Origin of the sequence: Allobosea sp. 2KB_26, from assembly GCF_052115715.1 — a bacterium.
Taxonomy (GTDB): domain Bacteria; phylum Pseudomonadota; class Alphaproteobacteria; order Rhizobiales; family Beijerinckiaceae; genus Allobosea.
The window spans coordinates 400,343-457,030 of record NZ_JBFRHE010000002.1 but is presented as its reverse complement, the minus strand read 5'-3'; the positions used below and the strand labels follow the sequence as shown (position 1 = coordinate 457,030).

General features: G+C 64.6%; 50 protein-coding genes and 2 tRNA genes (1 of these 52 running past the window's edge). 23 read left to right on the top strand and 29 right to left on the bottom strand.

Translation table 11 applies throughout. The features are described 5' to 3' along the window. The 6 genes from AB4099_RS10280 to AB4099_RS10255 all read left to right on the top strand — a co-directional run. Positions 1–32 carry the 3' portion of a hydroxyacid dehydrogenase gene (locus AB4099_RS10280; RefSeq protein WP_441477975.1) on the top strand. 973 nt of this gene lie to the left of the window's left edge, so the window shows 32 of its 1,005 coding nt (coding positions 974–1,005); the start codon falls outside the window, past its left edge; the stop codon is at positions 30–32. A 49-nt stretch (positions 33–81) separates the two neighbouring features. After that, positions 82–1,050 carry a Bug family tripartite tricarboxylate transporter substrate binding protein gene (locus AB4099_RS10275; protein ID WP_113516607.1) on the top strand — a complete coding sequence of 323 codons (969 nt, stop codon included), beginning with the start codon at positions 82–84 and terminating at the stop codon, positions 1,048–1,050. Between the two features lie 364 nt (positions 1,051–1,414). Then, the gene (locus AB4099_RS10270) at positions 1,415–1,870 is read left to right on the top strand and encodes a tripartite tricarboxylate transporter TctB family protein (RefSeq protein WP_162768256.1); all 456 of its coding nucleotides are present in this window, start codon (positions 1,415–1,417) and stop codon (positions 1,868–1,870) included. Positions 1,871–1,873: 3 nt separating this feature from the next. After that, the gene (locus tag AB4099_RS10265; protein WP_441477974.1) at positions 1,874–3,388 is read left to right on the top strand and encodes a tripartite tricarboxylate transporter permease; all 1,515 of its coding nucleotides are present in this window, start codon (positions 1,874–1,876) and stop codon (positions 3,386–3,388) included. A 211-nt stretch (positions 3,389–3,599) separates the two neighbouring features. After that, the gene (locus tag AB4099_RS10260; protein ID WP_441477973.1) at positions 3,600–4,274 is read left to right on the top strand and encodes an RraA family protein; all 675 of its coding nucleotides are present in this window, start codon (positions 3,600–3,602) and stop codon (positions 4,272–4,274) included. A 427-nt stretch (positions 4,275–4,701) separates the two neighbouring features. Beyond that, on the top strand, positions 4,702–5,907 hold the full coding sequence (locus AB4099_RS10255) for an NAD-dependent formate dehydrogenase (RefSeq protein WP_441477972.1): 1,206 nt from the start codon (positions 4,702–4,704) through the stop codon (positions 5,905–5,907). 112 nt (positions 5,908–6,019) lie between these two features. Here the strand turns inward: AB4099_RS10255 and AB4099_RS10250 are convergent. Beyond that, positions 6,020–6,094, bottom strand: a tRNA-Glu gene (locus AB4099_RS10250). Positions 6,095–6,225: 131 nt separating this feature from the next. Further along, the gene (gene recJ, locus AB4099_RS10245) at positions 6,226–8,028 is read right to left on the bottom strand and encodes a single-stranded-DNA-specific exonuclease RecJ (RefSeq protein ID WP_113516602.1); all 1,803 of its coding nucleotides are present in this window, start codon (positions 8,026–8,028) and stop codon (positions 6,226–6,228) included. Positions 8,029–8,144: 116 nt separating this feature from the next. Here recJ and AB4099_RS10240 point away from each other — a divergent pair, with 116 nt between their 5' ends. From AB4099_RS10240 to AB4099_RS10230, 3 genes are all read left to right on the top strand, one after another. Next, positions 8,145–9,800 carry an FAD-binding dehydrogenase gene (locus AB4099_RS10240; RefSeq protein WP_441477971.1) on the top strand — a complete coding sequence of 552 codons (1,656 nt, stop codon included), beginning with the start codon at positions 8,145–8,147 and terminating at the stop codon, positions 9,798–9,800. Positions 9,801–10,025: 225 nt separating this feature from the next. Continuing rightward, positions 10,026–11,711 (top strand): aspartate-alanine antiporter, encoded by a 1,686-nt coding sequence (aspT, locus tag AB4099_RS10235; protein ID WP_441477970.1) that lies wholly within the window; start codon positions 10,026–10,028, stop codon positions 11,709–11,711. An 18-nt stretch (positions 11,712–11,729) separates the two neighbouring features. Next, positions 11,730–13,379: a bifunctional aspartate transaminase/aspartate 4-decarboxylase gene (locus AB4099_RS10230; protein ID WP_441477969.1), complete on the top strand. Its 1,650-nt coding sequence runs from the start codon at positions 11,730–11,732 to the stop codon at positions 13,377–13,379. Positions 13,380–13,561: 182 nt separating this feature from the next. Here AB4099_RS10230 and AB4099_RS10225 read toward each other — a convergent pair whose 3' ends face one another. Continuing rightward, a complete protein-coding gene (locus AB4099_RS10225; protein WP_441477968.1) occupies positions 13,562–14,113 on the bottom strand; it encodes a hypothetical protein in 552 nt (183 codons plus the stop codon). 169 nt (positions 14,114–14,282) lie between these two features. After that, complete coding sequence (gene ilvD / locus AB4099_RS10220) at positions 14,283–15,956, bottom strand: dihydroxy-acid dehydratase (RefSeq protein ID WP_441477967.1); 1,674 nt, start codon at positions 15,954–15,956, stop codon at positions 14,283–14,285. A 120-nt stretch (positions 15,957–16,076) separates the two neighbouring features. On the opposite strand from ilvD, the gene AB4099_RS10215 reads away from it, so the two are divergent. Further along, entirely contained in the window at positions 16,077–16,970 is an 894-nt protein-coding gene (locus AB4099_RS10215; RefSeq protein ID WP_441477966.1) for a LysR family transcriptional regulator, read from the top strand. 174 nt (positions 16,971–17,144) lie between these two features. On the opposite strand, the gene glpX is transcribed toward AB4099_RS10215, so the two are convergent. The 6 genes from glpX to AB4099_RS10185 all read right to left on the bottom strand — a co-directional run bounded on the left by glpX (position 17,145) and on the right by AB4099_RS10185 (position 23,041). After that, the gene (gene glpX / locus AB4099_RS10210) at positions 17,145–18,140 is read right to left on the bottom strand and encodes a class II fructose-bisphosphatase (protein WP_069881040.1); all 996 of its coding nucleotides are present in this window, start codon (positions 18,138–18,140) and stop codon (positions 17,145–17,147) included. A 62-nt stretch (positions 18,141–18,202) separates the two neighbouring features. Next, entirely contained in the window at positions 18,203–19,549 is a 1,347-nt protein-coding gene (locus AB4099_RS10205) for a homoserine dehydrogenase (protein WP_113516596.1), read from the bottom strand. Positions 19,550–19,718: 169 nt separating this feature from the next. Next, complete coding sequence (locus AB4099_RS10200) at positions 19,719–20,150, bottom strand: hypothetical protein (RefSeq protein WP_441477965.1); 432 nt, start codon at positions 20,148–20,150, stop codon at positions 19,719–19,721. A gap of 77 nt (positions 20,151–20,227) precedes the next feature. Next, complete coding sequence (locus tag AB4099_RS10195; RefSeq protein WP_113516642.1) at positions 20,228–21,448, bottom strand: LL-diaminopimelate aminotransferase; 1,221 nt, start codon at positions 21,446–21,448, stop codon at positions 20,228–20,230. 220 nt (positions 21,449–21,668) lie between these two features. Further along, positions 21,669–22,505: a class D beta-lactamase gene (gene blaOXA, locus AB4099_RS10190; protein ID WP_441477964.1), complete on the bottom strand. Its 837-nt coding sequence runs from the start codon at positions 22,503–22,505 to the stop codon at positions 21,669–21,671. Positions 22,506–22,690: 185 nt separating this feature from the next. Further along, a complete protein-coding gene (locus AB4099_RS10185) occupies positions 22,691–23,041 on the bottom strand; it encodes a hypothetical protein (protein WP_441477963.1) in 351 nt (116 codons plus the stop codon). A 116-nt stretch (positions 23,042–23,157) separates the two neighbouring features. On the opposite strand from AB4099_RS10185, the gene phaC reads away from it, so the two are divergent. Further along, complete coding sequence (gene phaC / locus AB4099_RS10180; protein ID WP_113516592.1) at positions 23,158–24,981, top strand: class I poly(R)-hydroxyalkanoic acid synthase; 1,824 nt, start codon at positions 23,158–23,160, stop codon at positions 24,979–24,981. Positions 24,982–25,063: 82 nt separating this feature from the next. Here phaC and AB4099_RS10175 read toward each other — a convergent pair whose 3' ends face one another. Further along, on the bottom strand, positions 25,064–26,425 hold the full coding sequence (locus tag AB4099_RS10175; RefSeq protein WP_113516591.1) for an OmpP1/FadL family transporter: 1,362 nt from the start codon (positions 26,423–26,425) through the stop codon (positions 25,064–25,066). A gap of 433 nt (positions 26,426–26,858) precedes the next feature. Between AB4099_RS10175 and AB4099_RS10170 the strand changes: the two genes are divergently transcribed. Further along, positions 26,859–27,707: a fumarylacetoacetate hydrolase family protein gene (locus tag AB4099_RS10170; protein WP_043232088.1), complete on the top strand. Its 849-nt coding sequence runs from the start codon at positions 26,859–26,861 to the stop codon at positions 27,705–27,707. A gap of 369 nt (positions 27,708–28,076) precedes the next feature. Here the strand turns inward: AB4099_RS10170 and argC are convergent, their stop codons facing one another. The 7 genes from argC to AB4099_RS10135 form a co-directional block, all read right to left on the bottom strand. Next, positions 28,077–29,009 carry an N-acetyl-gamma-glutamyl-phosphate reductase gene (argC, locus tag AB4099_RS10165; RefSeq protein WP_441477962.1) on the bottom strand — a complete coding sequence of 311 codons (933 nt, stop codon included), beginning with the start codon at positions 29,007–29,009 and terminating at the stop codon, positions 28,077–28,079. Between the two features lie 346 nt (positions 29,010–29,355). Beyond that, positions 29,356–30,315 (bottom strand): agmatinase, encoded by a 960-nt coding sequence (gene speB, locus AB4099_RS10160; RefSeq protein WP_113516589.1) that lies wholly within the window; start codon positions 30,313–30,315, stop codon positions 29,356–29,358. Between the two features lie 21 nt (positions 30,316–30,336). Then, the gene (locus tag AB4099_RS10155; protein WP_162768255.1) at positions 30,337–30,657 is read right to left on the bottom strand and encodes a hypothetical protein; all 321 of its coding nucleotides are present in this window, start codon (positions 30,655–30,657) and stop codon (positions 30,337–30,339) included. Between the two features lie 71 nt (positions 30,658–30,728). Then, entirely contained in the window at positions 30,729–31,487 is a 759-nt protein-coding gene (locus AB4099_RS10150) for an SDR family oxidoreductase (RefSeq protein ID WP_441477961.1), read from the bottom strand. 96 nt (positions 31,488–31,583) lie between these two features. Beyond that, positions 31,584–32,063 carry a 30S ribosomal protein S9 gene (gene rpsI, locus AB4099_RS10145; RefSeq protein ID WP_043232079.1) on the bottom strand — a complete coding sequence of 160 codons (480 nt, stop codon included), beginning with the start codon at positions 32,061–32,063 and terminating at the stop codon, positions 31,584–31,586. 2 nt (positions 32,064–32,065) lie between these two features. Then, positions 32,066–32,527, bottom strand: a complete 462-nt coding sequence (gene rplM / locus AB4099_RS10140) for a 50S ribosomal protein L13 (RefSeq protein WP_113516586.1) — start codon at positions 32,525–32,527, stop codon at positions 32,066–32,068. Positions 32,528–32,811: 284 nt separating this feature from the next. Continuing rightward, a complete protein-coding gene (locus AB4099_RS10135) occupies positions 32,812–33,228 on the bottom strand; it encodes a PaaI family thioesterase (RefSeq protein ID WP_113516641.1) in 417 nt (138 codons plus the stop codon). A gap of 103 nt (positions 33,229–33,331) precedes the next feature. Here AB4099_RS10135 and AB4099_RS10130 point away from each other — a divergent pair, with 103 nt between their 5' ends. Next, on the top strand, positions 33,332–34,147 hold the full coding sequence (locus AB4099_RS10130; RefSeq protein WP_441477960.1) for an enoyl-CoA hydratase: 816 nt from the start codon (positions 33,332–33,334) through the stop codon (positions 34,145–34,147). Between the two features lie 103 nt (positions 34,148–34,250). On the opposite strand, the gene AB4099_RS10125 is transcribed toward AB4099_RS10130, so the two are convergent. Then, a complete protein-coding gene (locus AB4099_RS10125) occupies positions 34,251–34,682 on the bottom strand; it encodes a hypothetical protein (protein ID WP_113516584.1) in 432 nt (143 codons plus the stop codon). A 149-nt stretch (positions 34,683–34,831) separates the two neighbouring features. On the opposite strand from AB4099_RS10125, the gene AB4099_RS10120 reads away from it, so the two are divergent. The 3 genes from AB4099_RS10120 (at position 34,832) to AB4099_RS10110 (ending at position 37,962) form a co-directional block, all read left to right on the top strand. Then, entirely contained in the window at positions 34,832–35,362 is a 531-nt protein-coding gene (locus AB4099_RS10120; RefSeq protein WP_441477959.1) for a CoA-binding protein, read from the top strand. A 25-nt stretch (positions 35,363–35,387) separates the two neighbouring features. Beyond that, positions 35,388–36,617, top strand: coding sequence for an FAD-dependent oxidoreductase (locus tag AB4099_RS10115; protein WP_441477958.1), 1,230 nt, complete (start codon positions 35,388–35,390; stop codon positions 36,615–36,617). 67 nt (positions 36,618–36,684) lie between these two features. Then, positions 36,685–37,962: an O-acetylhomoserine aminocarboxypropyltransferase gene (locus AB4099_RS10110; protein ID WP_441477957.1), complete on the top strand. Its 1,278-nt coding sequence runs from the start codon at positions 36,685–36,687 to the stop codon at positions 37,960–37,962. Between the two features lie 137 nt (positions 37,963–38,099). Here AB4099_RS10110 and AB4099_RS10105 read toward each other — a convergent pair whose 3' ends face one another. Beyond that, on the bottom strand, positions 38,100–39,179 hold the full coding sequence (locus tag AB4099_RS10105; RefSeq protein ID WP_441477956.1) for a COX15/CtaA family protein: 1,080 nt from the start codon (positions 39,177–39,179) through the stop codon (positions 38,100–38,102). Positions 39,180–39,303: 124 nt separating this feature from the next. Between AB4099_RS10105 and AB4099_RS10100 the strand changes: the two genes are divergently transcribed. Continuing rightward, positions 39,304–39,516: a DUF2842 domain-containing protein gene (locus tag AB4099_RS10100; protein ID WP_113516580.1), complete on the top strand. Its 213-nt coding sequence runs from the start codon at positions 39,304–39,306 to the stop codon at positions 39,514–39,516. Positions 39,517–39,612: 96 nt separating this feature from the next. Here AB4099_RS10100 and AB4099_RS10095 read toward each other — a convergent pair whose 3' ends face one another. After that, positions 39,613–40,665 (bottom strand): polysaccharide deacetylase family protein, encoded by a 1,053-nt coding sequence (locus tag AB4099_RS10095; protein WP_441477955.1) that lies wholly within the window; start codon positions 40,663–40,665, stop codon positions 39,613–39,615. A gap of 106 nt (positions 40,666–40,771) precedes the next feature. Between AB4099_RS10095 and AB4099_RS10090 the strand changes: the two genes are divergently transcribed. Then, the gene (locus tag AB4099_RS10090) at positions 40,772–42,049 is read left to right on the top strand and encodes a GNAT family N-acetyltransferase (protein WP_441477954.1); all 1,278 of its coding nucleotides are present in this window, start codon (positions 40,772–40,774) and stop codon (positions 42,047–42,049) included. A gap of 110 nt (positions 42,050–42,159) precedes the next feature. On the opposite strand, the gene AB4099_RS10085 is transcribed toward AB4099_RS10090, so the two are convergent. Further along, positions 42,160–44,334: a GumC family protein gene (locus AB4099_RS10085; RefSeq protein WP_441477953.1), complete on the bottom strand. Its 2,175-nt coding sequence runs from the start codon at positions 44,332–44,334 to the stop codon at positions 42,160–42,162. Positions 44,335–44,526: 192 nt separating this feature from the next. Here AB4099_RS10085 and AB4099_RS10080 point away from each other — a divergent pair, with 192 nt between their 5' ends. Further along, a complete protein-coding gene (locus tag AB4099_RS10080) occupies positions 44,527–45,087 on the top strand; it encodes a polysaccharide biosynthesis/export family protein (RefSeq protein ID WP_069881062.1) in 561 nt (186 codons plus the stop codon). Positions 45,088–45,107: 20 nt separating this feature from the next. Further along, positions 45,108–46,274 carry a glycosyltransferase family 4 protein gene (locus AB4099_RS10075; protein ID WP_441477952.1) on the top strand — a complete coding sequence of 389 codons (1,167 nt, stop codon included), beginning with the start codon at positions 45,108–45,110 and terminating at the stop codon, positions 46,272–46,274. 18 nt (positions 46,275–46,292) lie between these two features. On the opposite strand, the gene mdtI is transcribed toward AB4099_RS10075, so the two are convergent. Together mdtI and AB4099_RS10065 are read right to left on the bottom strand one after the other, a co-directional pair. Next, on the bottom strand, positions 46,293–46,625 hold the full coding sequence (gene mdtI / locus AB4099_RS10070; RefSeq protein ID WP_113516576.1) for a multidrug/spermidine efflux SMR transporter subunit MdtI: 333 nt from the start codon (positions 46,623–46,625) through the stop codon (positions 46,293–46,295). Positions 46,626–46,627: 2 nt separating this feature from the next. After that, on the bottom strand, positions 46,628–46,984 hold the full coding sequence (locus AB4099_RS10065) for a DMT family transporter (RefSeq protein ID WP_441477951.1): 357 nt from the start codon (positions 46,982–46,984) through the stop codon (positions 46,628–46,630). Positions 46,985–47,514: 530 nt separating this feature from the next. Here AB4099_RS10065 and AB4099_RS10060 point away from each other — a divergent pair. Both AB4099_RS10060 and AB4099_RS10055 read left to right on the top strand, forming a co-directional pair. Continuing rightward, complete coding sequence (locus tag AB4099_RS10060) at positions 47,515–49,062, top strand: undecaprenyl-phosphate glucose phosphotransferase (RefSeq protein ID WP_441477950.1); 1,548 nt, start codon at positions 47,515–47,517, stop codon at positions 49,060–49,062. After that, positions 49,059–50,303 (top strand): O-antigen ligase family protein, encoded by a 1,245-nt coding sequence (locus AB4099_RS10055; RefSeq protein WP_441477949.1) that lies wholly within the window; start codon positions 49,059–49,061, stop codon positions 50,301–50,303. The genes AB4099_RS10060 and AB4099_RS10055 overlap by 4 nt, the downstream gene beginning before the upstream one ends. A 19-nt stretch (positions 50,304–50,322) precedes the next feature. Here AB4099_RS10055 and AB4099_RS10050 read toward each other — a convergent pair whose 3' ends face one another. Further along, a complete protein-coding gene (locus AB4099_RS10050) occupies positions 50,323–51,138 on the bottom strand; it encodes a class I SAM-dependent methyltransferase (RefSeq protein WP_441477948.1) in 816 nt (271 codons plus the stop codon). Positions 51,139–51,442: 304 nt separating this feature from the next. Between AB4099_RS10050 and AB4099_RS10045 the strand changes: the two genes are divergently transcribed. After that, a tRNA-Pro gene (locus AB4099_RS10045) sits at positions 51,443–51,520 on the top strand. A gap of 405 nt (positions 51,521–51,925) precedes the next feature. Here AB4099_RS10045 and AB4099_RS10040 read toward each other — a convergent pair. From AB4099_RS10040 to AB4099_RS10025, 4 genes are read right to left on the bottom strand one after another with little or no spacing between them, the layout of a single operon-like run. Then, positions 51,926–53,017, bottom strand: coding sequence for a hypothetical protein (locus tag AB4099_RS10040; RefSeq protein ID WP_162768253.1), 1,092 nt, complete (start codon positions 53,015–53,017; stop codon positions 51,926–51,928). After that, positions 53,004–54,782 carry a fatty acyl-AMP ligase gene (locus AB4099_RS10035; protein WP_441477947.1) on the bottom strand — a complete coding sequence of 593 codons (1,779 nt, stop codon included), beginning with the start codon at positions 54,780–54,782 and terminating at the stop codon, positions 53,004–53,006. The genes AB4099_RS10040 and AB4099_RS10035 overlap by 14 nt, the downstream gene beginning before the upstream one ends. Next, entirely contained in the window at positions 54,779–55,030 is a 252-nt protein-coding gene (locus AB4099_RS10030; protein WP_113516569.1) for an acyl carrier protein, read from the bottom strand. The genes AB4099_RS10035 and AB4099_RS10030 overlap by 4 nt, the downstream gene beginning before the upstream one ends. A 26-nt stretch (positions 55,031–55,056) precedes the next feature. Beyond that, positions 55,057–56,577: an MBOAT family O-acyltransferase gene (locus AB4099_RS10025; RefSeq protein ID WP_441477946.1), complete on the bottom strand. Its 1,521-nt coding sequence runs from the start codon at positions 56,575–56,577 to the stop codon at positions 55,057–55,059. Positions 56,578–56,688 lie beyond the last annotated feature (111 nt).

Sequence of the window (56,688 nt, the reverse complement as noted above, 5' to 3'; positions counted from 1 at the left end):
TGGCACGGCTGACGGAGCTCGCTGCGGAATGAACCTGGCGCACAAAGCCGGGCAAACAGAAACAACCGGGAGGAGACGAACATGAGGATTGCCTACAAAGCCGTCGCGGGGCTCGCATTATCGGCGCTGGCATCGGTGGCGCATGCGCAGCACTATCCGGACAAGGCCATCCGGATGATCGTGCCATTTCCGCCCGGCGGCGGGACCGATGTCGTGGCCAGGGTCGTGGCGGCCAAGCTCAGCGAAACGACCGGCTGGACGGTGGTGCCCGAGAACAAGCCCGGCAGCGGTGGCAGCGTTGGCCTCGGCCTGGCCGGGAAGGCCAAGCCCGACGGTTATACGATCGTGCTGGCGCAGAACGCCAACATGGTCATCAACCCCATCCTCGGAAAGGCGAACTACGACCCGATCGCGGATTTCACCCCGATCGCGCTCACCGCGTCGGCGCCGCAGGTGATGGTCGTCGCCAAGGATTCGCCGATCAAGTCGGTCAAGGATCTGCTGAGCACGGCAAAGGACAAGCCCAACGCGATCAAGTTCGCGACGCCCGGCGTCGGAACCAGCTCACATCTTGCCGGCGAATTGCTGCAGCAGCGGACTGCGGTGAAGTTCCTTCACGTGCCCTACAAGGGCACAGGGCAAGCGGTTCCCGATCTCCTCGGCGGCCGCGTCGACGTTTATGTCGCCTCCGTGCCCTCCGCTATGGCCCATATCAAGGAAGGCACGATGCGCCCGCTCGCGATCTTCGCGAAGGCCCGCAGCGCCGACCTGCCGGAGGTTCCGACCTTCGAGGAGCTTGGCGTCAAGGATTCAGAAGCCGTGACATGGTGGGGCGTGGCCGCTCCGGCCGGTACGCCCGACGCGATCGTCACGCGCCTGAACACCGAGATCAACAAGATCCTGCAGATGCCGGATACCAAGGAGAAGCTCAGGATGGCTGGCGCCGAGGCGATCGGCGGCACCGCCCAGGAGTTCGCCGCCCTGATCAAATCGGACGTGCCGAAATGGACCGCGGTCATCAAGACTGCCGACGTCAAGGCTGACGACTAGGGCCGGGCTGGCCGCTGGCGAGGCGCCCGGAGGCCATTGCCTTGCGCTCGGACTTTCCGGTCCGGCCTGCACTCTCGGGGCGCCTAACCGCAAGGTGCCACACGGCGGCATCGATCCGCGGCCGGTCCGGCGCTCCGTGCCGGCGGTCGAACAGCCCCAGTGACGCAGCCATTGCGAGGCCCTGAAGGTCGGGCCTGAACTGCCGTGACACTCTGCAGCCAGACCAAGATCCTCGGATTGGCTCGCCCGGCGAATATAGGGCCGGGACCATCCGGGAGTGAGGCCTTGGCTGCCGGGTTTGCGCCAGGGCCTGGCCCCGAAAGCCCGCTCGCTGCGACCCCGATGCCGGAGCATGGAGATCCTGATGAAATCGGATGTGATGAGAAACAAGGATGTCCTGTCCGGGCTCCTGTTCATGGGCCTGGGCTCGATCGCGCTCTATATCTCGCTCGATTACCGCTTCGGCAGCACGGTGCGGATGGGGCCGGGCTATTTCCCAAAAATCCTGAGCGGCCTGCTGATCGCGTTCGGCGTCGCCATCCTGATCAAGGGGGTGAGGCAGGGCGGAAACCTCGCCGGTCCATGGTCCTGGGCTCCGCTCTTCCTACTGACCCTTGCCATGGTGCTGTTCGGCTTCACGATCGAGCGCCTTGGGTTCGTGCCCGCGCTGGCGCTGATGTTCCTGGTCGCGGCCTATGCCGGCAACGAGTTCAGGCTCCGGGAAGTCTTCGTGCTGACCGCGGTGATGAGCACCTTCGCTGTGATCGTCTTCATCTGGGGCCTGAAGCTGCCCTACCCGCTCTTCGCCTGGAATTTCTGAGCCATGGAGATCCTCGAACATTTCGCGCTCGGGTTCGGCGTCGCCATGACGGTCCAGAACCTGGCCTATTGCCTTCTGGGAGTCGCGCTCGGAACGCTCATCGGCGTGCTGCCGGGCGTCGGGCCTCTGGTCACGATCTCGATGCTGCTGCCGATCACCTTCGGGCTCCCCCCGGTCTCGGCGCTGATCATGCTGTCGGGCATCTATTATGGCGCCCAGTATGGCGGCTCCACCACCGCCATCCTCGTCAACCTGCCGGGTGAAACCTCGTCGGCCGTGACATGTCTCGACGGCTACCAGATGGCGCGGAACGGCCGCGCCGGGGCAGCTCTCGCCACGGCTGCGATTTCGTCCTTCGTTGCCGGCTGCATCGGCACGCTGCTGATCGTCCTGCTCGGTACGCCGCTCGCGGGATGGGCGCTGCAGTTCGGCGCGCCTGAGTATTTTTCGCTGATGGTGATGGGGCTCGTTTCGGCATCGGTGCTGTCGCATGGCGACATGCTCAAGGCGCTTGCCATGGTCGTCGTGGGCTTGCTCCTCGGCCTTATCGGCACCGACGTGAACTCGGGCATGGAACGATACACGTTCGGCCTGCCCGAACTTGCGGACGGCATCGGCTTCACGGTTCTGGCGGTCGGAATATTCGCGTTGTCGGAAGTCATGATGAATCTGGAGCAAAAGGAAGAGCGCGGCATCTTCAAGGCGAATATCGCCGGACTTATGCCAAGCCTGTCCGATCTGAAGGCGATCACCCTGCCGACCCTGCGCGGGACCGCGATCGGTTCGTTCTTCGGCATCCTGCCGGGTACCGGCCCATCGATCTCGTCCTTCTCGGCCTATATGCTGGAGAAGAAGCTGGCCCGGGACCCCTCGCGCTTCGGGAAGGGCGCGATCGAGGGCGTCGCAGCTCCCGAGGCCGCCAACAATGCCGCCGCCCAGACGGCCTTCATTCCGACGCTCACGCTGGGAATTCCCGGAAGCGCGACGATGGCGCTGATCCTCGGCGCGCTCGTGATGAACGGCGTCCAGCCGGGACCGACGGTCATGACCCGCAACCCGGAGCTGTTCTGGGGCGTCATCGCCAGCATGTTCATTGGAAACGTCATGCTGGTGGCGCTCAACCTGCCGCTGGTTGGAATCTGGGTGCGGCTGCTGAGCGTGCCCTATCGCTGGCTTTTCCCGTCGATCATCATGTTCTGCGCGGTCGGCAATTACAGCATCAACGGGAGCGCGATCGACGTCTATCTCTGTGCCGGGATCGGTGTGCTCGGCTACATCCTGGCCAAGCTCGACTGCCCGCCTGCGCCGCTGGTGCTCGGCTTCGTGCTCGGCCCCCTGATGGAAGAGAGCATCCGTCGCGCTCTGCTCCTGTCGCAAGGCGATTTCACGGTCTTCCTCACCAGCCCGATCAGCCTCGGCTTCCTCATCGTGACGATACTGCTTCTCGGCAGCATGGTCCTGCCCGCGATCCGCCGGGGCAAGGAGCGCGTCGACCGCGAAGAGGCCAGCGCGACATAGAGCGTGCTGCGAAAAGCGGCAACGGTTTTTCGCGCCAAGCATGCTCTAAACTATTGGGTTCGATCACGTTTTCTGGTTTTGACGATTTCGTCCAAACGCAGCGTGATCTAGCCGCCCCCCTCCGTCATTGCCCCGAACGGGGCAATCCCTCGGCGCCACCACGGATGCATCTCGACCCCGGCTGGCTGGCGCAGACAGCAAAGGATAGCTCATGCTCGGATTTCGGATTCTCAAGCGTCGCCGTCAGGTCGATAGCAGCCTCGCCGCGCGTTTTCGCGGCTTGCCGGTGGCCAATGTCAGCGATTCGATGTCGCGGATGACGGCGGGCGGCGCCGCGCTTCGGCCGCTTCATCGCGGCGGCGCCATGGCGGGGCCGGCCATCACCGTCAAGACTCGTCCCGGCGACAACCTGATGATCCACAAGGCGCTCGACATCGCCAACCCCGGTGACGTCGTCGTCGTGGATGCCGGTGGCGATCTCACGAACTCGCTGATCGGCGAACTCATGATCGCCCATGCGCAGACGCGTGGCATCGCCGGCATCGTGCTGCACGGAGCCGTGCGGGATGCCGCCTGGATCCGCGATAACGACCTGCCGATCTTCGCGGCGGGCATCAGCCATCGCGGCCCCTACAAGGACGGGCCCGGCGAGATCAACGTTCCGATCTCGATCGAGGGCATGGTGATCGAACCCGGCGATCTCGTCATTGGCGATGACGACGGCATTCTCTGTGTGCCCTTCGACCACGCCGACGCGATCTATGAAGCCGCGCGCAAGAAGCACGAGGCGGAGGAAAGGAAGATGCTGGCGATCAGAGAGGGCAAGGACGATCGGAGCTGGATCGATGCAACTCTTGCCCGCCTGGGGTGTGCCATCGAAGCCTGACAGCGACAAGGGCAAGCCGCACTCGCGTCCTCATCCCCCCGGTCGGCACATCCGCCCTGGGGGATGCCAAAGTTCGTGCCAGTGGGCTTCCCTGGCTTTTGAGCCTTGGAGGATGCCCATCTTACCGAAGAGGAAGCGCAAACCTGAAGAGATCGTCGCGAAGCGACGATCTCTTCAGCACTGTCTCTCATTCTGGCCATTTCTTCAGTCCTCCGTCGGCTCAAAGGCCATACCTCAGGAGGACCGCTTTTCAGGGGGCAGGCCACTATCCGCCGGTCTTGAAACCATGTCCGGCTTCTCCATCTTATTTCGACTAGGCCGCAACTTTCCGATCGAGGAAGCGCCAGGAGCAGTTGATCGTCGTCTTGGCGGGCAGCATTGACAATCAAGCGTCTTCCTCTTCGTGCCGAACGAAGGAAGATACAAAATGGCAAAGGTCGTTTGCGTCCTCTATGACGATCCAGCCGACGGTTACCCGACAGGATATGCGCGGGACGGTCTGCCGGAACTCGACCGCTATCCCGGCGGCCAGACACTTCCCACGCCGAAGGCGATCGACTTTGAACCGGGGGTTCTGCTCGGCAGCGTGTCGGGCGAACTCGGCCTGAGGAAATTTCTCGAAAGCGCCGGGCACAGCCTGGTTGTGACCTCGGACAAAGACGGTCCCGGCAGCGTCTTCGAACGCGAGCTCCCCGACGCCGAAATCGTGATCTCGCAGCCTTTCTGGCCGGCCTATCTGACCGAAGAGCGCATAGCCAAGGCAAGCAAGCTGAAGCTTGCGATCACGGCCGGCATTGGATCAGACCATGTCGATCTTCAAGCCGCGATGGATCGTGGTGTAACGGTTGCCGAGGTGACCTACTGCAACTCGATCAGCGTGTCTGAGCATGTGGTCATGATGATCCTGGCGCTCGTGCGAAACTACATCCCCTCCTATCAGTGGGTGCTCAGTGGGGGCTGGAACATCGCCGATTGCGTCGCGCGCTCTTATGATGTCGAGGGGATGCAGATCGGAACCGTCGGTGCCGGCCGGATCGGCAGCGCCGTGCTGCGCCGGTTGAAGCCATTCGACGTCAAACTGCACTACACCGACCGCCACCGTCTTCCGCTGGCGGTCGAGCAGGAACTTGGCGTTACCTTCCACGCGGACGCGGCATCCATGGTTGGCATTTGCGATGTGGTCACGATCAATGCACCTCTGCATCCTGAGACAGAGAATCTCTTCGACGAGGCGATGATCGCCAGGATGAAACGCGGCGCCTATCTGGTGAACACGGCGCGCGGCAAGATCTGCAATCGTGACGCTGTGGCCCGCGCTCTGGAGGGCGGGCAGCTCGGAGGCTATGCTGGGGATGTCTGGTTCCCGCAGCCGGCCCCCAGGGACCATCCTTGGCGATCAATGTCGCATCACGGCATGACGCCGCATATCTCGGGATCTTCGCTCTCCGCGCAGGCCCGCTACGCCGCAGGCACGCGCGAAATCCTGGAATGCTGGTTCGAAGGCCGGCCGATCCGGGAGGAATATCTGATCGTCGATGGCGGCAAGCTCGCCGGCGCTGGCGCGCATTCTTATAGCGCCGGCGACGCCACCCACGGTTCGGAAGAGGCGGAGCGCTTCAAGGCCAGGACGTGATCCAATCGGGATCTGTTCCGCAAGCGGCAAACCTGAGACGGACCGCCGCTGGCTTCCGAGGTTCTGCTTGTGGCTGCGTTCCGGCATCCGAGGGATGTTCGCAGTAGAACTTTGGCGCGGCCTACGGGAGTCGAACCCGTCTCCCCAGCGTGAAAGGCTGGTGTCCTAACCGATAGACGAAGGCCGCAGGGCTTCGGTTGCAATTCGTTGCAACCCATCGGAAGCGGGGCGAGCTATAGTGCGACATTCCCGGATGGGCAAGCCTGAGTTTGGCAAATTCTCGCTGCCCGATCGCAGTCATGCACAGGCCAATTGCGGTCATGCCACCCGGGCAAGATCGATCACCCGCACTTCCACGGTTTCCTTGCCGCCCCAGCGGTTGAGGGTGAGGCTGGCGGCCAGATGCACGCTCTCGCCGCGGGCCGCGAGCAGGGCACGGCCAAGCGGCTCCTGCGCTATGCGGAAGGCGATACCGCCGATCGTGGCCCCATCGCCGCTGCGGAGCTTGATTCTGACATGGCCGCCGGTGCCGATCTCGACGGCGTCGACCAGGCGGTGCGAGGGAAAGACGAACACGGGTTCGGGACATCCGGCGCCATAGGGACCGGCCTTCTCGATCTCGGCCAGCAAACGCGGATTGGCGCCGCCTGCGCTCATCGCGGCGTCGACCAGCAGCGATTCCGATTCGCGCGCCTGGGCCACCTCCGGAGCGAGACGTTCGGCGAGAAAGGCGTGGAAGGCCACGTCCTGCCCCGGGGCGAGCGTGACGCCGGCGGCCATGGCGTGGCCACCGCCCTTAAGAGCAAGGCCCGCGTCGACCGCCTGTCTGACGGCCCGGCCGAGATCGACTCCGGCGACCGAACGCCCCGAGCCGGTGGCGCCGCCCTCCCCGTTCTGCGCCAGCGCAAAGGCCGGGCGACGAAAACGCTCCTTGAGGCGCGCCGCGACGAGACCGACGATGCCGGGATGCCACTCGGCCGAACGCGCCAGCAGGACCGGCAGATCCTCAGCCTTCGTCAAGGCGAACTCGGCCTGCGCCACCGCCTCCTCGACGGCGAGCTTCTCGATCTCCTGCCGCTCCTGATTCAGGCGGTTGAGTTCGGCCGCGATGCTGCGCGCTTCGATTTCGTCGGCGGTCATCAGCAGCCGCGCGCCAAGGCCGGCATCGCCGATGCGCCCGCCCGCATTGATGCGCGGCCCGAGCAGGAAGCCGAGATGCCAGGGTTGGACAGGGCCATCGAGCCCGGCGACGTCGAGCAGCGCCGCGAGGCCCGCCCGCGTCCGGCCGCGCAACATCGCGATGCCCTGCCGGACGAAGGCGCGGTTCAGCCCCTTGAGCGGCACGACATCGGCCACGGTCGCAAGCGCGACGAGATCAAGTGAGGCGAGCAGATCGGGCTCGGCGCCACGCTGCGCCCAGAATCCCTGACGGCGTAGCTCGCGGGAGGTCGCGACCAGCGTCAGGAAGACGACGCCTGCGGCGCAGAGGTGGCCAAGCCCCGAGAGATCGTCCTGCCGGTTCGGGTTCACCAGCGCCTCGACCTGCGGAAGCTGTTCGGGCGCCTGGTGATGGTCGAGCACGACGACATCCAGGCCGAGCCGGCGCGCCTCTGCCAGCGGTTCATGGCTGGTCGTGCCGCAATCGACCGTGACGAGCAGCGTCGCCCCGTCGGCGGCCAGCATGCGAATGGCTTCGCTGTTGGGGCCGTATCCCTCGATCAGCCGGTCAGGAATGTGAATCCGCGGCCGGGCGCCGGCATCGCGCAGGAAACCCGCCAACAGGGCGGAGGAACAGGCGCCGTCGACGTCATAGTCGCCGAAGATCGCGACGGCCTCTCGTGTTGCAACCGCCCTTGCCAGGCGCGCAGCGGCCGCATCCATGCCGACCAGGGTCGAGGGATCGGGAAGGAGATCGCGCAGTTTCGGCTCAAGATAGCGCATGGCATCGGCAGCTTCGACACCGCGTCCGGCAAGCACACGTGCCACGATATCGGGGAGCCCTTCGATCTGCGTGAGGGCCTCGGCACGGCCGAGCCCGGCGGCATCGAGCCGGTCACGCCAGATGCGGCCGAGCGCCGAGCTGGTGACACCGAGAAAAGGGCGCTGGGCAATCAGATTCATGCCCAAGGGGTTCGCGCAGCCCGGGCCATTCGTCAACCTGGTCCGGGCCGCCTTGTCGCCGCAGACGGCATGGCCATAGTGGTTGCGGGCGAAATGGCCCGGCGAAGGGGCTGATCATGCCGCTCGATGCAGATGCCATCGTCATAGGGGCGGGCCTCGCCGGCCTCGTCGCCACGGCAGAGCTGGCCGATGCCGGCCGCAAGGTCATCCTGCTCGACCAGGAGCCGGAACAGTCGCTCGGCGGACAGGCCTTCTGGTCCTTTGGCGGGCTGTTCCTGGTCGATTCGCCGGAGCAGCGCCGGCTGCGGATCCGCGACACGCGCGAGCTTGCATTGCAGGATTGGTTCGGCTCGGCCGGGTTCGACCGCGAGGAGGATGAGTGGCCGCGCCGTTGGGCAAAGGCCTATGTCGATTTCGCCGCCGGCGAGAAACGCAGCTGGCTGCACGGCCAGGGCATACGCTGGTTTCCCATCGTCGGCTGGGCCGAGCGCGGCGGCTATCTCGCAACCGGGCATGGCAATTCGGTACCGCGCTTCCACGTCACCTGGGGCACCGGCCCCGGCCTGCTCGAACCCTTCCTGAGACGCGTGCGCGAGGCCGCCGCAAACGGGCTGGTTTCGCTGCGCTTCCGGCATCGCGTCACCGGACTGACGAAAAGTGCAGGCGCGATCGAGGGCGTCGAAGGCGAAATCCTCGAGGCGAGCGGGGTCAGACGCGGAGAGGCGAGTTCCCGCAGCGTCGTGGGCCAATTCGCGCTGAAGGCCCAGGCCGTGATCGTCTGTTCAGGCGGCATCGGCGGCAATCATGACTTGGTGCGGCGACACTGGCCCTCGCGACTGGGCGCGCCGCCGAAGCGCCTGCTGTCGGGGGTACCCGAGCATGTCGATGGCAAGATGCTTGGGATCACGGAAGCGGCCGGCGCGCGCCTGATCAATGGCGACCGGATGTGGCACTATGTCGAAGGCATCCAGAACTGGAGTCCGATCTGGCCGAAGCACGGCATCCGCATCCTGCCCGGCCCCTCCCCGTTCTGGTTCGACGCGCGCGGCAACCGCTTGCCCGTGCCGCTCTTTCCCGGCTTCGACACGCTCGGAACGCTCGAACACATCATCAAGACTGGCTTCGATTACTCCTGGTTCGTGCTCGACCGGAGCATCATTGCCAAGGAGTTCGCGCTCTCGGGCTCGGAACAGAATCCTGACCTCACCGGCAAGAGCTGGCGCAAGGTGATCGAACGCGCCACGGCCGGCATTCCAGGCCCGGTTCAGGCGTTCATGGACAAGGGCGAGGACTTCATCGTCGAAGCCGAGCTTTCACGCCTCGTCGCCCGCATGAATGCGTTGACCGGCGATAACCTGATCGACGAAACCAAACTGCGCGCGGAGATCGAAGCGCGCGATCGCGAGGCCGACAGCGCCTTCGGCAAAGATCTGCAATTGACCGCGCTGCGCGGCGCACGCGCCTATATCGGAGACCGATTGATCCGAACGGCGAGGCCACACCGCATCCTCGATCCGGGGCATGGCCCATTGATCGCGGTGCGCCTCAACATCCTGACGCGCAAATCGCTGGGTGGGCTGCTGACCGACCTGTCCTCGTGCGTGCTGGGAGACGATGGAGCGCCCTTGGCAGGCCTCTATGCGGCTGGCGAGGCGGCCGGGTTCGGCGGTGGCGGGCTGCATGGCTACCGCGCGCTCGAAGGGACCTTCCTTGGCGGCTGCCTGTTCTCAGGCAGAACTGCCGGACGGGAAGCTGCGCGCGGGGTTCGCTGAGCATCGCCGGCGACCTCGCCCTGAGCGACGGAAGACGGAGGCATCCCGGCGTAGTTTGGAGAAAGGAGAGAAGAACAGCGACATTCATCGCATTTTAGACATGCCGTTCCGCAAACATATGTCAGATGCGGCGCACTCATGCTGTTCTGGCACTTTTAGCTTGCAACCGCAGCCGAAGCTGCGAAGTTCCTCAGCGGAAGACTTTGTCGATACCAAGGAGGCTCCGTGTCCTGGGTTCACTCTGTCCTGAACCAATCCCCCGAGATCGCGCTCTTCTTGTCGCTCGCGATCGGATACTGGGTCGGCAAGTTCCAGTTCGGGAAATTCCAGCTCGGCGGCGTCGCCGGTTCGCTGCTTGTGGCCGTGGTGATCAGCCAGGTCGGTGTCTCCATCGACAACGGCATCAAATCGGTCCTCTTCGCTCTGTTCATCTACGCGGTCGGTTTCGAGAGCGGGCCGCAATTCTTCCGCTCGCTCGGCCGCCAATCGATCCGCGAGATCGTCATGGCGGCGGTCCTCGCCCTCAGCGGCCTGGCGACCGTCGTCGTGCTGGCGCGGGTGATGGGGCTGGACAAGGGCCTCGCCGCCGGTATCGCGGCCGGTGGCCTGACCCAATCCGCCATCATCGGCACCGCGAGCGCCGCCATCGGCAAGCTCGGCCTCGCAGCGGAGGAGGTGCAGCGGCTGCAAGGCAATGTCGCGGTCGGCTACGCCGTCACCTACATCTTCGGCTCGTTCGGCGCGATCATCGTCTGCGTCAACGTCCTGCCCTGGCTGATGGGACGCACCATCCGCGACGATGCGATCAAGGCCGAGACCGAACTTCTGGCCGGCGCCAAGATCTATGGAGCCGGCGAACATGCCGCCGCTCCCGATCTCGTCGGGCGCATCTTCCGCATCGAGGCCGGAGCCGGCAAGACCGTCGAAGACCTGGAAGCGAGCGCACCCTCCCCCGTCAGCATCGAGCGGGTCAAGCGTGGCGGCGCCCTGATTGCGGTGCAGCCTTCATTGCCGCTGACTGCGGGCGACATCGTCCTCGTCATCGGCCGACAGGTCGGCGTCGTCGGGCTGGCTCCGAAGCTGGGCCCTGAGCTGCAATCCTCGGAAGGCATGGATGTCATCGTCGTCACGCGCGACGTCGCGATCACCAATCCCGATTTCGTGCGCAAGACAGTCGCCGAAATCAATGCAGCGACCGCGGGGCAGCTTCGCCACGGCATCTATGTCATCGAGGTCAAGCGGGCCGGTAAGCCGATCGTGCTGAAGCCGGATTCGATGATCGAGCCCGGCGACGTCGTCACCCTCTACGGCACGTCGGACGATGTGCAACGGATGGCACGGATCGTCGGCAGCATCATCCTGCCCAGCGACAAGACGGATTTCGTCTTCCACGGCTTCGGCCTCGTCGTCGGCCTGCTGATCGGTCTTCTGGTCGTTCGCATCGGCTCGATCCCGCTGACGCTTGGCAGCGGTGGTGGCGCCCTGCTCTCCGGCCTCGCCTTCGGCTGGTATCGCAGCCGCAACCTGACGGTCGGCAACATGCCGACGCCGGCCTCGACCCTGCTGCGGGATCTCGGCCTCGCCGGGTTCGTGGCGGTCGTCGGTCTGCAATCCGGCCTGCAGGCGGTCAGCACGATCGTGCAAAGTGGCGTCTCGATCTTCATCGCAGGCGTCATCGTGACGATCCTGCCGCTGATCATCACCATGCTGGTTGGCCGTTATATCCTTCGCTACGACAACACGGCTATTTTTGCCGGTGCCCTTTCCGGCTCGCGCAGCGCCAATCCCGCCTTTGGCGAGGTGCTCGACAAGGCCGGCAACTCCATTCCGACCACGCCCTTCGCCATCACCTACGCGCTGGCGAACGTTTTCCTCACCTTGCTAGGTCCTCTCGTCGTCGCCTTTGCCTGAACCAGCCGGAGACGCCCCATGACCACCGACTATTCGCAATATGCCAAGTTGAGCCCCTTCGAGCTGAAGGACGAGCTGATCAAGCTCGCCTCCAGCCGGGAAAACCGGCTGATGCTGAATGCCGGGCGCGGCAATCCGAATTTCCTGGCGACGCTGCCGCGACGGGCCTTCTTCCGCCTCGGCCTGTTCGCCGTTGCAGAAGCCGAGCTCAGCTATTCCTACATGCAGAACGGTGTCGGCGGTCTGCCCAAGATCGCGGGTATCGAGGGACGCTTCGAGCGCTTCACGGCCGAGCATCGGGACCAGCCGGGCGTCCTCTTCCTCGGGCGTGCACTCAGCTATGTCCGCGACCAGCTCGGTCTTTCCGCCTCCGATTTCCTGCACGAAATGGTCGAAGGTATCCTGGGCAGCAATTACCCTGTGCCACCGCGGATGCTGAAGGTCAGCGAGGACATCGTCCGGCAATACATCGTCAAGGAGATGATCGGCGGCTTCCTGGCTGCGGCAAACATCGATCTCTTCGCCGTCGAAGGCGGAACCGCCGCGATGACCTATATCTTCAACACGCTGAAGCAGAACGGCCTGCTCAAGCGCGGCGACAAGGTCGCCATCGGCCTGCCTGTGTTCACGCCCTATATCGAGATCCCGGAGCTCGACGAATACGGGCTGGAAGAAGTCGCGATCAACGCCGACCCGAAGCAGGATTGGCAATACCCGGACAAGGAGCTCGAGAAGCTTAAGGACCCGGCGATCAAGGTGTTCTTCTGCGTCAATCCGAGCAACCCGCCTTCCGTCAAGATGGACGACCGCAGTCTGGATACGGTCGCGCGCATCGTGCGGGATCACCGGCCCGACCTCACCATCCTCACCGACGATGTCTACGGGACCTTCGCCGACAATTTTCGTTCGCTCTTCGCGATCTGCCCGCAGAACACCATGCTGGTCTATTCGTTCTCGAAGTATTTTGGGGCGACCGGCTGGCGGCTCGGCGTGATAGCGACGCATAAGCAGAACATCTTCGACGACCAGCTCGCAGCCTTGTCCGAGTCCACCAAGGTCGCGCTCGACAAGCGCTACGGCTCGCTGCTTCCCGATGTGCGCTCGCTCAAGTTCATCGACCGGCTCGTCGCCGACAGCCGCACCGTTGCACTCAACCACACGGCTGGCTTGTCGACGCCGCAGCAGGTCCAGATGGTGCTGTTCTCGCTCTTCGCGCTGATGGACGAGGGCGACAACTACAAGACCGAACTCAAGACACTGATCCGGCGGCGCGAGGCGGCGCTCTATCGCGAACTCGGACTGCCGCCGGAAACCGGACCGAATGCCGTCGACTACTACACCCTGCTCGATCTCGAGGACATCGCGCGCAAGCTCCACGGCCCCGAATTCGCGGCCTGGGTCAAGGAGCGCGCCAGCGCCGGCGACCTTCTGTTCCGCATCGCCGACGAGACGGGCATCGTGCTTCTGCCCGGTCGCGGTTTCGGCACGCAGCAACCGGCTGGGCGCGCCTCGCTCGCCAATCTGAACGAGTTCGAATACGCCCGGATCGGCCACGCCTTGCTGGGGATGGCCGATGAATTCTATGCGGAGTTCAAGAAGCAGGGCGGGAAACCGGCCAAGGCCAAGGATTCGGCCGCGAAGAAGCCGGGCAAGAAGAAGAAATCCTGATCCGGAGCGGACGGTGAGCTATCGGCCGCATCATCCCGAACCGCAACGTTCGGCTTTGGATGATGCCGCCACATGGCTCCGGACAAATCCGGCAGGTGACTTCCAGTTTCAGAAGCACAGATCGAAGACGGGCCGCAAAGCTGGCCCAGCGCCTGCGGCGGCCCGCTCTGCCGCAGCTGCACTCAAGGACCGATCACGGTTCCCCGGGCCCGGCCACCGGAGACCCGGCAGGAGCAGCCGGTGCCGACCAATCCCGGGTCGATCAGCGCGCAGGTCCTGACCGGCGTCGCGCAATAACCCCCGACATCGCTCGAGACCGGCGTGGAATAGGCAGGGTAGCTGTACGAGTAAGCATAGGGAGACTCGTAGGGATAGGAATAATCGTACCCGTAATAGGGGTAGGCGGCCGAGGCCGCGATCGCCGTGCCGGCAACGAGACCGGCCGCCCCCCAGCCATAGCCGTAACCGGGGTAGCCCCAGCCGCGACGCCAGCCCCAGTTCCCTGCCCGCATATAGGGTCGGTTCCAGCCGCCTCTCCAGCCGACGCCGCGATATCCGAAGCCGCCCGGTCGGAACCCGACTGCCCGCCCGTGCCAGCCGCCGGCGCGCATGCCGCCATGCCAGCCGCCAGCGTGAAAGCCCCCTCCGCGGTAGCGTCCCTGGGCCGAGGCATCGTCGACAGCAACCGTAACGAGGGGAAGAACTGAAGCCGCAAGAAGTAGGATGTGGCGCATGGCACGCTCCCGCGACGGAACACACCACAATCATAGCGCGAAAGAGGTGCCCGGGGATCCCGCAGGCGGCACACGTTTCAGCGATTGCGCTTGTCGCACCGAGCAGGCCGAATGAAAAATGGCCGGGACGAGCCCGGCCGTTATCAAAGGCGTTAAATCCTCTTCGGAATTACCCCGTCACTGCGCCTTCGCTGGCGGAGCGTGCGAGCGCCGAGTACTTTGCCAGCACACCGCGCTTGTAGCGGGGCTCCGGCTGCGTCCAGGCAGACCGCCTGCGTTCGATCTCGGCCGCGTCGACATCGAGCTGCAGCAGCAGCTTGTGAGCGTCGATCGTGATCTGGTCGCCTTCGTGCACGAGTGCGATCGTGCCGCCCTCGAACGCCTCCGGCGTGACATGGCCGACGACCATGCCCCAGGTGCCGCCGGAGAAGCGGCCATCCGTGATCAGGCCGACGCTGTCGCCGAGGCCGCGGCCGATGATCGCCGAGGTCGGAGCCAGCATTTCAGGCATGCCCGGCCCGCCCTTCGGCCCGAGATAGCGCAGGACCAGGACATCGCCGGGGCGGATCTTGTCGGACAGGATCGCCTCCATTGCCGATTGTTCGTCCTCGAACACCCGAGCCGGACCGCTGATGACGGGGCTCTTCAGACCCGAGATCTTTGCAACCGCTCCTCCCTCCGCGAGGTTGCCCCTGAGGATGGCAAGGTGGCCTTCCTTGTAGAGTGCCCCGCTGACCGGGCGGATCACCTCCTGTGAGGCTCCCGGCACATCCGGGACATGCTCCAGCTCTTCCGCCATGGTGCGGCCGGTGATGGTCAGGCAATCGCCATGCAGAAGGCCGGCATTGAGCAGGACCTTCAGGACCTGCGGGACACCGCCGGCCTGATGCAGATCGACAGCCATGTATTTGCCGGAGGGCTTGAGGTCGCAGATCACCGGAACCTTGCGGCGAATGCGCTCGAAATCGTCCAGCGTCCATTCCACCTCGGCGGCGTGGGCGATGGCAAGATAATGCAGCACAGCATTGGTCGAACCGCCGGTCGCCATGATCAGCGCAACCGCATTCTCGATCGACTTGCGGGTGACGATATCGCGCGGCTTGATGCCCTTCTTCACCGCCTCGACCAGAACACGGGCCGATTCAGCGGTGCTGTCGACCTTCTCCTGATCGGGATTGGCCATGTTCGAGGAATAGAGCAGCGACATGCCGAGCGCTTCGAACGAAGAGCTCATGGTGTTTGCGGTATACATTCCGCCGCAGGAGCCGGTCGTCGGGCAGGCGTTGCGCTCGATCCCGTCAAAGTCCTCCTGGCTCATCTTGCCGGCCATGAAGGCGCCAACCGCTTCGAAGGCCGAGACGATCGACAGATCCTCACCCTTCCATTTTCCCGGCTTGATGGTGCCGCCATAGACATAGATCGCCGGCGCATTGGCACGCAGAATGCCGATCATGCCGCCCGGCATGTTCTTGTCGCAGCCGCCGAGGACGAGCACGCCGTCCATCCACTGGCCCTGCACCGAGGTCTCGACGCAATCGGCAATGACCTCGCGAGAGACCAGGGAGTATTTCATGCCCTCGGTGCCCATCGACATTCCGTCCGAGATCGTCGGCGTGCCGAAGACCTGCGGATTGCCGCCCGCGGCCTTGATCGCTGCGATTGCGGCGTCCGCCAGCGGCTGCAGACCGGCATTGCAGGGGGTGATCGTCGAATGCCCGTTGGCGATGCCGATCATCGGCTTATCGAAATCCGCCTTCTCGTAACCCAGCGCGTAATACATCGCGCGGTTCGGCGAGCGGGCGATGCCCTGGGTGATATTCTTGGAACGTTCATTGAAGGGCATGGGCATGTGCTCCCGGTCGGCGGCAGTCAGACGTGGTGAGGACGTTTTAGAGCTACTCCAATCTAATGAGAAATATACTTTTCCCTCGCCATTAGGTCGCAAAACATATTAGAAGATCCGATGGACCTCCGTCAGCTCCGCCATTTCCTCTCCGTCGCAGAAGAGCTGCATTTCGGCCGGGCTGCCGAGCGCCTGGGTATGACGCAACCGCCCCTGAGCCAGTCGATCCAGGCCCTGGAGAGTGAATTGGGCGTGCACCTCTTCGTGCGCACGAAGCGTAGTGTAGCCTTGACGCCTGTCGGCCAGGAATGGCTTGCACACGCCCGCGCCGTTCTCGACAAGGCCGCCGGGTTGCCCGAAACCGCCCGCCGCCTCGCGCGCGGCGAACTCGGCAGCCTGCGCCTCGCCTTCGTCAGCACGGCCGATTACAGCGTGCTGCCGGGGATGGTCAGCCGGTTCCGGCAGAGTTTTCCGCATGTCGCTGTCTCGCTGCGCGAGGCGACCAGCGACATTCAGATCGCGGCGGTGCTGAACGACGAGATCGATGCGGGGATGATCATCGCCCCGGACCGCAAGGCCCTGCAGGCCACGCTCAATTATCGCCCGCTCCTGCGCGAGCCCTTGGTCGCCGCTGTTCCGGAGGCCTGGATCGCGGCCCGCCGCCCGGGCTTCACGGCCGAGACCTTGCGTGCCGAAGCGATCATGGCCGCGCCGCTCATCCTGTTTCCGCGCCATATCGCGCCTGCATTCCACGACATCGTGTCGGGCTACTTCGCCGAGCATGGCGCGCCCTTTACCGTCCATCAGGAGGCGATCCAGATGCAGACGATCATCGGGCTCGTCGCCGCCGGCATGGGCATCGCGCTGGTGCCGCAATCGATGACCAACCTGCGCCGGCGCGGGGCGCATTACCTGCCTCTGCAGGATTCCGCTCCGGAGATCGAAACCGGCTTGGTCTGGCGCGCGGCCAACAGTTCGCCGACGCTGCAGCGCTTCCTCGATATCGCGTCCTGAGGCATCGGCCCGAAAAGTGGATTGCGGTTTTCGGGAAAGCCGATGCAGCCACGGTTCCTGCAAGGACGAGCCTGCTCCCGCCGCACCGCTAGACTACCCCCGAACAGCAACGGCCGGGACATGCCCGGCCGTCGTTCGAAATCCTGTCCTGGCGGGGCGCTCGGCCTCGCCGTCTCAATCGAGCTTGAACTTGCCGAATTCGCGGTGCTCGCCATAGATGCGGCGGACGGTGCCGGTGATCGAGCGGTAGACGATGGTCTCGGTCTCGATCACGTCCTTGCCGAACTTCACGCCTGACAGCATGCCGCCGTCGGTGACACCGGTGGCAGAGACGATGACGTCGCCCGAGGCCATTTCGGACATGTCGTACTTCTTGTTGGGATCGAGGACGCCCATGCCATGGGCGCGCTTGCGCTTCTCCTCGGTATCGAGGATCAGGCGGCCCTGCATCTGGCCGCCGACGCAACGCAGCGCGGCCGCAGCCAGCACGCCTTCGGGTGCGCCGCCAATGCCCATATAGATGTCGATACCGGTCTTGGCAGGCTCGGTGCAGAAGATCACGCCGGCGACGTCGCCATCGGTGATCAGGCGGATCGAGGCACCGGTCTTGCGGATCTCCTCGATCAGCTTGGCGTGGCGCGGACGGTCCATGACCAGGGCGCTGATCTCGTGCGGCTTTACGCCCTTGGCCTTGGCGAGCGCATGGATGTTGTCGGTCGGAGATGCGTCGAGATCGATGACGCCCTGCGCATAGCCGGGGCCGATCGCGATCTTGTCCATGTAGACGTCGGGCGCATAGAGCAGCTTGCCGGCTTCAGCCATGGCCATGACGGCGATGGCGCCGGGCATGTCCTTGGCGCAAAGCGTCGTGCCTTCGAGCGGGTCGACGGCGATGTGGACCTTGGGCCCGTGGCGGTTGCCGACCTTCTCGCCGATGAAGAGCATCGGGGCTTCGTCGCGCTCGCCCTCGCCGATGACGATCTCGCCATCGATGGGCAGGCGGTTGAGTTCGCGGCGCATGGCATCGACCGCTGCCTGGTCGGCCGCCTTCTCATTGCCATGGCCGCGCAGGCGCGCCGCGGAGACCGCTGCGCGCTCGGTGACGCGGACCAGTTCCATCGAGAGATAGCGCTCGATGATATGGGATGAGGCGATGGTGAGTTCGGACATGAGGCTCCCTCGAACTATTCAGCAGTCGGCAATCGGCAGGTCGGAGACGCGGGCGCCGAAGCCTATTCCCGTTCAATCCTTATCACCTGCGGCGGTTCAGCAATGTGACCGTCGGCGGTGACCTTTTCGAGCGCGTCGCGGATCGCCGACTCGCTGGTGGCGTAGGTGATGAGCACGACCGGCACCGGCGCCCCGGAACGACCGGTCGGGTCCCGGGTGGCGGCGGCCTCAGAGCGATGCTGGACGATGCTCTCGAGCGAGATATCGGCCTGCGCCATGCGGGTGGCGATGGCGGCAGCGGCACCCGGCCGATCCGCAACCGCGAGACGGATGTAATAGCCGCCTTCATGGCGCTGCATCGGCGCGCGCGCCGGCTGCTCGAGCCGGGAGACGGGCAGGCCGAAGGGCAAGCCCGAGGTGCCGCTCGCGACATCGGTAATATCGGCGACGACGGCAGACGCGGTGGGATCGCCACCGGCGCCGGGGCCGACCAGGGTCAGTTCGCGGACTGCGTCGGCATCGATCGTCACCGCATTGGTGACGCCCATGACCTGCGCGATGGCGGAGGATTTCGGCACCATCGTCGGGTGCACGCGCTGCTCGATGCCGGTGCGGGTGCGCTCGGCGACACCGAGCAGCTTGATGCGGTAGCCGAGTTCGTCGGCCATCTTGAGATCGAGCGGCGCGATCGAGGAAATACCTTCGACATGAATCGCTTCGGCGTCGATCTTCACCCCGAATGCGAGGCTGGTCAGAATGGCAAGCTTATGGGCTGTGTCGTAGCCTTCGACATCGAAGGTCGGGTCGGCCTCGGCATAGCCGAGACGCTGGGCATCCTTGAGGCAGGCCTCGAAGGTCAGCCCCTCCAGCTCCATGCGCGAAAGGATGTAATTGCAGGTGCCGTTGAGGATGCCATAGAGCCGCGAGACATTGTTCCCGGAGAGCGCCTCGCGCAGCGTCTTGACCACCGGAATACCGCCGGCGGAGGAGGCTTCGAACGCAAGCGCCACACCCTTCTCTTCAGCGAGTGCGGCCAGCGCGATGCCGTGATGCGCGAGCAGCGCCTTGTTGGCCGTCACGACCGATTTGCCGGAGGACAGAGCGGCCTCGACCGCAGCCTTGGCGACCCCGTCCGAACCGCCGACGAGCTCGACGAAGCAATCGATCTGCGAAGAGCGCGCCAATTCGACCGGATCGTCGAACCAGGTGTAGCCGGTGAGATCGATGCCGCGATCACGGGTTCGGTCGCGGGCCGAAACGGCCGTCACACGCACGGCGCGGCCGCAGCGGGCCGCAATGGCGTTTTCCTGGCGGTTGAGGATGCGCAGCACCGAAGCGCCGACCGTGCCAAGGCCGGCGACACCAACGCGCAACGGAGCGGGACCGGGTGAGGAAGCGAGCGTCGTCATGTCGCCGGGGTCGCACGCGACAACGGGCGAGTCAACGGAGCGGATGCGCAGTTCGGCCTCGAACGAGACGCGGTACGCGCACGGGCACCTGACGCAAACCACATTTGCCTCAGAGCCTCCCGCATCGCAGCAGGCGCCTCGCTCGTCCGGCCGGGCGTCGATATCAAGTCTAGTCGAACCGGCAGACGACCTCGGCCGCGAGCCGTTTCAGCTTGCCGTCGGCAAAGGTCAGATGCAGGCGCAGCAGTTGATTGCCGAAGGCCGTTGTCTTGATGGTGTGCAGCGCTTCCAGCGTCGGCCCGGTCCAGGTCGTCGCGTTCTCGATCACGGGCCGCCAGAACCAGGCCGCAGGCGGCACGATGCTGATCGTGCCCAGCAGCCGTTCGGCCTCGGCCTGCTCCAGCCCCAGGGGGAAATAGCGCGCGGCAATCTCCGTCGCATCCCGGCCGCATTCATTGGAGCGAGTCGCGGTGAGGATATCGGCCACCAGCGGCGAGTTCGTCTGCGTATTGCGTCCGCGCGAATAATCATAGGTGACGACGAGGCAGGCCAGCGCGAACAGGCCAAAACCGATGCCGATCAAACGGCCTTTGCTGAACATGCCGAGCCCCTGCCCTCAACTGCAAGACCGATGGCGGCGCGTCTGCGCCGGCCATCGCGCACTCGTCTTAGCTCAGCTTACCCGGCTTTGGATATCTGGATGACGTTGTGAAGCGTTTGATCCGCGCCCTTGAGGAAGCGGCCGACATTCCGGGCCGCCTGCCGGATGCGCTGCTCGTTCTCGACGATGGCGATGCGAACGAAATCGTCGCCATGTTCGCCAAAGCCAATGCCGGGCGCGACGGCGACCTCCGCCTTCTCGATCAGCAGTTTCGAGAACTCGAGCGAGCCGAGATGGCGGAACTTCTCCGGAATCGGCACCCAGGCGAACATCGAGGCCTGCGGCGCGGGAAAGTCCCAGCCGGCCTTGCCGAAGCTCTCGACAAGCGCGTCGCGGCGCTTGCGATAGATCTCGCGCATCTCGCGGATGCAGTCGTCGGGGCCATTCAGGGCGGCGGCCGCGGCGACCTGGATCGGCGTATAGGCGCCGTAGTCGAGATAGGATTTGACCCGCGCCAGCGCCGCGAGCAAGCGCTCGTTGCCGACGGCAAAGCCGATGCGCCAGCCGGCCATCGAGAATGTCTTCGACATCGAGGTGAACTCGACCGTGACGTCCATGGCGCCCGGCACCTGGAGCATCGAGGGTGGTGGGTCGTTCTCGTCGAAATAGACCTCGGCATAGGCGAGATCGGACAGCAGAATCAGCTCGTGCTTCTTCGCGAAGGCGACGAGGTCGCGGTAGAAATCGAGCGACGCGGTATAGGCGGTCGGGTTCGCCGGATAGCAGGTGACGAGCGCGATCGGTTTGGGCACCGAGTGGATCATCGCCCGCTCCAAGGCGGGGAAGAAGGCCGGCGTCGGCTCGGCGGGAACCGAACGGATGACCCCGCCCGCCATCAGGAAGCCGAAGGCGTGAATCGGATAGCTCGGATTCGGCACGAGCACGACGTCGCCCGGGCCGGTGATCGCCTGCGCCATATTGGCGAAGCCTTCCTTCGAGCCCAGCGTCGCGACCACTTGGGTGTCGGGATTCAGCTTCACGCCGAAACGGCGCGCGTAATAATGCGCCTGGGCGCGGCGCAGGCCGGCAATGCCCTTGGAGGCGGAATAACGGTCCGTACGCGGCTTGCCGGCTGTTTCGACCAGCTTCTCGATGACATGTTTCGGCGCCGGCAGATCGGGATTGCCCATGCCGAGGTCGATGATATCGACGCCCTTGGCCCGTTCGGCTGCCTTGATCTTGTTGACCTGTTCGAAAACATAGGGCGGCAGGCGCTTGATGCGATGAAAATCGGTCATTTCGAACATGTCCCTGGACGAGCCGCGAGAACCGCCCCGTCACAATTGTGCGTTGACTGCCCTTAGCATCGCATCTTCGGTCAGGACAGGCCGCATGACGCAATTTTCAACGAAAGACGCCGCCGTGGCAGAGGCGCCTCAGGCCTTCCCCTTCGGCATGCCGTCGGGGCGCTCCGGTTCGCGTCCGATATCGGCATGGCGGCCGCAGCCTTCGTGCCTGTCATTCTGCCTTCAGCAGCCTGGGCAGTTCCTTGAGAAAGGCGTCCCGGAGCTTTCGCCCGGGTATGCCATCCACGCGCTCTGCGCCGATCAGCAAGCGCGCGAAGACGACGCGCCTGTCCTTGTTGTCGGCCCAGCCGACGAACCAGCCGACAGGCCGCTTCCGATCGATTTCACCGGCAGCGTTCCGAAGCCAGGTGCTGCCGGTCTTGCCTTTCACGGTCCAGTCTCCGGCGCTGAAGCTGGGAAGGATCGCCCTGGTCATCTCATGGGCCTTGCCCGAGACCGGCAGCGAGCCGGACAGGAGGCGCCTCAGGAAGCCCGTCTGCTCCTCCGGCGAGATCGTCAGCGACGACGAGATCCAGGAATGGGTCAGTCCATTGTTCTGCCCGCTATCACCCGAGACATCGCCATTGCCATAGCCGAGCTTCGAGACATGGGCCGCGAAGCTCTTGGGCCCGAGCCGGGCGGTCATCTCGCGCGAGTACCAGATGATCGAATCCGCCTGCCAGATCGTCGGGTCGACCGGCTTGCGATCCCGCGCCACCGCGTTGAAGCGCGATTGATAATCCCAAAGGGGCTGGTGCTGGTCTTCGAGAATGCCCGCATCGTAGCCGATTGCAGCAAGCGGCACCTTGAAGGTCGATGCAGGGCTGAAGCGCTTGTCGCAGGTTCCTTCGCGGTGGAGGGTCTTTCCCGATGCCGCCTCGAGAATGAGCGTGCAATCGAGATGCGGCTTCACCGGGACTGGTTGAGCCTGCGCAGAGCGGGGCAGCAGCGCTCCCGCAATCAGCATGGTTATGGCGAAGGAGAATGAACGGTGGTCTGCTTGCGCCATGGGGCGGGGGTCTCCGGAGCGGCAACGCCCCTGCCCTAGCGAGCCGGCTCGTCTCGGATATGGCGCCATTCCGGCAGGCTCGAATTAACCTGACCGATTGGTGAAGGCGGCCCTGACCACCGGATCGGACCCGCCAGACGAGTCGGCTGCCGCCCAAGAGAGTAGGCGGCTAATCGAAACGCGGATCAGTTGGTCGGAACCGTGGCCGGCGCCGGCGGCGCGGTCGCCCCCAGGGACTTGGCCTGCTCGCCGGCAGCCTCGTTCGAGATGCGCTTGGCTTCAAGGTCGGTCTCGAGCGTCTTGAAATCCGCTACAGGCTTGCGCGGAGCGGCGCGCGTCGCGGACGTGCCGACCGAGATGTAATCCTGCGTAGTCGAGCGGCTCTCCTTGACGAAGGGCTTCGATTCCTGCGGCGTCGTCGCAAGTCCCGCAGCCTCGGCGACACCCTTCGCCCCATCCCCGGCACAGCCGGCGAGAAACGGGGCGCAGAGCAGCAGCAGCGGCAGGAACCTTGTCGTAGGATTGTTGAGTGACATGAGCGGGTCCGGCGCGTTGCAGAATTATCTTTTTACACCATATCGTTTACGTCCTTAATGGGACCAAAATAGGAAGCAAGGGCTTCCGCAAAAGACGTGGCAAGGGGAGACGATTCATGTGCCCGCCAGCCGACGACAAGCCGAAGGGTCCTGCCGGCTCGGATGAAGCGCCTGTGCCGGATTTCGACCTGCTCGCCCAGAACATGGGGCGCTTCATGGAGGAAGCCGGGAAGGTCACCGCCGCCTATCTGAAGCCGATCGAGCGCGGCGAAGCGAAGACCGGCGCCGCCGACGAGGTCAGCGAAATGGTCAAGACCATTGGCCGGGTGGCAGAACGCTGGGTGACGGATCCGCGCAAGATCATCGAGGCACAAGCCTCGCTGACCAGCGACTTCATGAGTTTGTGGGCTTCCACCCTGAAGCGGGCCAGCGGCGAGGAAGCAGCGCCGGTTGCCGAGCCGGACAAGCGCGATGCGCGCTTTGCCGATCCGGACTGGTCGGCCCACCCGATGTTCGATTTCGTCAAGCAGGCCTACCTGATCGGTTCGCGCTGGGCCGAGTCGATGGTGGATCGCGCCGAGGACCTGGACCCGCATACGCGCGAGAAGGCTCGCTTCTACGTCAAGCAGATCGCCAGCGCGCTCTCGCCCTCGAACTTCGTCGCAACGAATCCCGAACTCCTGCGCGAGACGCTCAAGCAGAACGGCGAGAATCTCGTGCGCGGGATGAAGATGCTGGCTGAGGATGTCGAGGCTGGAGGCGGCGAACTCAAGATTCGCCAGTCGGATGGGCGCGCCTTCGAGGTCGGCGTCAATATCGCCACGACGCCCGGAAAGGTCGTCTATCGCAACGAGATCATGGAGTTGATCCAGTACGCGCCGTCGACCGAGCAGGTCTTCAAGCGCCCGCTGCTGATTGTGCCGCCCTGGATCAACAAGTTCTACATTCTCGATCTCAACGCCGAGAAAAGCTTCATCCGCTGGTGCGTGGCGCAGGGACTGACGGTCTTCTGCATCTCCTGGGTTAACCCCGATGAGCGCCACGCCGCCAAGGATTTCGAGAGCTACATGCGCGAGGGCATCTTCGAGGCCCTCGATGCGGTGGAGCAGGCGACCGGCGAAAAGCGCGTGACGGCGATCGGCTATTGCGTCGGCGGCACGCTGCTCGGCGTCACCCTCGCCTATATGGCAGCGACCAGGGACAGGCGCATCGAGAGCGCGACCTTCTTTACGACGCAGGTTGATTTCTCCAAGGCCGGCGAACTCTCGGTCTTTGTCGATGAAGATCAGATCCGTGCCGTCGAGGAGCAGATGGCGCAGCGCGGCTATCTCGACGGCGCACGCATGGCCGGAGCCTTCAACATGCTGCGGCCGAACGACCTGATCTGGTCCTATGCCGTCAACAATTACCTGAAGGGCAAGCTCCCGACTGCCTTCGACCTGCTCTACTGGAACTCCGATTCGACCCGGATGCCGGCCGCCAACCACTCCTTCTACCTGCGTGGCTGCTATCTGGAGAACCGCCTTTCCAAAGGCGAAATGACGATCGGCGGGAAGACGCTCGATCTGAAGGCGGTGAAGATCCCGATCTATAATCTCGCCGCCAAGGAGGACCACATCGCTCCGGCCCAGTCCGTTTTCATCGGCTCGCAATGCTTTGGCGGGCCGGTCGACTATGTCATGGCGGGCTCGGGCCATATTGCGGGTGTGATCAACCCGCCTGGCAAGGTGAAGTACCAGTACTGGACCGGCGGCAAACCCGAGGGCGTCTTCGCCGACTGGGCCAAGGGCGCGGTCGAGCACCCCGGTTCCTGGTGGCCGCACTGGCTCGGCTGGGTGACCTCGCAGGCACCGAAGACACTTCCGGCCCGCGAACCCGGCAGCGGCGCGCTGGCGCCGCTCGAGGACGCACCTGGCAGCTACGTCAAGATCAGGGTCTGATCCCCCTTCAAAGCCTCATAGCCTTCCGGCCAACAAAAAAGCCGGCCCAAAGGCCGGCTTTTCGTGGACGCGGGTGCGTTGGTCAGTTCTTCCGCACCACCGGGCGCATCGGGATCGACTCCTGCGGATTGTCCCAGCGATAGGTGATGCCGGCGGAAACGACATGAACATGCGGCTTGGCCTCTGCCGTGTAGAGCACGGCGCCCTGCTGCGGATGCGCACCCGAATAATTCACGCTCGCATTCTGGACGTGGAGGTAGGTATAGCCCAGATCGAACTTGATCTTGTCCGAGACCTGATAGCTGAAGCCCGTCGATAACCAGAGGCGGTCATTATCCGAGATGAAGACCGTACGATTCTCGTCGTTCACCGCCGAAAGCTCGTAGCCGACACCGGCGCGCAGGGTCAGATCGCGGTTGTACTTGTACTCAAGACCCGCCGAGAAGAACCAGCTGTCGTCATACTGGAAGTTCAGGCTGGTGAAAGGCACGCCAAAATTGCTGGCAACGACCGGAATGCGGCGGAAGCGGCTCCAGTTCGTCCATTCGACGCCAAGATGAGCCTGCCACTGGTCATTGATGACCTGCGAGAGGCCGAACACGACCGAATCGGGCAGGTTGAGGTTGGCCTTGATCGGGTTCGAACCCGCAGCGAGGATCGGCGGAACCGCTACAGGGGTCTTGAAGGTTCCCTCCAGCGAATGATGGATCATCGAGCGGTAGGCCAGGCCGATATTGGTTCCCTGCCACGGCGTCAGCGTCACGCCGAACTTGTAGCCGAAATCGATCGAGTCGCCTTCGAGGATGGTGTTGGCCGCGGTAGCCGTGATGCCGGCGGCCTGCTTCAGGTTGGTCTTGAAATACTGGACCTGGAGCGCAGCGCCAACGGCGAGCCAGTCATTCACCTGGTAACCGATCGTCGGCGAAACGTTGATCGTCGCGACGCGCGCCGAGCGGCCGTAGATCTGAGACGCATTGAACTGGTTGTCGGGTTTCGACCGCAGTCCGAACGGCGCCCCGGTGTGCATGCCGATCCAGAGGCGATCCGTGAGCTGCCAGGCCGAGTATGAAGCCGGAACGAAACCGCCATCACCACCGATCTCGCCTGTGCCCAGGTTGCTTCCTCCAGCGGCGCCGATCGGGACGACCGCACCGTTAGGCAACCGTACCCGTGTTGGCGAGGTCGGATCGTAGCTGGCGCTCGGAGCGATGTAGGTGAAATTCCAATTGCTGTTGCGGCCCGGAAACATCGTGATCGTGGCCGGGTTGAAGGTCATGGCCCCCATGCCGATGCCGCCAGAGGCAGCGCCGGCAAATGCCATACCGAGTCCCTCGGCACTTGTTCCGCTCCGCAGTGAAAACGAACTCGCTGAAGCGACGCCGGAAACCAGAAGAGCAGCGACTGAAACGGTAGCAGCGGCGGTGTAGCGAACGATGCTCTTCATCGAGTACCCATCCCCAGGATTGACGTTCTTTCGGGCAAATCACCCGCTTCGCCGACGAACATGCCGCGCTCGCGTTTCTGCCGCAATCCCGCCTTGAACGACGCAATTTCGCCATGCTTCTCCGTATGCCAGTGTCGCGACAGGCGGAATCGACCAAAAAACCGCCAATTCCTGCGACCTCGCTCAAGTCGGCATGCGAAAAAGATCGTTTATATGCGAACTATCGTAAGTTTTGCGCAGGTGGCAGTTCTGCAGGCCTGCGTCTGTTGGTTGTAGAAACGCTGTGCTTTGCCGACGGCCGTTGCATTCCCGCAACAAGTTTCGGGGTCCCCCTGTGCAGTTGCGTCATGCGCAGGAACCGCTTGCCTCCAGCGCCCCATCCGCACAGGATCGCGCCACCTTTGATCATATCGATTGAAACGGGGGAAACGACGTGAAACTGGTACGTTATGGCGCATTCGGCCAAGAAAAGCCCGCGCTGCTGGACTCCAAGGGCGTGCTGCGCGATCTGTCGGGCAAGGTTCCCGACATCGCCGGGAAGGCGCTGACCTCGGCCTCACTTGCGGCGCTGAAGGCGCTCGATGCCGAATCGCTCCCCGCAGTGCAGGGCTCGCCGCGCATTGGCGCCTGCGTTGGCGATGTGCGCAATTTCATCGCTGTCGGCCTCAACTTCGCCGACCACGCGGCTGAGACCGGCGCGCCAATCCCGGCCGAGCCTATCCTGTTTAACAAGGCGCCGAACTGCATCGTCGGCCCCTATGACGACGTCACCATCCCGAAGAACTCGAAGAAGACCGACTGGGAAGTCGAGCTTGCGATCGTGATCGGCGATGGCGGCTCCTATATCGCCGAGAAGGATGCCATGGCCGCGATCGCCGGCTTCTGCGTCTGCAACGACGTCTCGGAGCGCGAATTCCAGACCGAGCGCGGCGGCCAGTGGGCTAAGGGCAAGGGCTGCCCGACCTTCGGCCCGCTCGGCCCCTGGCTGGTGACCCCCGACGAGATCGCCGATATCCAGAATCTCGGCATGTGGCTCGAGGTCGATGGCGAGCGTGTCCAGAACGGCTCGACCAAGACGATGATCTTCGGCGCCGCCTATCTCGTGCACTATATCAGCCAGTTCATGCGGCTCGATCCGGGTGATGTCATCACCACCGGCACCCCGCCCGGCGTCGGCCTCGGCTTCAAGCCGCCGCGCTTCCTGAAGGGCGGCGAGGTCGTGGCGCTTGGCATCGACGGCCTCGGCACGCAGAAGCAGAACTTCGTTCCCTACAAGGGTTGAGATAAAAAGACGCCGCCATGGCTGCTTGACCCAACCATGGCGGCGTTGCCCACACCGCAAATCATGTCGCTCACAGCTGCCATGGAGGCAGCCAAAGCGGCGGGGACTAGTCTCGGGTCTCGTGTCGGAAAGCCACCCGTCGCCACAGCGACGTGACATTACGCACAACCGATCCCGATAGAGGCCATCCCTACCCCATCGGCTACCCCCATTTGGGGGACGTCAAGGCAAAGGGTCATCACGACCCCGTCAGGTGACGATACGTCATGATGCCGGTCGCCTGTCGGCACAGCCCCCTCGTCCCAACAGAAAAGGCCCGGCTTGTGGACCGGCCCTTTTACCTTTGCGGCCGCTATCCGGCTCGACGGTCTAAGCCTCGCCGAGCCCGAGCATCAGGCGGATGTTCTGCACGGCAGCGCCCGAGGCGCCCTTGCCGAGATTGTCGAGCTTGGCGACAAGCACCGCCTGCCGCAGTTCCTCATTGCCGAAGACCCGCAATTCGAGCTGGTTGGTGTCGTTGAGCGACTCCGCTTCCAGCTTGCCGCCGGCCTCGGCCGGAACCACCTTCACATAGGTCGAGCCGGCATAACGCGTCGCCAGCGCGTCGTGCAGGTCGGCGACCTTCGGCCTGCCGGGCAGCGTGTCGAGATGCAGCGGCACGGAGACGAGCATGCCTTGGCGGAAATTGCCGACGGACGGCACGAAGATCGGCCGCCGGGTCAGGCGCGCGTATTCCTGCAGCTCCGGCAGATGCTTGTGCTTGAGCCCCAGCCCGTAGAGCTCGAAGGACGGCGCGGCGTCGGCCTCATAGGCTTCGATCATGCTCTTGCCGCCGCCCGAATAGCCGGAGACGGCATTGACCGTCACCGGGTGATCCTGCGCGAGCAGGCCCGCATCGACCAGCGGCCGCAGCAATGCGATGCCGCCGGTGGGGTAGCATCCTGGATTGGAGACGCGGTTGGCGTTGGCGATGGCCGCGGCATGGCCGGGGGCGAGTTCGGCAAAGCCGTAGACCCAGCCCGGCGCGACGCGATGGGCCGTCGCGGCATCGACGATCTTGGGGGAGTCAGCGCCGAGTTCGTCGGCGAGCGCGACCGATTCCTTCGCCGCCTCGTCGGGCAGGCAGAGCACGACGAGATCGACCCCCGCCATCATCGCCTTGCGGGCAGCCGGATCCTTGCGCTTGTCGGGGTCGATGCTCTTCACGACGACCTCCGGCAGCGCTGCCAGCCGGTCGCGAATGCCGAGGCCAGTGGTTCCGGCTTCGCCGTCGATGAAGATTGATTTCAGATTCTGGCTCATCAGGGCCTCCGAAAGCGCGCTCGCGCACATTGATAGGTCAGCATCAGGCATAAAAAAACCGCGCTCCGGGCGCGGTTCGCGGACAATTCGGGGTTCAGCCGAGCGTCATCGCGGGCGCGCCGGGGCGGCCTGGTTGGTGCGACGTCGGATCGAGCACATGAACATGACGCTGATATGTGGGAGGGCGCCGCCCCTGTCAATCGGCATGTGACGCGACGTCGTCCTGCGGGCACGGCAAACCTCTCGCCCGACGGGACGGAGGCTTGCGTCATGCCTGATTTGCCAACGGATCGAATCGCTTGGCGCGCACGGCTCGCAAGCGGATTCAGTCCGTTCACACGGAGATTCAGCCGGCCTTCTTCTTTAGCGCCAGCGCCTGGATGTAGTGCTGGGCCACCGCGGCACCGGCGATCGCCGTCGCGTCGGCATGGTCATAGGGCGGGGAGACTTCGACGATGTCCATGCCGCGGAAATCGAGATCGCGGATGGCCCAGACCATGCGCAGTGCTTGCGCCGCCGTAAAGCCGCCGGCAACAGGCGTGCCCGTGCCCGGCGCGAAGGCCGGATCGAGCGCGTCGATATCGAATGTGAGATAGGCGGGGCCCTGCCCAACGCGCTGCTTGATGCGCTCGACGACGCCATCGACGCCGAGTTCATGAGCCTCATAGGCGCCGAGCACCTGGATGCCGCAATCGCGCGGCGCAACCGTGCGGATGCCGACCTGGATCGAGCGATCGACATCGATCAGCCCCTCGCGCACCGCCTCCAGCATGAACGTGCCATGCGAGACCGCGCCGACGCCATCGTCCCAGGTGTCCTGATGCGCATCGAATTGGACGATCGCCAGCTTGCCATGGCGGGCGACATGGGCGCGCAACAGCGGCAGGGTGATAAAATGGTCGCCGCCGAGCGTCACCAGATGCGCACCGGTCGCGATGATCGCGGCGGATTCACGCTCGATCGCCCTGGCGCAGCCCTGCAGATCGCTGCGCGGCAGCGAGCAGTCGCCGTAATCCACGGCCGAGAGATGCTCGAACGGGTCGATGCGGGACGGATACTGGGCATCGCCGTCGAAGATCGCACTGACGCGGCGCAGTGATTGCGGTCCAAAGCGCGTACCCGGCCGGTTGGAGACCGCGAGATCGAAGGGCACGCCCCAGATCACCAGGTCGCAGCCGGCGACGTCCTTGCTGTAGCGGCGGCGCATGAAGGAGAGCGCGCCGGCATAGGTCGGATCCTGCGCCGGGCCGCGCCGATCGCCGGTGAAGGCGTGGTCGATGGAGGGGGTGTCGACGGGTTCGGTCATGGCAGCAATCCGTGAATGAAGTCAGCGCCTGCCCGTGAGCCAGACATAGAGGCACCAGGGCAGGATCAGGGCGAGGCCGGTCAGGACCAGCCGAAATGTGGTCCAGGCGATGGGGTTCTGCAGGGCGCGGCCATCGAGTTCGGGCACGCCGTGGATCAGGCCGAGCGCGAAGGCCGGTGTCAGGAAGATGATCAAGGCCCGCCCGACCCGGCGCCCGGTCGGCTCCCCCGTCCGCGCAAGCGCAAGCAGCGCGGGAACCGCTATCATTCCGAAAGCAATGAGAACGAGCAGGATGCGCATGGCGGAGGCTGGAACCGGAGACGTGAGCCTGCGGTTTAGCATGGCCGTGGCCCTGATCCAGCCGCGCCGGGCGGCGGCCGCAGCCGAATCTGTCGTTCAGGGCACCGGTGGTATCAACGCCCGCCCGCCACGCGCAGAACGATGCCTGTCGTATAGGCGGAGGCCTCGGAGAGCAGGAACAGCACGGCCTCGGCGATCTCGTCCGGAGACGCCGCCCGCTGCAGGGGAACGAGTGGTGCGATGCGCTCGACCCGACCTGCTTCGCCCGTCGACAGGGCATGGATCTCGGTCTCGGTAATGCCGGGCGAGACCGCATTGACGCGGATGCCGGCAGGGGCAAGCTCCTTCGCAAGGCCAATCGTCAGCGTATCGACCGCGCCCTTGGAAGCGGCGTACCAGACATATTCGCCGGGCGAGCCGAGCGTTGCCGCAGCGGAGGAGATGTTGATGATCGCCCTGCCCTTCCGTTCCGGCTGAGCGAGCAGCGCCCGCGCTGCTTCCCGCGCAACCAGGAGCGCGCCGGTGACGTTCACATCGATGCAGCTGCGAATGACCTCTGCGTCCGCCTCGGCCAGCGGGCCTGATTTGCCGGTGATGCCTGCGTTGTTGACGACCTTGGCGATGGGCCCGAGCTTCGCCTTCGCCTCGGCGAAGACGCGCAGGATATCCGCCTCATCAGACATGTCGCCCTGAAGTGCAACCGCGCTTGCGCCCGCGACCTTGCAGGCCGCGACGACCGAAGCGGCGGCTGCCGCGTCGCGTTGGTAATTGACGGCGACATCATAGCCACGCCTTGCTGCCATGACTGAGATCGCGGCGCCGATGCCGCGGCTGCCTCCGGTGACGAGAAGAACGGGACGGGTAGCGCTCATCGGCGGTAACTCCAGCTGGAACGGAGCTGCAGCCAATACGAAAAGGGCGGCTCTTGCGAGCCGCCCTGATAGCATAGCCAGACTGCGTGAGCCGGATCAGCGCTTCGAGAACTGGAAGCTGCGGCGGGCCTTGGCCTTACCGAACTTCTTGCGCTCGACGACGCGCGAGTCGCGGGTCAGGAAGCCTTCCTTCTTGAGCGGGCCGCGCAGTTCCGGCTCGTAGAAGGTCAGGGCCTTGGAGATGCCGTGGCGCACCGCGCCGGCCTGGCCGGAGAGACCGCCGCCCTTGACCGTGACGACGACGTCGTACTGGGTCATGCGGTCGACGATCATCAGCGGCTGCTGCAGGATCAGGCGCAGCACCGGACGAGCGAAGTAGACTTCCTGGTCGCGGGTGTTGACCGTGATCTTGCCGGAGCCCGGCTTGATCCAGACGCGGGCGATGGCGTTCTTGCGCTTGCCGGTGGCATAGGCGCGGCCCTGCGCATCGACCTTCTTGACGTGAACGGGAGCGTCGGGCTGAGCCGTCTTGGCGACCTGGCCGAGCTGCTCGAGAGACTGAAGAACCTCAGCCATGATCAGAGCCTCGCATTCTTGCTGTTGAGCGCGGCGACGTCGAGCGCCTCCGGCGACTGGGCGGCGTGGGGGTGCTCAGCGCCCTTGTAGACGCGCAGGTTGCCCAGGATCTGGCGGAACAGCGGGCCGCGCGGCAGCATGCGCTCGACAGCCTTCTCGACGACGCGCTCAGGGAAGCGGCCTTCGAGCAGGAACTTGGCGGAACGCTCCTTGATGCCACCCGGAAATCCGGTGTGATGGTAGTAAACCTTCTGGTCGCGCTTGCGACCTGTCAGGACCACCTTCTCGGCATTGATGACGATGATGTTGTCGCCACAGTCGACATGCGGGGTGTAGGCGGCCTTGTGCTTGCCGCGCAGACGCATCGCCACAACGGAGGCGAGACGACCAACGACCAGCCCGGAGGCATCGATCACAACCCACTTCTTCTCGACGTCGGCGGGCTTGAGCGAGACGGTCTTCATCGCGGCACCCTTCGGTTGCTTGAAAAAGGACAAGCCGCCGGAAGGCCGGCGGCGGTGTGGGGCGGTGGATAGGGACAAGCTGCCGTACTGTCAAGCGCCACGATCACGCTTCAAGGCGAAAATTCGCATTGTTTTCAGTGCAATGGCAAAAACGGTATTTAGGTACCGCATTCGGTTCCGGCGATCCTCCGAGATCCGGCAGGATCATCCCTTTCCCTACGCCTCTCCTGACGCTCCGATCCCCCGGCGGCGACTGTACTGCGGCCAGGCATAGGGTCGGGATTCTAGCGCTCCGACGGAATCGAGTAGGTGCCGGTCGCATGGCAGACGATCTCGCTGTCGCCCTGCGAGGACAGCGCGACCTCTCCGACGGCGAGCCGCTTGCCGAGCTTGAGCAGCCTCGCCTCCGCGATCAGCGCCACCGGCCCCGGCTTGCGCAGGAAATTGTAGTTGAGGCTCGTCGTCACAGCGAGGCCGACCGGGCCGATCTGGGCAAGGATCGCGACATAGAGGGCGAGATCAGCCAGCGCCATCATGGTCGGACCGGAGATCGTGCCCCCGGGACGCAAATGCCGCTCGTGATAATCGCAGCGCATGCGCGCCGTCAGCGGGCCAACCTCTTCGATGAAATAGGTGCGCCCGCCATAATGGAGCTGCGGGAAGACCTGATCGAGATAGGCCTCCACCTCTGAGATCGTCATGCGGGGTGTCATGTGCGGGAAACCGGATGCCAGCGGGGAACTCCTCCCCTTGCAGCATGACGATCGGGCTCCGACAATAGCCACGGATGCGAAAGGCCATGCCATGAATGCCCATCTCGAACCCGACACCGCCCCGGTCCTGCTGCGCGCAGACCAGGACGGCATCGCGATACTGACGCTGAACCGTCCGCAGGTGCGCAATCCGCTTGGCGAAGCGATGCTGGCCGCGTTGAGCGAGGCTTTCGTGGCCATTGCAGCAGACAAGACGGTGCGCGCTATCGTGCTGACGGCCGCCGGCCCGGTCTTCTCGGCCGGGCATGACCTCAAGGAGATGAGCGCGCATCGCGCCGATCCGGACCGTGGCCGCGCCTATTTCACCGATATCCTTGGCCGCTGCTCGGCCATGATGCAACAGATCACCGCCCTGCCCCAGCCGGTCATTGCAGCCGTCGAAGGCACGGCGACCGCTGCGGGCTGCCAGCTCGTCGCGACCTGCGATCTCGCCGTCGCGGGCGCGCAGGCACGTTTCTGCACGCCCGGCGTCCATATCGGGCTGTTCTGTTCGACGCCCATGGTGGCGCTCTCGCGCAACCTCGCGGCCAAACATGCGCTGGAGATGCTGCTGCTGGGCGAAATGGTGCCAGCCGAGGAGGCCGGCCGGATGGGGCTGGTCAATCGTGTCGTGCCAGTCGGTGCTGCGCTTGCGGAGGCCCTGCGACTGGCGGGCGTGATCGCATCGAAATCGCCTGCCACCGTGAAAATCGGCAAGCGCGCCTTTTACCAGCAGCGCGAGATGGGTCTCGCGGCAGCCTATGATCACGCATCGGCGGTCATGGTCGAGAACATGCTCGCCCGCGATGCCGAGGAAGGGATCGATGCCTTCATGGGGAAACGCCAGCCGGTCTGGAGCGGCAACTAGCGGCTCGCGACCCTCGGCCGGGCCCTCTCCATCCATCCAGATTCAGCGCCGCACGCGGCGACAACCGAGACACGCCGCGTGCAGCTATCCATCAGGCGCCTGTTCACAGGATCGCGGGGAAATGCTCCGGCATCTCGGCGTGCAGGTGCTCCTTGGCCTCTTCTTCCGGCTGCGGCACGGCTGGCAACTGCAAAACGGTCGCCTTTTGTCCCGTAGACAGGTTCGTCAGCAGAATGACCTGCCCGTCGGGCAGCTCGAGCGCATCGTGATGCGCATAGGGCTTGTCGAGATCGATCTGACGGAAGCGGGCCATTGTCGCCGCCATCTTGCGATGCGGCAGGAAGCCGACCACCCTATCGCACTCGATCTCGCTCTCGAACGCCAGCTCCGTGCCGGGCAGCACGCAGACCGCAACCTCCGGCTGTGCCGCAGTGCAGAAGCCGCGCGTGCTCGAATTCGGGAAGCTGGTGGTCGTCAGTTCGTCGCCCACTTTGGCGGGAGTGGACATCACATTGTGCAGGCTATAGTCGCACATGGTAGACCCTCCTTTCATGACGGAACAACCGGGGTTGTTCGCCCTGTGTTCCAGTGAATCAGATAAGAGTGGCAAAGCTGTGGTTCAGCCCCTCGGCGCCAAAATACCTGCGCATGATCGCCGCGTATTTCTCGTGAGGATTCAGCACCTTGAATCATGAGGCCTATGAAGATGCGCTAATCCGCCGCATCCTGCGCGAGGTGAAAACCATCGCCCTGGTCGGCGCCTCGGCCAACGAGGCGCGGCCGAGCTGGATCGTCACCAAATATCTGCTCGATCGCGGCTATGACGTCATCCCCGTCAATCCCAGCCTTGCCGGCCAAACGCTGCTCGGCAAGACGGTCTACGGCTCGCTGAAGGAGATTCCGGTTCCCGTCGACATGGTCGAGATCTTCCGCAATTCGGAAGCCGCCGGGCCGATCACGGATGAGGCGTTGGCGCTCTCCCCCCTGCCAAAAGTGATCTGGATGCAGCTTTCCGTCCGCAATGACGCGGCCGCCGCCCGCGCCGAGGCGAAGGGCCTCACCGTGATCATGAACCGCTGCCCGAAGATCGAGTATGGCCGGCTCTCCGGCGAGATCGGCTGGCAGGGCATCAATTCGCGCATCATCTCGAACAAGAAGCCGCAACTGGCCGGCAAGGGCTTCCAGAAATTGTCGATCAACCGGCCCGGGACCTGACCCGGCCATTTCCAGGGGAACGGCGATGCGCGAGGAAACGACCACGTGCTGCATCGCCGGAGGCGGCCCCGCCGGGATGATGCTCGGTTTCCTGCTCGCGCGAGCAGGCATCGAGGTCACCGTGCTGGAGAAGCACGCCGATTTCCTGCGGGATTTCCGCGGCGATACGATCCACCCTTCGACACTCGAGCTGATGCATGAACTCGGGCTGCTCGAGGCCTTCCTGAAGCTGCCGCACAGCAAGGAAGACCATATCGTCGCCCGCTTCGGAGACGACGAGATCACGGTCGCCGATTTCAGCCATTTGCCGGTCAAGGCTCCCTATGTCGCCTTCATGCCGCAATGGGATTTTCTCGATTTCCTGGCGGAACGGGGACGCGAGCAGCCCTCCTTCCATTTGCGGATGCAGACGAAGGCCGAGGGACTGATCAAGCAAAACGGGCGCGTGGCCGGCGTCACGGCCATGGCGCCCGACGGCCCGCTCTCGATCAGGGCCGATCTCGTCGTTGCGGCTGACGGGCGCAGTTCCGATCTGCGCGCGGCCTCCGGCCTCCCGGTCGAAGTGCTGGGCGCGCCGATGGACGTGCTCTGGTTCCGGCTGTCGCGCAACAAGAGCGATCGCAACCAGACCTTCGGCCAGGTCGCGGGCGGGCGCTTCTTCATCATGCTCAACCGCGGCGACTACTGGCAATGCGCCTTCATCATCCCCAAGGGTTCGCTGGAATCCTTGCAGGTCCGGGGCATGCGGGCCTTCCGGGACGGTGTCGTCGCGCTCTCGCCCTTTCTCCAGGACCGGATTGCGGAGCTGCGCAGCTGGGACGACATCAAGCTGCTTTCCGTCGCTGTCGATCGCCTGACGCGCTGGTGGACGCCCGGCCTGCTCTGCATCGGCGACGCTGCGCATGCGATGTCTCCGATCGGCGGCGTCGGCATCAATCTGGCGGTGCAGGATGCTGTCGCAACGGCCAACCTGCTGGTAGCGCCGCTCCGCGAGAAGCGGCTGACGGATACCGCTCTCGCAGCCGTGCAGCATCGTCGTGAATTCCCGGCAAAACTCACCCAATCCATGCAGATCGCCATCCAGAACCGGGTGATCACGCCGCTGCTCGTCAGCCGCGGACCGGTGACGCCGCCTCTGCCGCTGCGGCTCCTGCAGCGCTTCCCGCTGCTGCGCCGCCTGCCGGCACGGCTGATCGGCATGGGCATCAGGCCGGAGCATATCGGTCCGGCTCTCAGACCTGTCCGGCCGAATTGACGCCGCACAGAGCGTTCGTTAAATCGAACGAGACTGTTTCACGATCAGAATTTGCAGGGAGCACGCCATGTCAGACCGCTCACCGGGTTTCCATACGCTCGCCATTCATGCCGGTGCAGCGCCTGATGCAGCCACCGGCGCGCGCGCCACGCCGATCTACCAGACGACATCCTTCGTCTTTGACGATGTCGACCACGCCGCCTCGCTGTTCGGGCTGCAGGCTTTCGGCAATATCTATACGCGGATCGGCAACCCGACCAACGCGGTGCTCGAGGAGCGCGTCGCCGCGCTCGAGGGCGGCACCGCGGCGCTCGCCGTCGCATCCGGCCACGCCGCCGAGTTCCTCTGCTTCCACGCCCTGCTGCAGCCGGGCGACGAGTTCGTTGCGGCGCGCAAGCTCTATGGCGGCTCGATCAACCAGTTCAATCATTCCTACAAGAATTTCGGCTGGAACGTGATCTGGGCCGATTCCGACGATCTTGAGAGCTTCGCCGCCGCGGTGACCCCGCGCACCAAGGCGATCTTCATCGAGTCGATCGCCAATCCGGGCGGCGTCGTCGTGGACATCGCCGGCGTCGCGGCCATCGCCAAGAAGCACAACATTCCGCTCATCGTCGACAACACGATGGCGAGCCCCTACCTGATCCGCCCGTTCGAGCACGGTGCCGACATCATCGTGCATTCCGCCACCAAATTCCTGGGCGGCCATGGCAACTCGATCGGCGGCCTGATCGTCGATGGCGGCTCGTTCAACTGGGTCGGCGACGAGCGCTATCCGATGCTGTCGAAGCCACGGCCGGAATATAACGGCATGGTGCTCGGCGAGACCTTCGGCAATTTCGCCTTCGCCATCGCGACCCGCGTGCTCGGCCTACGCGACATGGGCCCGGCGCTTTCGCCCTTTAATGCCTTCATGATCCTGACCGGAATCGAGACCCTGCCGCTGCGCATGCAGCGCCATTGCGAGAGCGCACTCGCCGTCGCGAAGCACCTCTCGACGCATCCCGCGGTCGAATGGGTGAGCTATCCCGGCCTGGACGGCGACAAGTATCACGACCTCGCCAAGCGCTACTCGCCGAAGGGCGCGGGCGCGGTCTTCACCATCGGCCTGAAGGGCGGTTACGACGCCGGCGTCAAGCTGGTCTCGAACCTGCAGCTGTTCTCGCATCTCGCCAATATCGGCGATACGCGCTCGCTGGTGATCCACCCGGCATCGACGACGCATCGCCAGCTCTCGGACGCACAGAAGACCGCGTCAGGCGCCGGGCCGGAGGTCGTGCGCCTCTCGATCGGGCTCGAGGATGTGGCGGACCTGATCGGCGATCTCGATCAGGCGCTGATCTAGCATCCGGCAGCGATCCGACGGGGCGTCCCCCCCCCCCCGGAAGCAAAACGCAGACCCGGGATCCCTGCCTGAACCATTCCGGCAGGGATCCCGGGTCTCTTTCGTTGGCCGCCCGGGTCGACAGCGTTCAGGCGGTGTCAGGCCCGGACAGGATGCGCGGTGCCGACCCCGCTCCGTGTGACATGCACAACGGTCATCGCCAGCACCATGAAGGCGAGCGCCTGATGGGCGAGCCCCGCCCAGAGCGGGACCACCAGCAGCAGCGTGACGACGCCGAGCGCGGCCTGTGCCAGCGTGAGGCCGGCAATCGCCGTTGCGCGCTTGGCGCTGCCTGACCCAGGCGCTGCGCGGCGCATCGCAACGGCGTGCCAGAGCGCGGCCGCCAGCAGCAGGTAAGCGCCGATGCGGTGGTTGAACTGCACCAGCGCGACGTTATCGACAAAATTCTCCCAGAACGGCGTCTGCGCAAACAGGGTCGACGAGGCCGGAGCCAGCCCGCCATCCATCAGCGGCCAGGTGTTGAAGGTGAAGCCTGCGCGGGAGCCGGCGACGAGGCCGCCAAGCGCGATCTGCGCGAAGGTAAGCGCCAGCAGCCCCCAGGCGGCCAGGCGGCCCCTCGCCTGCTCGACCCGCCGCAGCGGGGTCAGCCAGGTGGCGAACCCGACAACGGCGGCGAAGAACAGACCGGCGAAGGTGAGATGAAGCGTCAGCTTGACCGGAGCGACCGCGATCATGCCTGGCTGAAGTCCGGAGGCGACCATGATCCAGCCGATCGTACCCTGCAGGCCGAGCAGCAGCCCCATGCCGAAGAGCACAGCGCTCTGGCGCCAGGGCAGAAGACGGCGGAGGGCGACGACAAGGAAGCCGAGGAGGTAGACCAGGCCGATGAAGCGGCCGAGCTGGCGGTGCCCCCATTCCCACCAGAAGATAAACTTGAATTCCGACAGCGCCATGCCGGCATTGAGCAGCTGGTATTGCGGGCTCGCGCGGTATTTTTCGAATTCGAGCGCCCAGGCGGCGTCGGAGAGCGGCGGGATCGCGCCGGTGACGGGGCGCCATTCGGTGATCGAGAGGCCTGAGCCGGTCAGGCGGGTCGCGCCGCCGACCACGACCATCGCGAAGACAAGTGCCGCGACGATCCAGAGCCAGCGGCGGATGCCTGCGTGGTTGGCGGAGCTGACAGCGCCGCCACGCGGCTGATCGAGAGCAATCGTCACGGGATGGGGACCTCGGGTCGCAAATGTCGCGCTTCACAAGCGTCGTCGGGGGTGACAGATAGACCCGCGCGAAGACGCGAACAACGCCCGCAATGCCGCAGCCGCGCCGGCATGGAGACGAGAGATGACCCAGAGCCACCGCAAGCTGATCGGCACCGTGGCCATCCTGATCTTCGTCTGCGTCTATGCGCTGGTCGCCATGGCACTGGCGCAGGGGCGGATCACCGACGCGCCCAAGCTGGTGCAGACGATCGCCTATATCGCGCTCGGCCTCGCCTGGGTGTTGCCCCTGCTGCCGCTGATCAAGTGGATGGAGCGGAAGGACGGGCCGCGCTAGACATCGGCCCGGTTATCGTATCCGGTCCGATGATCTAACCTTGTGTCTTCGCCTCGGCTTTCCCGAAAACCGCAAGCCATCTTTCGGGCCGATGCTTTAGGCGAGCTTCACCCGCCGCCCCTTGTTCCAGAGCAGGAACGGCAATCCCGACAGCAACGCCCGCAGCGCCGCCTCGCTCTGGTGATAGCCGTTCAGCGAGACGCGCGGCAGGGCATGCAGATGCCGCTCGTGCCCCTCGAAGACATGGCCCGGCCGGGTGGTGACCGCGCTGGTGAAGCCAGCCGCCCTGGCCAGGGCGAATTCACGCATTCCCGCCGAGCCCGGATCGCCAACGGGATAGGCGAAATGGCGAATGGGCAGGCCGAGTTCCTGCTCGATCCGGGCCTTGCTCTCGACGATCTCGGTCCGGGCAAAATCCTCGGGATGCTTGGCAAGCATGGGGTGGCTCAGCGTATGCGCCCCCATGGTCACGCCGGGCGCGCCGGCGAGCGAGCGCAGCGTCTCCCAGGGCAGGCACTCGCGTTCGAGCAGGGCTGCGCTGTCGATGCCGGCCTGATGCGCAAGCTCGGAAATCGCTGACAGCAGAATCGCTTCCGGGCCATTGCGCAGACGCCAGTAGAGCGTCTCGAAGGCGAGCTGCTTCTCGCGATCGGTTTCGGTGCGGGCCGAGAAGCCGCCGCCTGGCAGGTCGAGAGCGAAACGCGGCAGCGCCCGGATCGCCTCCTCCAGCTCCAGCCACCAGAGCCGTGCCGTGCGCTCGGCAAAGCCCGTCGTCACGAACAATGTCCAGGGCACGCCATGTTTCGCCAGGACCGGCCAGGCATGATCGAGATTGTCGCGATAGCCGTCGTCGAAGGTCAGCGCCACGAAGAAGCGCTGGGAGAGCGGGCTCTGCAGCCGCGCCACGGCTTCGTCGAGCGAGACGATGTCATATCCCTGGGACTTGATCAGCGTCAGCGTCCGGTCGAGGAATTCCGGCGTGATCTCCAGCAGACGATTGGGGGCAAAGCCGCGCTCGCGCCAGGGTCGGACATGATGCAGGGTCAGAATCATGCCCGCGCCCTGCGCGAGGTCCTTCGCCCAACGATCGGCGCCGGTCAGCGCAATCGCCTTGAATGCGGCGGAAAAGGCTTGGTGTCGCAGACTCATCCGGCTCCGGGCAGCAACCGCTCGCTAATATTGTTCGCCGATGCTTCGGCTGGTCGAAGACAAACTGGCAGGTTCGTTCACAATAGCGGGTTAAGGACAGCGAGGAATGCCGCCACCCGAGGGTCCAGAGACGATGTCTGCACTTGCCGAACGCGCCGGAACTCCGGCCTCGGCCCTGAACCTGACACCGGTCAGGAGAGCGGGGGAGCGCGCGCGCCCCTGGCACAGCATCACGATCAGCAGCGACCCGGCCGCCTTGGAAGCAGAGTGGCGCAGTCTGGAAGCGGCTGCCCTCGTGACACCCTACCAGGCCTATGGCTGGATCAGGCCCTTCGTGGAGACGGTCGGGGCAGCGCACGGTGCGGAATTCCGATATGCCGCGCTGCGCGACGCGGCCGGGCGCACCCAGGCCCTTCTGCCGCTGGCGCTGACACGGCGCAACGGCGTTCGCTTCGGCGAATTCATCGGCGGCAAGCACGCCAATTATCATATGGGGCTTTATGCGCCGGATTTCGCTGCCGCCCTCCATGCTGCCGCGGCGCGTGCCCTGCTTGTCGAGATCGGCACGGCGATTGGAGAACTCGACGCTTTCATCTTCGTCAACCAGCCCCGGGAATGGCAGGGCGTTCCCAATCCGCTCGCGCAGCTTGCGGCAGGCCCGAGCCCGAGCGGTGCCTACAAGCTCGCACTGGAGGGACGAGACTGCGAAGGCTCGCTGCGGCGCTCGATGAGCTCGCATGCCCGCAAGAAGCTGAAGAACAAGCGCAACCGTTTCGCCAGCTTCGGCAGCTCAGTCCTGCGCAAGGCCGAGACCCCGGAGGATATCGAGCGGGTCGTCGCCGCCTTCCTGAACCAGAAGGCGGCGCGGTTTGCCAGCATGGGTATTCCAAACCCCTTTGCGGAGCCCGCCCTGGGTGACTTCCTGCGCCAGGGTGCAAGCCGTGATCACGGCGAAGCGCCCGTTCTCGAACTCTACTCGCTCGACCTCGACGGCCGCTGTGTCGCCACCTATGTCGGCGCGGTGCAGGGACGGCGCTTCTCAGGCATGGCCACATCCTTCGACATGGACGGCGAGCTCGCCAAGTCGAGCCCCGGCGAAATCCTGCTGGTCGATCTGATCAAACTGAAATGCCGTGCTGGAATCGAGGTCTTCGACCTCGGTGTCGGCGAAGCCCGCTACAAGACGACGGTATGCGACGACCGGGACGAACTCGTCGACACCTTCCTGCCGCTGACGCCGAAGGGGCATGCCTTCGTCCTGTTCAGCCGGGCCAAACGTGCCGCCAAGCGCAGGATCAAGAGTTCTCCGGTGGCGCTGAAGCTGGCGCAACGCGCCTCGGGCTGGCTGAACCGAAACCGGGCACTCGCCAGCGACGACGACTGAGCGGCAACGCCTCTCGCAAGTCAGATGCTCAGGATCTGCGCATCTCGCAGGAGGTACAGCGCACGGAGTCCTGACCATCCCGGCCACCTTCGGCCGGAATACGCTTCGGCTCAGGCCATCGCCGCATCATGCTCGCGGACGGAGAACGGGACGCCTGCCGTCTCCTCGAGCTTGTCGACGACAAGGGAAACCGGCGCCGTCGTCAAATCGGCGAGCCGGTAGGCGGCCTCCATGGCGTGCCCGTTGCCGATGCTGCCCGCCATGACGAAGACACCTTGCGCACGTCCGACCAGCGGCGCGAGCACGGCGCTCTCGTCGCCCGAAGTCGCCGAGACCAGCACCCAGTCATAGGTCTCGCAGAGCGCATCGAGCGCCACCTCGACGATATCAGGCGCGGCGAGAACCGCCCTGCGCCCCGCACGCCCGGCACTGATGCGATGCAGTCGCGAGCCGGGTTCGCGCATGATGATCTCGGAGAACTGGGCCTCGCCGGCGAGAAGCTCTGAGAACCCGAGCTCTTCCCGTTCGTCGTCATCGCTGGCAAGGTCGACCAGCACACACCGAGAGTGCCTGGATAGCAGTTCCGCGAGATCCCGTGCCGACATCGCTTCGGGACCGGCCCCGTCGAGGAGCACGGCCAGCGGCGCCATATCGGCCGGAGGAGCCGCAATCCGCTCCGAAAGCGCCGTGAGAGCCCCTTCGGGATCGGCCGCGGCCAGGGGAACCCGGCCCACCCGGCCGGTATGCGTCAGCAGCCCCGCAACCCGTTCTCGGCGCTCGTCGCCATCCGAAGGATGTTGCGCCGCCCCGGACCCGCCACCACCGACCCAGCCCGGCGCACGACGCGAGCCATTGGAAGCGGGAGGCGTTCCCGCAGTGCCGTTGAGGAGTTCACGCGAGACCACCATGGCGAGCGCGACGAGGAAGGTCGCAAGCGTCGCAACGAGGATGATCGGGATCCTCTTCGGGAAGGACGGCTCCGTGGGTTCGACGGCACGCGAAATGATGCGTGCATCGGCCGGGCTGGCGTTCTGGGTGTCGCGCGCGACAGCCTCACGATAGCGTTGCATATATTGCTCGAGCTGATCGCGCAGGGTGCGTGCCTCACGCTCCAGCGCGCGCAGCTGCACTTCCTTGTCGTTGGCGCTCGAGACATTCTTCTTCTGCCCCTCGAGGGCGGCCGTGAAGCTGTCGACGCGCTGGCCGGAGATACGTGCCTCGTTCTCCAGGGTACGGACCGTGCGCTCGGCAGCCGCGCGGATCTGGCCTTCCAGATCGGCGAGCTGGGCGCTGAGTTCCTTGATGCGCGGATGCCCGGGCAGGAGCGAACGCGATTCCAACGCGATCTGGGCGCGCAGATTGACGCGCTGCTCGATCAGGCGGCGGACCAGTTCGTTATTGGCAACGTCCGGGATCTCGAAAGTCCGTCCGCTCTTCATTGCATCGCGAATGACGCTGGCCTTGGCCTGGGCCTCCGCCTGTTGGCTACGGGCATTGGAGAGCTGGGTCGAGAGGTCGGCCAATTGCTGTGCGGTGATGGTGGTGTTGTTCGTTCCGACGAGCAGCCCGTTGCGCGAGCGGAAGTCCTCGACCTTGCCCTCCGCCTCGGCAACGCGCTTGCGCAGCGGCTCGATCGTGGTCGAGAGCCAGGACGAAGCGCTGCGCGCAGTATCCTGCTTCGCAGCCTCCAGCATCTCGAGATAGATATTGGCGATCTCATTGGCTCCACGGGCGGCCAGCGCCGGATCGCGCGAGGTGAACTCGATCGCAACGATGCGGGACCGGCCGACCGGGAAGACCAGCAGCCGGTCGTAGAATTGATCGAGCACGCGCTCCTCGGGCGAGCGGTCGGCCGGATGCGCTCCCAGCCCGACCAGCACGCCGAGTCGCTTCAGCGCGCTCAGCGCGCCGGCCCCGGAATCGAATTCGGGATTGCCGACGAGGCCGATGCGCTTGATCGCCTCGCGAGCGAGGTCACGCGACATGATGACCTGGACCTGGCTCTGCACGCCCTCGCTGTCGAATTGCTGGCTTGTGGCTTCGGCCCCGCCCTGCCCTGGACGGGTATAGAAGCTGTCCCGATTCTCGAGCAGGAGCCGTGCCTCGCCCGTGTAGCGCGGCGTGACCAGATTGACGGCGACGAAGGAGAGGCCGAGCGCCAGCAATGTGGGGCCGAGCACCCAGAGCTTGCGCCGCTTGATGGCGGCCCAGAGCGCGGAAAGATCGAGCATGTCGCCGCGGCTCTCGCCGGCATCCCGCATTCCGTTATCGGATCGAGAGGTCATGACTCACCCATTCACGCAAAACTCGCGCGCCCAGCACAGGACGCAGGGTCAATCAAAGCTGATTAAGGTTATTGGCGAGTTAAGAGGCGCGCGGATCTCCGGCGGGGGATCCAGCGAGGGATGCCATGCTCAACTTTTGTTAACCATAGCCACCCTAACGTGACGGCAGAATTTGGATGGACTGAATATGCGATGAGTCGATCACTCGCCCCACTGGCCCTGGCGGTCGCACTAGCGACAAGCGCCTGCGCGCCGCGCTATGCAGCGCAGGAACTCGCGGTCGTCGACGTCAATGTGCCCTATCGGCTCGCCAGCGGCGACCGGCTGCGCGTCATCGTCTTCGGTCAGGACAATCTGTCGAACATCTACGCCGTCGACGGCTCCGGGCGCATCTCCATGCCGCTGATCGGCCCCGTCGAGGCCCAGGGACGCACGACCCGGCAACTCGAGCAGGCGATCGAAGGCAAGCTACGCGGCGGCTTCCTGCGCGAACCCAAGGTTTCGGTCGAGGTCGATACCTACCGCCCCTTCTTCGTCCTGGGTGAAGTCACCAATTCCGGCCAGTTCCCCTTCGTGAACGGCATGACGGTGCAGACCGCGGTCGCTATCGCCGGCGGCTTCACCCCGCGCGGCCAGCGCAACTATGCCGAGGTCACGCGCCAGATCGACGGCCAGCTCGTCACCGGGACGGTGCCGATCACCTACCAGGTGCAACCTGGCGACACGATCGTCATCAAGGAGCGCTGGTTCTGAGCGCAAGCGAGGTGACGGCGATGGCGGACGCCTCCGGCATGCGGCCGCTGCGCATCCTGCACGTCTTTCGGGCGCCGCTCGGCGGATTGTTTCGCCATGTCCTCGATCTGGCCCGCGGGCAAGTGGAGCGCGGGCATCAGGTCGGCATCTTCTGCGATTCGAATACCGGTGGCTTGCGTGCCGACCAGGTCTTCGCCGAGCTTGGCCCCGATCTCGCGCTTGGCATCACGCGCGTGCCGATGTCACGCTACCCGAGCCTCATGGACGCCAAGGCGCAGTTGGCGGCGCGTTCGGCGCGGGCGCGCCTTTCCCCCGATGTCGTGCATGCCCATGGCTCGAAGGGCGGCGTCTATGCACGCCTGCCTGCGCTGGTTTCACCGCGCCGCCGCTACATCACCGCCTATACGCCGCACGGCGGCAGCTTCAACTACAAGCCCGGCGGGGCCGAGCATCGCATCTATATGTCGGTCGAACGGCTGCTGGAGCGGGCGACCGACATGTTCTGCTTCGAGAGCGCCTTCATTGCGGGGCGGTTCGAGGCATATATCGGCCACAAGCCGCGCACCGATTACCGGATTGTCCTGAATGGCATTTCGGAAGCCGAGTTCGAGCCGATCGACCATGCCAAGGCGAGGTTCGACCTCGTCTATCTCGGAGAACTGCGCTCCGCGAAGGGGGTCGATACGCTGATCGATGCGCTCGCGCTGCTGAAGCGCCGCGATGGTCTCGAGCCGCGCATCCTGATCGTGGGGTCGGGCCCTGACGAGGCCGTGTTGCGGCAGATGACGTTCGACTGCGGCATCGGCAGTCAATGCGTGTTCGAGCCGCCCGGCCCGATACGCGCCGCTCTGGCACAGGCACAAGTGATGGTGATCCCGTCCCGGGCGGAATCGCTGCCCTATGTCATCCTCGAAGCTGCAGCGGCTGCCCAGCCGCTGATTTCGACGAATGTCGGCGGTATCAGGGAGATCTACGGCCCCGATCACGCGCATCGCCTGATACCGGCCGATGACCCGGCAACCCTGGCCGGGAGCATTCGTTCGATCCTGGCCATGCCCGAGGCCGAACGACGCGCGCAGGCCATCGATCTGGCCAAACATGTCCGCCAGAATTTCTGCCTCAACGCGATGATCGACGGCGTGCTTGCGGCTTACCGCGTCGCGCTGGCGCGACGCGGTCTCGACTAGTTACGCGTCGCGGCCGCGTTACAGGAATTTCAGGCCGACGACGCCGGCAACCACCAGTGCGATACCGACCCAGCCGGACAGATAGATCCGCTGCCCGAAGGCAAGGGCTCCAATGATGGCCGTGATCACCAATCCGGCTCCGCCCCAGACCGCATAGGCGACCGAGAGGTCCATGCCGCGGATGGCCTGCGCCAGGGCCGCGAAGGCCCCGACGACGAGAACCATCCCAAACGCCCCCAGCAATCGCCGCCGCATGCCATCAGAGAGCTTGAGCAGATAGGTACCGAGGACCTCGAGAACGACCGCAAGGCCGAGCCAGGCGAAGGCGAGCGATTGCGGCTGAAGAAGCATGGTCACGCCAGCCTCCCCTGCTTACCCTCCTCGACACCATGCCCGACACCGCGCTCGATCAGCACGATACCGGCGATGATGGCCGCAAGCGCCACGAGGCGCTCAGGCGTCAGATGCTCGCCGAAGAGAAGGTGGCCAGCGGCGGCGATGCCGACGATGCCGAGCCCTTCCCAGACGGCATAGGCCACCGCCATGGGGATGACACGCAGCGCCACGCTGAGCAGCGCGAAGGACAACCCGATCAGAACGAGCGGCAGAGCCGTGATGAGCCACGGCTCGGCGACGACCGACTTCAACGCGGCCGTCGCGAGAATCTCGACAGCAATCGCTGCGAGCAGAACCAACCAATGAAAAGACATGATGCACACGGGCGAAGCCGGCGCTTACCGTCGGGAAGCGACGTTAGGCAGCTAAGCAAAGTTAGAGTTTTTACGAACGAGTTTCGAAGACGAAGCCCTGGCAGATTGAACTGCTGGGGTTGCACAGCGACTTGCCCAAATGCTTGAATTAGCAACCGCGGGCATCGCTCAGAAATGTGCTTCTCAGACACTCATCGCGAATGGATATGCCCGTTTTAATGCTTTTTGTCAACCAACATCAACTTTATGAGCCAAGAACGACTGCTTTTCGACGCAAAATCGGAAAAAATCGGAGTGAGCTAATTCCTTGGCCGGACGAGAGAAAATCAACTTTTTTTGCATCAGGTTTGAGACGCCGCCTGCGGGGGGATAAACTGACCCGATCGCGATGGTCCGGAATGCCGTAGAGTCGCCTCGATAGCCACAAGACAGCGAAGCATCGGATTAAGCCTTCCGAGAGCATTTTGAGCTAATCGCAAGCCGGGACCGGGAGGTGAGTATTGCTCCGGTCTGAGTAGAGGTAGCGTGTGATGGGCACTTTCGATGTGCGTGACCTGATCCAGGCCGACGCGGCCGGAGCATCAGATCCAGCCGGCGGGAGCAAGACGGGTTCGACCCGCGCTTTCCATCCCCTGGCCGAGCGCATCGCGGCGATGCCGGTCAAGCCAACTCTCTCCCCGGTCCTGATCGAAGGCCTGGTGCGCCTGTTCGATGTTCTGGCCATCGTCAGCGTGGCAGGGCTGGTCTACTGGTTCTATGTTGCGGGGACCACCAGCAGCACCCTGCTCTATCAGATCACCGTTCTCCTGGTGAGCGTGGGCGCACTCGCCGCCTTCCAGGCGCTGCATCTCTACCATATCGGCGCTTTGCGCCATTTCGTTCCGACGGCTGCCCGACTGGTCGCGGGCTGGACCATGCTGTTCCTGATCGCACTCGCCGCCTTCTTCTTCATGAAGGTCGGAAGCCAGTTTTCCCGGGTCTGGCTGGCCGGCTTCTATGGCGGCGGTCTCGCAGCCCTGCTCGGCGAGCGCCTTCTCGTGACGATGGCGGTGCGCCGGCTGACACGCACGGGACGGCTCGAGCGCCGCACGGCCATTGTCGGCGGCGGCGCTGCCGGCGAGGCGCTGATCAAAGCGCTCGAGGCGGAAAAGGACTCAGGACTGCAGATTTGCGGCGTCTTCGACGATCGCAACGACGATCGCTCGCCCGATCTCGTCGCCGGTTACCCGAAGCTCGGCACGATCGACGACCTTGTCGAGTTCGCCCGCCGCACCAAGCTCGACCTGGTGATCTTCACCCTTCCGATCTCGGCGGAGGGCCGCATCCTGCAGATGCTGCGCAAGCTCTGGGTTCTGCCGATCGACATCCGTCTCTCCGCCCATATGTCGAAGCTGCGGCTGCGGCCGCGCTCGTATTCCTATATCGGCGCGGTGCCGGTGCTGGATGTGTTCGACCGGCCGATCGCGGACTGGGACATCGTGGTGAAATGGCTGTTCGACAAGATCGTCGGCACCCTTGCCCTGATCGCTCTCTCGCCGGTTCTGCTGATTACGGCGATCGCGGTGAAGCTCGACTCGAAGGGGCCGGTCCTGTTCCGGCAGAAGCGCTACGGCTTCAACAATGAACAGATCGAAGTCTTCAAGTTCCGCTCGCTCTATCACGAGATGCAAGATGTTGCCGCCAGCAAGCTGGTGACCAAGGATGATCCGCGCGTCACCCGCGTCGGCCGCTTCATTCGCAAGACCTCGATCGACGAGTTGCCGCAGCTCTTCAACGTGGTGTTCAAGGGCAATCTCTCGCTGGTCGGGCCGCGCCCGCATGTCGTCCACGGCAAGGCCGACAACCGCGCCTATGAGCAGGTGGTCGATGGCTATTTCGCCCGCCACAGGGTCAAGCCGGGGATCACCGGCTGGGCTCAGATCCATGGCTGGCGCGGGGAGACCGACACCGAGGACAAGATCCAGCGCCGCGTCGAGCACGACCTCTACTACATCGAAAACTGGTCGGTGATGCTTGACCTCTACATCCTGTACAAGACGCCGATCTCGCTGCTGACCAAGTCCGAGAACGCCTATTGAGCGCGCTCGCCGACCGCGCAGGACATGAAGGCGGCCGCGGCGGCCTGAGGATTTCCTTTGCCGCGATCAAGCGCGGGACGCTCTGGCTGTTGGCCGCCTCTAGCGGTTTCGCGCTGATCGAGCCGTCACCCTATGAGTTCTTCTTCCTGCTCACGCTGTTCGTCTTTGCGCTGACAGGCATCCGATTCTCGCAAAAGCTGTTGCCGATGGTGGTGCTGCTGCTGCTCTACAATATCGGCGGCATCTTCTCACTGATTCCCTGGATGGACGAGGCGCCCTCCGTGCGCTTCACGGCCGTCTCGGTCTACCTGATGATCACCGGGATCTTTTTCGCGGCCATCATGGCGGAAGACCCGCTCGGCCGGCTGGAAACCCTGCGCAAGGGCTATCTCTTCGCCGCCTGGTGCGCGAGCTTTGCCGGCATCCTCGGCTATTTCGACATTGCCGGCCTCTCCGACGTCTTCTCCTATGCGGGCCGCGCCTCCGGGACGTTCAAGGATCCCAATGTGCTGGGCCCCTTCCTCGTCGTGCCCATTACCTACGCGCTGCAACATATCCTGATCGGGCGCCTGGGCCTGGTCCGTGGCTTCCTGGTGATGAGCGTGCCGCTGATGGCGGTGCTGCTCGCCTTTTCGCGCGGAGCCTGGGGCAATCTGGCCGGTTCGGCGCTGATGATGGTCGGGCTGATGTTCCTGACCGCGCCCGATGCTTCTCGCCGCGCCCGCATCGTTGTGCTCACCCTCACTGCCCTTGGGCTTATCCTCGTCGCATTGTTGATTGCGCTCTCTTTCGAAAGCATCCGCGATATTTTCGAGATCCGCGCCAGTCTCAACCAGAGCTATGATCAGGGCGTCACCGGCCGCTTCGGAAGCCAGCTGCGCTCGCTCCCTCTCCTCCTCGACGCGCCGAATGGACTCGGCCCGCTGCGTTTCCGCTGGTATTTCCCGGAGGATCCGCACAACGTCTACATCAACGCCTTCGCCTCCTATGGCTGGCTCGGCGGCATCGCTTATCTCGGCCTGATCGTCACCACCTGCTATGTCGGCTGGCGTCTCGTCTTCACCCGCTCGCCCTGGCAGAACCACGCCATCGTGCTGTGGTCGGTGCTGTTCATCACCATCCTGCAGGGTGTCCAGATCGACACCGACCACTGGCGGCATTTCTACTTGTTGCTCGGGCTGGTCTGGGGCCTGGTGGCGCTCAGGTCCGCCCCGGCAGCCGCTCGGGCCACCCGCGCATAGGGGCGCCCGCCGATCCGGCTCAGAGCGGCGCCTTGCGGACCAGCACGTATCCGTAGGTCGTCACCAGGTCCCAGCCGGCTTTGGCAGCCAGCAGGTTGAAGCCGTGGTCGATCTCGCGCAGCCCCGGCAAGCGCTCGAAATAGCCGTGCCCCCAGAAGCGCTGCATGTGCGTCTCGCGGAAGCCGGCCCGGTTGAGCATCCGCGTCAGCCGGGCACGGCTGCCGCGGCACCAATCGTAATGGGTCGGGAATTTTGGATCGCCGCCATCCTCCCGGCGCGTCGGAAACAGCGCGTGCAGGATGGCGCGCGAGGCGGCCTCCGGCAGGATGTGGTTCAGCGCGAAGACCGGCGCCCAGAGCGTCGGGAAGAAGGCCAGCGCCATACCGCCCGGCGCCAGCAGCGCATGGATGTTCGTCCAGGCCTTCTCGACGTCTTGGATATGTTCGAAGACCATGCGCGAGACCATCAGGTCGGAACCACCGCGCTCGACATCTGGTTCGGACAGGTCGCCAGCAATATCGAAACGCGCCGTCCGGAGGCCGGGCACCGACAAGGCCAACTCGCCCGCATCGATGTCATTGATGACGAGGTCCAGGCCATGGCTGGCGGCTTCAGCGGGAGAGAACAGCGGGTCACGGCCGCCACCGATCTCGCAGACCCGCCTCAAGCCGAACTGCCGGGTCAAGGCGAGAATCGTCCGCTCGTAATTCTCCCAGGCCCAGCGCGAGTGCCAATCCGGCTGCAGCTCGGCAAAGAAGGTCGCGAGCGTTCGTTCAGGACCCCGTGTCGCCCTGACGGTCGTTCCCTTAGCGCCCAACGCCACCGCCGCCGTCATGTCAGCCTCCGCCGTTCAATGCGGATGGAGGATGTGGAGCGATAGCCCGGCTCGCAACATTTTACTTAACATTAAGTTAATATCGATGGTTTCGGCCTGGGGGGCAGGCCCCCTCGCGCCATGGCGCGCCGGCAGCGGCTTACTCAGGAACGGCCGGGGGCGCTTGTTTCCAGCACGTATCGCACAGCAGGCGGCAGCATCTGGACTGCGAGATGGCGGCGGCGCCGCGCTTCAGAAAAACCCTGCGGAGAGTCTGCCGAAGCGCGTTGCATCCGCGCGCAGGCCCCTCTATAAGCCGCCCTGTCGGAGCGTAGCGCAGCCCGGTTAGCGCACTTGTCTGGGGGACAAGGGGTCGGAGGTTCGAATCCTCTCGCTCCGACCATAAAACCTCATGGAATTATTGGATTGGCGAGCGGCACTAAACATGCCGCGGCGCCCGTTTTGCCTTGGCGGCCATCAACGCGAAGATGGCATTTCCCGCGCAAGGGAAGGCAGTGAGCTGCCGCTGCGGAGAGACCCGCTGCGCTCTACCGGCATGCCATTTTCAAGAATGGATCGAGCGGGGCAAGAAGGAACGGGCGGTCGGCCACGACCCCGATTCGCAATGTTGGGCGCTCCTGGCGGGATACGCATGGTGCGCGTAGCGCCTCTTCGGCCCTCTGTCGCAGGCCGGCCGCGCTCAAGCGGCCCGCTTCTCGATCGTTGAGCAGTTCACTTTTGTCTTAGGCGCGGGAAAAGGAGACGGCGGCAAGATGACCGGTCGAACCCCGGCCAACAGCGCCGAATTTCAACGCGGCATCACGACCTCCGAAGCAATCGTGCCCTCAGCTCCCCTCAAGCGGCCGAATCGTTCCCAATTGGGCGGCATCGGGTCGCCGAAGATACGGGCCAGCATCATGCGGCCGACCTCAGTGGAATAGTGAGCCTGGTCGCCCAACCAATAGTTCGGATCGTCCGAGAGCCAGTCGGCGCCCGTGAAATCCCAGAGCGGCGTGACGCGCGCAACCTGATCAAGCGCTTGCGCGAGATCCTTCGGCAAATAGCGGCTCTCGACGGCCCGGTGGAGCGGGCTGACGGCCACAATGAGCCTGGTGCCGTTCTGCCGGGACAGCGTGGCGATACGCTGCAGGATCTGCAGCTGGTCTGCGAAATACGCGCGCTGTGCGAACGGCCTGTTATAGTCGCTTCCTGCCTGTGCGCCGCGCCCGGCCAAGGCGCTCAAGGACGCCAAACGGACGAACGCCAGTTTCATCTTGTCGACGACCGAAGGGGTCTTGCGATCCCTCTCCTCGATCGCGGCGCGGGCCTCGCGCAGGATACGCTGCCAGCTCCGGACCTGCATGGCCGTCAGATTGCGCCACCAGAAATACACGCCGCTTTCGCCGCTCAGGGCCTGAGGCAGCAAGGTCTCGATGTAGCGGTTGGTCGCCGGGGGATCTCCGAAGGTATCGATATCCAGGAGCAGGAACACGGCCCGCAAGTGCTGCCCTCGTTTCGCCTTGTCGGCGAGGACGTATTCGAGCGCGGGCAGGAAGTCCGGCAGCATACCGCGTGTGGCCCAGAAACTGGCGAAATTCACCCCGTCCAAGCGGCGGGACAGCTCCGCTGGCGGAGTAGCCTGGGCGCGAGAGGAGCCGAACAGCACGCCGTCGAAACTGTCCGGCGCAGCGTCATAGGCAGCGAGATTGCGGTAGTGGTAATTGAGGTTGGGCGTACGCGGAAGGACGTTTGTGCCGAACACCCCCTGCGGATCGATCACGACATTCGCGACGACCACGCTGGCAAAGAGCGCCGCAGCGCCCAGGATAAGCGCCAGCGCATAGGTCCGAGGGTTCATCCCGGACGCAGCGGAAACCGGCTTCTTCTTACGCCAGAGCATCGGGCAAACCTGGCTGGAGTTCGGCAAGGCGTCCGTCGAGGAAAAGGCTGCGGGCAAGGCCGCGCTGGATCTTGCCGCTCGTCGTCTTCGGCAGGTTGCCGGGGCGGATCAGCACGACCTCCTGGATGGCAAGCTCGTGTTCGGTCGCGATCGCCTCGCGGATCGTGTCCTCGATGTCATCGATGGAGACGTGGCGCATCTGCGTCCGCTCGATTTCCTGCACCACGACCAGACGCCCCTCGCCATCATCATCCAGGATCGAGAAAGCGGCGCCGCCATGCCGCCGCAAGGCCGGATGGCTCGCCTGAACGGTGTCCTCCAGGTCCTGGGGATAATGGTTGATGCCGCGAATGATGATCACGTCCTTGATGCGCCCGGTGATGAAGAGCTCGCCGGTGTCATCGAGGAACCCGAGATCGCCGGTACGAAGCCAGCGCTCCTCGGCTTCCCCCTCGATCCGCGGCCAGAAGGTCGCGGTGGTGGCCTTGGCGTTTTGCCAATAGCCCTGGGTGACATTCGGACCGGAAATCCAGATCTCGCCGGCATGACCGGTTTGAAGGCGGTGGCATGTCTCCGGATCGACGATCGCGAGCCTTTCGCCGACGAGGGCCTTGCCGCAGCCTGCGACGAACTGCGCGTCGTCTTCGCTCGTCGGCGCGGCCGCGCGAAGGCGTTGCAGCGCCTCCCGGCTTATCCGACGTTTTACGAGCCCCCGTCCCCGTCCGCCGCCGGAGGCGAGAAGCGTCGCCTCCGCGAGCCCGTAGGCCGGCGAACATGCTTCCGGCGCGAAGCCATAGGGCGTGAAGGTGTCGGTGAAGCGCTCCATCGTTTCCGCGCGCACCGGCTCGGCGCCGTTGAGCGCAATTTTCCAGTGGGACAGATCGATCCCCGCCATCTGGTCGGGGCGGAAGCGATCGACGCAAAGATCGAAGGCAAAGTTCGGGGCCGTTGCGAACTCTGCGCGGTAGTCGCTGATCGCGCGCAGCCAGTTTAACGGGCGCTGCATGAAGCTCACCGGCGCCATGAGCACGCAAAGCGAGCCGACATAGAGCGTCTGCAGCACGTTCAGGATGAGCCCCATATCGTGATAGAGCGGCACCCAGCTCACATATGTAGTCGAGCGGGTGTTGCCGTATACGAGCCGGATCATCTCGCTATTGGCGAGAAGATTGCCATGGCTCACCATCACGCCCTTGGGATCCGACGTCGAGCCCGAGGTATATTGCAGGAAAGCCAGATCCTGCAGGCCGGGCTCCGGGAAGATGATTCCCACAGGCGCCTCGGCTGCTTTCGTGGCGTCGACGGCCATGAAATCGAGCGCGGGTGCCTGGAGACGCTCCGCGAGATCGCCGCGAGTCGCCTGCAGTGCCGGATTCGTCAATGCGATACGCGGCGCGCAGTCGGCGACGATGCTGGCGCTCGAATTGCGCGCGCCCAGGCGCCGTGGCGGCATCATCGGTACAGCGATCGTGCCGGCAATCAGGCAGCCGAAGAAGGCGACGAGGAAATCGAGCCCAGGCGGGAACATCAGGAGCGCGCGCTCTCCGGAGAGACCGCGCCCTACCAACTCCGCCGCAAGTGCACGGGCGCGGCGCTCGAGCTCCGAGAAGGTGAGCGATGCCTCCTCGCCGCCGCGATCCGACAGGAAGGCATAGGCGCGCTCGTTCGGCTGCTCCGCGGCGCGCGCACGCAGCAGCTCGACCATCGAGCTGTACCCGGCCCTGAGGACCGCCCGGTTCTCCTGAATTGTCGGAATCTGGTTCAATCCTGCGCTCCCGCGAGGTGACGGGCAAGCGTTGCTATGCTGGGGTATTCGAAGGCCAGTTCAGGGGGCAGTTCGCGCCCAAGCCATTCCTCGAGCTCGGCCACGAGGTAGACTGCCATCGCGGAATCGACGCCGAGGCGCGTGAACTTGGCCTGCGGATCGATTTTATCCGCAGGACGTCGCAGCCCCTTGGCGAGATGCGCGACGCACCACGCGGTGATTTCTGCTTCGCCCTTGTCAGTTGCCATCAAACGCCACGCTCCCAGACTGATCGTCAGAATTGGTAATAGAGGAACTCGCTCACCTGCCCGAGCCGGAAGAACACCTCGCCGAAGAGCAGGAAGGCCGTGCCGAGGGCGATGAGCGAGGGGCGCCAGGCCAGCGCGCCGACATTTCTTCGCCAGTTCGACTGAGCATCGCCTTCGCGGTAACCGGTGATCTCCATGGGATCCGGCAGGAACAGGGCAATCGCCAGTGCCAGCAGCGTCAGCGCGGTCCCGGTGAGCGACCAGGTGCTGCCGAGCCAGGTGCGGATGAAGGCCTCCGATATCCAGCCCTGGCGGATCGCCCACCAGTCGTGCTGCAGCGTGAGCGCCTCTGCGACCGGGGACTGGCCCATGCCTCCCATGGCGGCGAAGAGATGCCCCGACGTCTCGATATCCGCAGAGCGAAACAGGACAGAGCCCACCACAAAGGCCGTGAAGGTCAGCGCCCATCCGACGAATCGGCCCGCCTGTGTCGGCTCGTCCCGCTCGGGCATGATCCGCTGCCAGATCGTGTTGATGGTGAGAAGGCAGCCGTGATAGGCGCCCCATACCACAAACGTCCACCCGGCTCCGTGCCAGAGACCTGCCAGGGTCATCGTGATCATCACCGCGATGGCGCGCCACCACCCCATCGGGCGTCCGAAGGTCAGCGGCCCGTAGACATAGTCCCGCAGCCACTGCGACAGCGTGATGTGCCACCGCCGCCAGAAGTCCAGAATGCTGGTTGCGCGCAGCGGTGCGGCGAAATTCACGGGCAGCCGGAAATTGAACAACAGGCCGAGGCCGATCGCCATCTCGGAATAGCCGGAAAAGTCGAAGTAGATCTGGGCCGAGAAGGCCAGGGCACCGCCCCATGCGGCGATCGCGGTGACAGGGTCGCCCCTCGCCGCAGCGTCGAAGACCGTGCCGACATGCGGCGAAAGCGAATCGGCGATCAGTACCTTCTTGGCGAGGCCGATGATGAAAATCGTCAACCCAAGGGCGATGTTGGACCAATCGAGCCGGAAGCGTGCATCATCGCCGAGCTGCCTGCCGAAGCTGTTCCAGCGCACGATCGGCCCGGCGATCAGATGCGGGAAGAACGCGACAAAGAACGCGTAGCGGCTGAAATGCAGCGGGACTTTGCGGCGGTAGACGTCGACCAGAAAGGCGATCTGCACGAATGTCGTGAACGACAACGCGAGCGGCACGACGGGGGGCGCGGCCTTGTAGGAGTGAACGATCGAGAGAAGGAAATCAGCGTATTTCCAGTAGCATAGCACCAGGATGTTGATGACGATTCCGAAGATCAGGAGTCGCTTCGCCGCCGGCTTCTCCGCCGCCGCGATCAGCCGTGCGAACCAGAAATTTGCGACGATCGACGCCACGGGCAACAGCACATAGGGCGGGTTCCACCAGGCATAGAAGACGAGCGACGACAGTGTCGTGCCGAGGATCGCGGCCGCCGCACTCACGCGCGCCAGTGCGAAGTGCAGGAGCACCGCAAGCGGAAGAAAGACGAAGATGAACTCGGTAGAATTGAAGAGCATCGGGCGTGCCGTTGGAGCCGTGCGAGGCTACAGGCATACAGCCGGTCCGGACGCATGCAAGATGGGCCGGACGTTTGCGGCCCATTAGCCGGCCTCATGTGTGAAATATGT

What these genes read in the sequence shown, in the direction of transcription:
- AB4099_RS10275 (WP_113516607.1), top strand. Translation starts at nt 82, where the DNA reads ATGAGGATTGCCTACAAAGCCGTCGCGGGGCTCGCATTATCGGCGCTG.
- AB4099_RS10270 (WP_162768256.1), top strand. Translation starts at nt 1,415, where the DNA reads ATGAAATCGGATGTGATGAGAAACAAGGATGTCCTGTCCGGGCTCCTG.
- AB4099_RS10265 (WP_441477974.1), top strand. Translation starts at nt 1,874, where the DNA reads ATGGAGATCCTCGAACATTTCGCGCTCGGGTTCGGCGTCGCCATGACG.
- AB4099_RS10260 (WP_441477973.1), top strand. Translation starts at nt 3,600, where the DNA reads ATGCTCGGATTTCGGATTCTCAAGCGTCGCCGTCAGGTCGATAGCAGC.
- AB4099_RS10255 (WP_441477972.1), top strand. Translation starts at nt 4,702, where the DNA reads ATGGCAAAGGTCGTTTGCGTCCTCTATGACGATCCAGCCGACGGTTAC.
- recJ (WP_113516602.1), bottom strand. Translation starts at nt 8,028, where the DNA reads ATGAATCTGATTGCCCAGCGCCCTTTTCTCGGTGTCACCAGCTCGGCG.
- AB4099_RS10240 (WP_441477971.1), top strand. Translation starts at nt 8,145, where the DNA reads ATGCCGCTCGATGCAGATGCCATCGTCATAGGGGCGGGCCTCGCCGGC.
- AB4099_RS10230 (WP_441477969.1), top strand. Translation starts at nt 11,730, where the DNA reads ATGACCACCGACTATTCGCAATATGCCAAGTTGAGCCCCTTCGAGCTG.
- AB4099_RS10225 (WP_441477968.1), bottom strand. Translation starts at nt 14,113, where the DNA reads ATGCGCCACATCCTACTTCTTGCGGCTTCAGTTCTTCCCCTCGTTACG.
- ilvD (WP_441477967.1), bottom strand. Translation starts at nt 15,956, where the DNA reads ATGCCCTTCAATGAACGTTCCAAGAATATCACCCAGGGCATCGCCCGC.
- AB4099_RS10215 (WP_441477966.1), top strand. Translation starts at nt 16,077, where the DNA reads ATGGACCTCCGTCAGCTCCGCCATTTCCTCTCCGTCGCAGAAGAGCTG.
- glpX (WP_069881040.1), bottom strand. Translation starts at nt 18,140, where the DNA reads ATGTCCGAACTCACCATCGCCTCATCCCATATCATCGAGCGCTATCTC.
- AB4099_RS10205 (WP_113516596.1), bottom strand. Translation starts at nt 19,549, where the DNA reads ATGACGACGCTCGCTTCCTCACCCGGTCCCGCTCCGTTGCGCGTTGGT.
- AB4099_RS10200 (WP_441477965.1), bottom strand. Translation starts at nt 20,150, where the DNA reads ATGTTCAGCAAAGGCCGTTTGATCGGCATCGGTTTTGGCCTGTTCGCG.
- AB4099_RS10195 (WP_113516642.1), bottom strand. Translation starts at nt 21,448, where the DNA reads ATGACCGATTTTCATCGCATCAAGCGCCTGCCGCCCTATGTTTTCGAA.
- blaOXA (WP_441477964.1), bottom strand. Translation starts at nt 22,505, where the DNA reads ATGGCGCAAGCAGACCACCGTTCATTCTCCTTCGCCATAACCATGCTG.
- AB4099_RS10185 (WP_441477963.1), bottom strand. Translation starts at nt 23,041, where the DNA reads ATGTCACTCAACAATCCTACGACAAGGTTCCTGCCGCTGCTGCTGCTC.
- phaC (WP_113516592.1), top strand. Translation starts at nt 23,158, where the DNA reads ATGTGCCCGCCAGCCGACGACAAGCCGAAGGGTCCTGCCGGCTCGGAT.
- AB4099_RS10175 (WP_113516591.1), bottom strand. Translation starts at nt 26,425, where the DNA reads ATGAAGAGCATCGTTCGCTACACCGCCGCTGCTACCGTTTCAGTCGCT.
- argC (WP_441477962.1), bottom strand. Translation starts at nt 29,009, where the DNA reads ATGAGCCAGAATCTGAAATCAATCTTCATCGACGGCGAAGCCGGAACC.
- speB (WP_113516589.1), bottom strand. Translation starts at nt 30,315, where the DNA reads ATGACCGAACCCGTCGACACCCCCTCCATCGACCACGCCTTCACCGGC.
- AB4099_RS10155 (WP_162768255.1), bottom strand. Translation starts at nt 30,657, where the DNA reads ATGCTAAACCGCAGGCTCACGTCTCCGGTTCCAGCCTCCGCCATGCGC.
- AB4099_RS10150 (WP_441477961.1), bottom strand. Translation starts at nt 31,487, where the DNA reads ATGAGCGCTACCCGTCCCGTTCTTCTCGTCACCGGAGGCAGCCGCGGC.
- rpsI (WP_043232079.1), bottom strand. Translation starts at nt 32,063, where the DNA reads ATGGCTGAGGTTCTTCAGTCTCTCGAGCAGCTCGGCCAGGTCGCCAAG.
- rplM (WP_113516586.1), bottom strand. Translation starts at nt 32,527, where the DNA reads ATGAAGACCGTCTCGCTCAAGCCCGCCGACGTCGAGAAGAAGTGGGTT.
- AB4099_RS10135 (WP_113516641.1), bottom strand. Translation starts at nt 33,228, where the DNA reads ATGACGATCTCAGAGGTGGAGGCCTATCTCGATCAGGTCTTCCCGCAG.
- AB4099_RS10130 (WP_441477960.1), top strand. Translation starts at nt 33,332, where the DNA reads ATGAATGCCCATCTCGAACCCGACACCGCCCCGGTCCTGCTGCGCGCA.
- AB4099_RS10125 (WP_113516584.1), bottom strand. Translation starts at nt 34,682, where the DNA reads ATGTGCGACTATAGCCTGCACAATGTGATGTCCACTCCCGCCAAAGTG.
- AB4099_RS10115 (WP_441477958.1), top strand. Translation starts at nt 35,388, where the DNA reads ATGCGCGAGGAAACGACCACGTGCTGCATCGCCGGAGGCGGCCCCGCC.
- AB4099_RS10110 (WP_441477957.1), top strand. Translation starts at nt 36,685, where the DNA reads ATGTCAGACCGCTCACCGGGTTTCCATACGCTCGCCATTCATGCCGGT.
- AB4099_RS10100 (WP_113516580.1), top strand. Translation starts at nt 39,304, where the DNA reads ATGACCCAGAGCCACCGCAAGCTGATCGGCACCGTGGCCATCCTGATC.
- AB4099_RS10095 (WP_441477955.1), bottom strand. Translation starts at nt 40,665, where the DNA reads ATGAGTCTGCGACACCAAGCCTTTTCCGCCGCATTCAAGGCGATTGCG.
- AB4099_RS10090 (WP_441477954.1), top strand. Translation starts at nt 40,772, where the DNA reads ATGCCGCCACCCGAGGGTCCAGAGACGATGTCTGCACTTGCCGAACGC.
- AB4099_RS10085 (WP_441477953.1), bottom strand. Translation starts at nt 44,334, where the DNA reads ATGACCTCTCGATCCGATAACGGAATGCGGGATGCCGGCGAGAGCCGC.
- AB4099_RS10080 (WP_069881062.1), top strand. Translation starts at nt 44,527, where the DNA reads ATGAGTCGATCACTCGCCCCACTGGCCCTGGCGGTCGCACTAGCGACA.
- AB4099_RS10075 (WP_441477952.1), top strand. Translation starts at nt 45,108, where the DNA reads ATGGCGGACGCCTCCGGCATGCGGCCGCTGCGCATCCTGCACGTCTTT.
- mdtI (WP_113516576.1), bottom strand. Translation starts at nt 46,625, where the DNA reads ATGCTTCTTCAGCCGCAATCGCTCGCCTTCGCCTGGCTCGGCCTTGCG.
- AB4099_RS10065 (WP_441477951.1), bottom strand. Translation starts at nt 46,984, where the DNA reads ATGTCTTTTCATTGGTTGGTTCTGCTCGCAGCGATTGCTGTCGAGATT.
- AB4099_RS10060 (WP_441477950.1), top strand. Translation starts at nt 47,515, where the DNA reads ATGGGCACTTTCGATGTGCGTGACCTGATCCAGGCCGACGCGGCCGGA.
- AB4099_RS10050 (WP_441477948.1), bottom strand. Translation starts at nt 51,138, where the DNA reads ATGACGGCGGCGGTGGCGTTGGGCGCTAAGGGAACGACCGTCAGGGCG.
- AB4099_RS10040 (WP_162768253.1), bottom strand. Translation starts at nt 53,017, where the DNA reads ATGCTCTGGCGTAAGAAGAAGCCGGTTTCCGCTGCGTCCGGGATGAAC.
- AB4099_RS10030 (WP_113516569.1), bottom strand. Translation starts at nt 55,030, where the DNA reads ATGGCAACTGACAAGGGCGAAGCAGAAATCACCGCGTGGTGCGTCGCG.
- AB4099_RS10025 (WP_441477946.1), bottom strand. Translation starts at nt 56,577, where the DNA reads ATGCTCTTCAATTCTACCGAGTTCATCTTCGTCTTTCTTCCGCTTGCG.